58 protein-coding genes and 4 pseudogenes (2 of these 62 cut by a window edge) are annotated in these 55000 nt (G+C 57.1%); 29 read left to right on the top strand and 33 right to left on the bottom strand.

Going from position 1 to position 55000, the window contains the following annotated elements; all coding sequences use genetic code 11:
- The 7 genes from rpoN to A7P99_RS04350 all read right to left on the bottom strand — a co-directional run.
- A protein-coding gene (rpoN, locus tag A7P99_RS04380; RefSeq protein WP_067686624.1) for an RNA polymerase factor sigma-54 crosses the window boundary here: on the bottom strand, nt 1–997 show its 5' portion. Its footprint begins 374 nt before the window's first position; 997 of the gene's 1371 nt are visible here — the first part of the coding sequence; it begins with the start codon at nt 995–997; the stop codon falls past the left edge of the window.
- Nucleotides 998–1015: 18 nt separating this feature from the next.
- Nucleotides 1016–1750, bottom strand: a complete 735-nt coding sequence (gene lptB, locus A7P99_RS04375) for an LPS export ABC transporter ATP-binding protein (RefSeq protein ID WP_067527977.1) — start codon at nt 1748–1750, stop codon at nt 1016–1018.
- Between the two features lie 80 nt (nt 1751–1830).
- Nucleotides 1831–2187, bottom strand: coding sequence for a hypothetical protein (locus A7P99_RS04370; RefSeq protein ID WP_067527979.1), 357 nt, complete (start codon nt 2185–2187; stop codon nt 1831–1833).
- A 155-nt stretch (nt 2188–2342) separates the two neighbouring features.
- A complete protein-coding gene (locus tag A7P99_RS04365) occupies nt 2343–2723 on the bottom strand; it encodes an MmcQ/YjbR family DNA-binding protein (RefSeq protein WP_067448829.1) in 381 nt (126 codons plus the stop codon).
- Nucleotides 2724–2733: 10 nt separating this feature from the next.
- Nucleotides 2734–3252 (bottom strand): lipopolysaccharide transport periplasmic protein LptA, encoded by a 519-nt coding sequence (gene lptA, locus A7P99_RS04360; protein WP_193563040.1) that lies wholly within the window; start codon nt 3250–3252, stop codon nt 2734–2736.
- Nucleotides 3230–3811, bottom strand: coding sequence for an LPS export ABC transporter periplasmic protein LptC (lptC, locus tag A7P99_RS04355; RefSeq protein WP_067448831.1), 582 nt, complete (start codon nt 3809–3811; stop codon nt 3230–3232). The genes lptA and lptC overlap by 23 nt, the downstream gene beginning before the upstream one ends.
- Nucleotides 3808–4356: an HAD family hydrolase gene (locus tag A7P99_RS04350; RefSeq protein WP_067448832.1), complete on the bottom strand. Its 549-nt coding sequence runs from the start codon at nt 4354–4356 to the stop codon at nt 3808–3810. Before A7P99_RS04350 ends, lptC begins: the two co-directional genes overlap by 4 nt.
- Before the next feature lie 636 nt (nt 4357–4992).
- On the opposite strand from A7P99_RS04350, the gene putP reads away from it, so the two are divergent.
- Both putP and putA read left to right on the top strand, forming a co-directional pair.
- Nucleotides 4993–6510, top strand: a complete 1518-nt coding sequence (gene putP / locus A7P99_RS04345) for a sodium/proline symporter PutP (RefSeq protein ID WP_067448835.1) — start codon at nt 4993–4995, stop codon at nt 6508–6510.
- A 272-nt stretch (nt 6511–6782) separates the two neighbouring features.
- The gene (putA, locus tag A7P99_RS04340; protein ID WP_067686621.1) at nt 6783–10382 is read left to right on the top strand and encodes a bifunctional proline dehydrogenase/L-glutamate gamma-semialdehyde dehydrogenase PutA; all 3600 of its coding nucleotides are present in this window, start codon (nt 6783–6785) and stop codon (nt 10380–10382) included.
- A 317-nt stretch (nt 10383–10699) separates the two neighbouring features.
- On the opposite strand, the gene A7P99_RS04335 is transcribed toward putA, so the two are convergent.
- The 5 genes from A7P99_RS04335 to A7P99_RS04315 all read right to left on the bottom strand — a co-directional run bounded on the left by A7P99_RS04335 (nt 10700) and on the right by A7P99_RS04315 (nt 16020).
- Entirely contained in the window at nt 10700–11566 is an 867-nt protein-coding gene (locus A7P99_RS04335; protein WP_067528100.1) for a DUF808 domain-containing protein, read from the bottom strand.
- A 317-nt stretch (nt 11567–11883) separates the two neighbouring features.
- A complete protein-coding gene (locus tag A7P99_RS04330) occupies nt 11884–12717 on the bottom strand; it encodes an HlyC/CorC family transporter (protein ID WP_067527985.1) in 834 nt (277 codons plus the stop codon).
- 1 nt (nt 12718) lies between these two features.
- A complete protein-coding gene (gene ybeY, locus A7P99_RS04325) occupies nt 12719–13246 on the bottom strand; it encodes an rRNA maturation RNase YbeY (protein WP_067448842.1) in 528 nt (175 codons plus the stop codon).
- 106 nt (nt 13247–13352) lie between these two features.
- Nucleotides 13353–14183, bottom strand: a complete 831-nt coding sequence (locus A7P99_RS04320) for a hypothetical protein (protein ID WP_067448844.1) — start codon at nt 14181–14183, stop codon at nt 13353–13355.
- A gap of 361 nt (nt 14184–14544) precedes the next feature.
- Nucleotides 14545–16020 (bottom strand): aldehyde dehydrogenase family protein, encoded by a 1476-nt coding sequence (locus tag A7P99_RS04315; RefSeq protein WP_067448845.1) that lies wholly within the window; start codon nt 16018–16020, stop codon nt 14545–14547.
- A 354-nt stretch (nt 16021–16374) separates the two neighbouring features.
- Here A7P99_RS04315 and A7P99_RS04310 point away from each other — a divergent pair, with 354 nt between their 5' ends.
- Complete coding sequence (locus A7P99_RS04310) at nt 16375–17451, top strand: Ldh family oxidoreductase (protein ID WP_067448847.1); 1077 nt, start codon at nt 16375–16377, stop codon at nt 17449–17451.
- Nucleotides 17452–17517: 66 nt separating this feature from the next.
- On the opposite strand, the gene A7P99_RS04305 is transcribed toward A7P99_RS04310, so the two are convergent.
- The 3 genes from A7P99_RS04305 to A7P99_RS04295 all read right to left on the bottom strand — a co-directional run bounded on the left by A7P99_RS04305 (nt 17518) and on the right by A7P99_RS04295 (nt 19681).
- Nucleotides 17518–17994, bottom strand: coding sequence for a low molecular weight protein-tyrosine-phosphatase (locus A7P99_RS04305; RefSeq protein ID WP_067448848.1), 477 nt, complete (start codon nt 17992–17994; stop codon nt 17518–17520).
- A gap of 15 nt (nt 17995–18009) precedes the next feature.
- A complete protein-coding gene (locus tag A7P99_RS04300) occupies nt 18010–18393 on the bottom strand; it encodes an MAPEG family protein (protein WP_067527989.1) in 384 nt (127 codons plus the stop codon).
- Between the two features lie 382 nt (nt 18394–18775).
- A complete protein-coding gene (locus tag A7P99_RS04295; RefSeq protein WP_067448850.1) occupies nt 18776–19681 on the bottom strand; it encodes a LysR family transcriptional regulator in 906 nt (301 codons plus the stop codon).
- A 166-nt stretch (nt 19682–19847) separates the two neighbouring features.
- On the opposite strand from A7P99_RS04295, the gene A7P99_RS10575 reads away from it, so the two are divergent.
- Nucleotides 19848–19973, top strand: a complete 126-nt coding sequence (locus A7P99_RS10575; protein ID WP_255361747.1) for a hypothetical protein — start codon at nt 19848–19850, stop codon at nt 19971–19973.
- A gap of 42 nt (nt 19974–20015) precedes the next feature.
- Nucleotides 20016–20999, top strand: a complete 984-nt coding sequence (locus A7P99_RS04290; RefSeq protein WP_231863712.1) for an alpha/beta hydrolase — start codon at nt 20016–20018, stop codon at nt 20997–20999.
- Nucleotides 21000–21132: 133 nt separating this feature from the next.
- Here the strand turns inward: A7P99_RS04290 and A7P99_RS04285 are convergent, their stop codons facing one another.
- From A7P99_RS04285 to A7P99_RS04280, 3 genes are all read right to left on the bottom strand, one after another.
- Nucleotides 21133–21882 (bottom strand): class I SAM-dependent methyltransferase, encoded by a 750-nt coding sequence (locus A7P99_RS04285; protein WP_067527991.1) that lies wholly within the window; start codon nt 21880–21882, stop codon nt 21133–21135.
- 56 nt (nt 21883–21938) lie between these two features.
- Entirely contained in the window at nt 21939–22079 is a 141-nt protein-coding gene (locus tag A7P99_RS10425) for a hypothetical protein (RefSeq protein ID WP_231863713.1), read from the bottom strand.
- A gap of 69 nt (nt 22080–22148) precedes the next feature.
- Nucleotides 22149–22688 (bottom strand): hypothetical protein, encoded by a 540-nt coding sequence (locus A7P99_RS04280; protein ID WP_067448854.1) that lies wholly within the window; start codon nt 22686–22688, stop codon nt 22149–22151.
- A gap of 95 nt (nt 22689–22783) precedes the next feature.
- On the opposite strand from A7P99_RS04280, the gene A7P99_RS04275 reads away from it, so the two are divergent.
- The 7 genes from A7P99_RS04275 to A7P99_RS04245 all read left to right on the top strand — a co-directional run bounded on the left by A7P99_RS04275 (nt 22784) and on the right by A7P99_RS04245 (nt 27039).
- Entirely contained in the window at nt 22784–23434 is a 651-nt protein-coding gene (locus tag A7P99_RS04275; protein ID WP_067686618.1) for a 4'-phosphopantetheinyl transferase superfamily protein, read from the top strand.
- Between the two features lie 255 nt (nt 23435–23689).
- Complete coding sequence (locus tag A7P99_RS04270) at nt 23690–24436, top strand: beta-ketoacyl synthase chain length factor (protein WP_067686615.1); 747 nt, start codon at nt 23690–23692, stop codon at nt 24434–24436.
- Nucleotides 24415–25197, top strand: coding sequence for a 1-acyl-sn-glycerol-3-phosphate acyltransferase (locus A7P99_RS04265; RefSeq protein ID WP_067448860.1), 783 nt, complete (start codon nt 24415–24417; stop codon nt 25195–25197). The genes A7P99_RS04270 and A7P99_RS04265 overlap by 22 nt, the downstream gene beginning before the upstream one ends.
- On the top strand, nt 25190–25450 hold the full coding sequence (locus tag A7P99_RS04260) for a phosphopantetheine-binding protein (RefSeq protein WP_003771002.1): 261 nt from the start codon (nt 25190–25192) through the stop codon (nt 25448–25450). Before A7P99_RS04265 ends, A7P99_RS04260 begins: the two co-directional genes overlap by 8 nt.
- A gap of 82 nt (nt 25451–25532) precedes the next feature.
- Entirely contained in the window at nt 25533–25793 is a 261-nt protein-coding gene (locus A7P99_RS04255; RefSeq protein WP_067448862.1) for an acyl carrier protein, read from the top strand.
- Entirely contained in the window at nt 25790–26329 is a 540-nt protein-coding gene (locus tag A7P99_RS04250) for a hypothetical protein (RefSeq protein WP_067448864.1), read from the top strand. The genes A7P99_RS04255 and A7P99_RS04250 overlap by 4 nt, the downstream gene beginning before the upstream one ends.
- Before the next feature lie 50 nt (nt 26330–26379).
- Nucleotides 26380–27039 (top strand): DUF6707 family protein, encoded by a 660-nt coding sequence (locus tag A7P99_RS04245; RefSeq protein WP_153705523.1) that lies wholly within the window; start codon nt 26380–26382, stop codon nt 27037–27039.
- 116 nt (nt 27040–27155) lie between these two features.
- Here the strand turns inward: A7P99_RS04245 and A7P99_RS04240 are convergent, their stop codons facing one another.
- The 4 genes from A7P99_RS04240 to A7P99_RS04225 all read right to left on the bottom strand — a co-directional run bounded on the left by A7P99_RS04240 (nt 27156) and on the right by A7P99_RS04225 (nt 31214).
- Nucleotides 27156–28496: a pitrilysin family protein gene (locus A7P99_RS04240; protein ID WP_067448868.1), complete on the bottom strand. Its 1341-nt coding sequence runs from the start codon at nt 28494–28496 to the stop codon at nt 27156–27158.
- 128 nt (nt 28497–28624) lie between these two features.
- Entirely contained in the window at nt 28625–29935 is a 1311-nt protein-coding gene (locus A7P99_RS04235) for a pitrilysin family protein (RefSeq protein ID WP_067448870.1), read from the bottom strand.
- Nucleotides 29936–30063: 128 nt separating this feature from the next.
- Nucleotides 30064–30561, bottom strand: coding sequence for a cupin domain-containing protein (locus A7P99_RS04230; protein WP_067448872.1), 498 nt, complete (start codon nt 30559–30561; stop codon nt 30064–30066).
- Between the two features lie 356 nt (nt 30562–30917).
- Nucleotides 30918–31214 (bottom strand): hypothetical protein, encoded by a 297-nt coding sequence (locus A7P99_RS04225; RefSeq protein ID WP_156499688.1) that lies wholly within the window; start codon nt 31212–31214, stop codon nt 30918–30920.
- A 9-nt stretch (nt 31215–31223) separates the two neighbouring features.
- Between A7P99_RS04225 and A7P99_RS09985 the strand changes: the two genes are divergently transcribed.
- From A7P99_RS09985 to A7P99_RS10220, 7 genes are all read left to right on the top strand, one after another.
- Nucleotides 31224–31376: a hypothetical protein gene (locus tag A7P99_RS09985; protein WP_156499686.1), complete on the top strand. Its 153-nt coding sequence runs from the start codon at nt 31224–31226 to the stop codon at nt 31374–31376.
- Between the two features lie 259 nt (nt 31377–31635).
- Nucleotides 31636–32997 carry a signal recognition particle protein gene (gene ffh, locus A7P99_RS04220; RefSeq protein ID WP_067448875.1) on the top strand — a complete coding sequence of 454 codons (1362 nt, stop codon included), beginning with the start codon at nt 31636–31638 and terminating at the stop codon, nt 32995–32997.
- 207 nt (nt 32998–33204) lie between these two features.
- Complete coding sequence (locus A7P99_RS04215; RefSeq protein ID WP_067528000.1) at nt 33205–33903, top strand: DUF3108 domain-containing protein; 699 nt, start codon at nt 33205–33207, stop codon at nt 33901–33903.
- Between the two features lie 129 nt (nt 33904–34032).
- The gene (locus A7P99_RS04210) at nt 34033–35295 is read left to right on the top strand and encodes an RsmB/NOP family class I SAM-dependent RNA methyltransferase (protein WP_067528002.1); all 1263 of its coding nucleotides are present in this window, start codon (nt 34033–34035) and stop codon (nt 35293–35295) included.
- 129 nt (nt 35296–35424) lie between these two features.
- Entirely contained in the window at nt 35425–35739 is a 315-nt protein-coding gene (grxD, locus tag A7P99_RS04205; RefSeq protein ID WP_067528004.1) for a Grx4 family monothiol glutaredoxin, read from the top strand.
- A gap of 134 nt (nt 35740–35873) precedes the next feature.
- A complete protein-coding gene (locus tag A7P99_RS04200; RefSeq protein ID WP_067439840.1) occupies nt 35874–36167 on the top strand; it encodes an H-NS family nucleoid-associated regulatory protein in 294 nt (97 codons plus the stop codon).
- Between the two features lie 302 nt (nt 36168–36469).
- Nucleotides 36470–36607 carry a hypothetical protein gene (locus A7P99_RS10220; RefSeq protein ID WP_197474760.1) on the top strand — a complete coding sequence of 46 codons (138 nt, stop codon included), beginning with the start codon at nt 36470–36472 and terminating at the stop codon, nt 36605–36607.
- A 54-nt stretch (nt 36608–36661) separates the two neighbouring features.
- On the opposite strand, the pseudogene A7P99_RS10665 reads toward A7P99_RS10220, so the two are convergent.
- From A7P99_RS10665 to A7P99_RS04175, 4 genes and pseudogenes are all read right to left on the bottom strand, one after another.
- Nucleotides 36662–37185 (bottom strand): annotated as a pseudogene (locus A7P99_RS10665) (ATP-binding cassette domain-containing protein).
- A pseudogene (locus tag A7P99_RS04185) lies at nt 37173–37856 on the bottom strand (amino acid ABC transporter permease). Before A7P99_RS04185 ends, A7P99_RS10665 begins: the two co-directional pseudogenes overlap by 13 nt.
- Nucleotides 37857–38111: 255 nt before the next feature.
- Entirely contained in the window at nt 38112–39959 is a 1848-nt protein-coding gene (rmuC, locus tag A7P99_RS04180) for a DNA recombination protein RmuC (RefSeq protein WP_067448887.1), read from the bottom strand.
- Nucleotides 39960–40036: 77 nt separating this feature from the next.
- Nucleotides 40037–40381 (bottom strand): barstar family protein, encoded by a 345-nt coding sequence (locus A7P99_RS04175; protein ID WP_067686609.1) that lies wholly within the window; start codon nt 40379–40381, stop codon nt 40037–40039.
- Between the two features lie 146 nt (nt 40382–40527).
- Between A7P99_RS04175 and purB the strand changes: the two genes are divergently transcribed.
- Nucleotides 40528–41895: an adenylosuccinate lyase gene (gene purB, locus A7P99_RS04170; protein WP_067528010.1), complete on the top strand. Its 1368-nt coding sequence runs from the start codon at nt 40528–40530 to the stop codon at nt 41893–41895.
- A gap of 256 nt (nt 41896–42151) precedes the next feature.
- On the opposite strand, the gene A7P99_RS04165 is transcribed toward purB, so the two are convergent.
- The 4 genes and pseudogenes from A7P99_RS04165 to A7P99_RS04155 all read right to left on the bottom strand — a co-directional run bounded on the left by A7P99_RS04165 (nt 42152) and on the right by A7P99_RS04155 (nt 44695).
- Entirely contained in the window at nt 42152–42475 is a 324-nt protein-coding gene (locus A7P99_RS04165) for a hypothetical protein (RefSeq protein WP_231863714.1), read from the bottom strand.
- A 300-nt stretch (nt 42476–42775) separates the two neighbouring features.
- A pseudogene (locus A7P99_RS10420) lies at nt 42776–43123 on the bottom strand (tryptophan synthase subunit beta); the annotation flags it as partial.
- Nucleotides 43119–44057 carry a DMT family transporter gene (locus A7P99_RS04160; RefSeq protein ID WP_067448893.1) on the bottom strand — a complete coding sequence of 313 codons (939 nt, stop codon included), beginning with the start codon at nt 44055–44057 and terminating at the stop codon, nt 43119–43121. The gene A7P99_RS04160 and the pseudogene A7P99_RS10420, both read right to left, overlap by 5 nt.
- A 53-nt stretch (nt 44058–44110) precedes the next feature.
- The gene (locus tag A7P99_RS04155; protein ID WP_067528012.1) at nt 44111–44695 is read right to left on the bottom strand and encodes a uracil-DNA glycosylase family protein; all 585 of its coding nucleotides are present in this window, start codon (nt 44693–44695) and stop codon (nt 44111–44113) included.
- A gap of 141 nt (nt 44696–44836) precedes the next feature.
- Here A7P99_RS04155 and A7P99_RS04150 point away from each other — a divergent pair, with 141 nt between their 5' ends.
- The 6 genes from A7P99_RS04150 to A7P99_RS04125 all read left to right on the top strand — a co-directional run bounded on the left by A7P99_RS04150 (nt 44837) and on the right by A7P99_RS04125 (nt 49306).
- On the top strand, nt 44837–45055 hold the full coding sequence (locus A7P99_RS04150) for a YdcH family protein (RefSeq protein ID WP_067439820.1): 219 nt from the start codon (nt 44837–44839) through the stop codon (nt 45053–45055).
- Between the two features lie 264 nt (nt 45056–45319).
- The gene (gene aroQ / locus A7P99_RS04145) at nt 45320–45775 is read left to right on the top strand and encodes a type II 3-dehydroquinate dehydratase (RefSeq protein WP_067528101.1); all 456 of its coding nucleotides are present in this window, start codon (nt 45320–45322) and stop codon (nt 45773–45775) included.
- A gap of 36 nt (nt 45776–45811) precedes the next feature.
- Nucleotides 45812–46261 carry an acetyl-CoA carboxylase biotin carboxyl carrier protein gene (gene accB, locus A7P99_RS04140; RefSeq protein ID WP_067448897.1) on the top strand — a complete coding sequence of 150 codons (450 nt, stop codon included), beginning with the start codon at nt 45812–45814 and terminating at the stop codon, nt 46259–46261.
- Between the two features lie 60 nt (nt 46262–46321).
- Nucleotides 46322–47701 carry an acetyl-CoA carboxylase biotin carboxylase subunit gene (accC, locus tag A7P99_RS04135; protein ID WP_067448899.1) on the top strand — a complete coding sequence of 460 codons (1380 nt, stop codon included), beginning with the start codon at nt 46322–46324 and terminating at the stop codon, nt 47699–47701.
- A gap of 244 nt (nt 47702–47945) precedes the next feature.
- Complete coding sequence (locus A7P99_RS04130; protein WP_067448901.1) at nt 47946–48911, top strand: S49 family peptidase; 966 nt, start codon at nt 47946–47948, stop codon at nt 48909–48911.
- Nucleotides 48912–49069: 158 nt separating this feature from the next.
- Nucleotides 49070–49306, top strand: a complete 237-nt coding sequence (locus A7P99_RS04125) for a GlsB/YeaQ/YmgE family stress response membrane protein (protein WP_067439810.1) — start codon at nt 49070–49072, stop codon at nt 49304–49306.
- A gap of 246 nt (nt 49307–49552) precedes the next feature.
- Here the strand turns inward: A7P99_RS04125 and topA are convergent, their stop codons facing one another.
- The 3 genes from topA to dprA all read right to left on the bottom strand — a co-directional run bounded on the left by topA (nt 49553) and on the right by dprA (nt 53747).
- Entirely contained in the window at nt 49553–51853 is a 2301-nt protein-coding gene (topA, locus tag A7P99_RS04120) for a type I DNA topoisomerase (protein WP_067528014.1), read from the bottom strand.
- 188 nt (nt 51854–52041) lie between these two features.
- Nucleotides 52042–52512, bottom strand: coding sequence for a DUF494 family protein (locus A7P99_RS04115; protein ID WP_067448905.1), 471 nt, complete (start codon nt 52510–52512; stop codon nt 52042–52044).
- Nucleotides 52509–53747, bottom strand: a complete 1239-nt coding sequence (dprA, locus tag A7P99_RS04110; protein ID WP_067448907.1) for a DNA-processing protein DprA — start codon at nt 53745–53747, stop codon at nt 52509–52511. Before dprA ends, A7P99_RS04115 begins: the two co-directional genes overlap by 4 nt.
- A 224-nt stretch (nt 53748–53971) precedes the next feature.
- Here dprA and A7P99_RS04105 point away from each other — a divergent pair, with 224 nt between their 5' ends.
- The 3 genes and pseudogenes from A7P99_RS04105 to A7P99_RS10660 all read left to right on the top strand — a co-directional run.
- Nucleotides 53972–54409: a type II toxin-antitoxin system RatA family toxin gene (locus A7P99_RS04105; RefSeq protein WP_067448909.1), complete on the top strand. Its 438-nt coding sequence runs from the start codon at nt 53972–53974 to the stop codon at nt 54407–54409.
- A complete protein-coding gene (locus A7P99_RS04100) occupies nt 54402–54707 on the top strand; it encodes an RnfH family protein (RefSeq protein WP_067448911.1) in 306 nt (101 codons plus the stop codon). The genes A7P99_RS04105 and A7P99_RS04100 overlap by 8 nt, the downstream gene beginning before the upstream one ends.
- 115 nt (nt 54708–54822) lie before the next feature.
- Nucleotides 54823–55000, top strand: a pseudogene (locus tag A7P99_RS10660) (UvrD-helicase domain-containing protein); its annotated part runs 566 nt beyond the window's last position; the annotation flags it as partial.

The following is a 55000-nucleotide window of genomic DNA, read 5'->3' as shown; positions in this document are numbered from 1 at the left end:
AGGAGAAGAAATCGGCCTGACGCTCTAAAATGGTTTCGGCCAGCCGCAACACGGTGCTTTTGCGCTGCTCCAGCGAGCTTAGCAATACTTTAGCCTCATTGAGCTTTTGTTTCAACTCCGGTGCTTCACTGCCATATTCGGCGAGCAGGTCGGAATATTCCTGATTGAGCTGCACCTGCGGCCAGGCCTGGCGGTACATGCCCACCGTCCATTTGCCGGTTTCGGGATCGGGGCGGATCCATACGTCGGGATCGACGTATTCGGTGTGGCCGGAACCGGAAAGGCCGTAGGCGGGGAAGGGGTTGAGGGAGGCGACGAGGGCTTGGGCGGCTTCGATGGTGGCGGCGCTGTATTGGGGGAATTTTTTGCGCACTTGCGGCGGCAGGCTGCTTTTGGCGATGTCGGGCAGAAAGTGTTTCACCAGCTGCACGGCGCAGAATACGGTGTCGTCCGGCTGCTGCCGCGCCAGCTGGAGCAATAATGATTCGCCCAAATCGCGCGCGCCCACGCCGGCGGGATCGAACTGCTGCAAATGGCGCAGGGCTTCGGCCATGTCGTCTTCATCGAGCATCCATTCCAGCGGGGAGTTTTCCACAATGTCGGTGAGGCTGTCGTTCAGGTAGCCTTGGTCATCGAGATAATCGATCAGCAAATGCACGCGGGCCGATTGGTCTTCGTCTAGCGGGTGTTCGCACACTTGCTCGTGCAGCATGCGGCGGAAATCGGCTTCGTCGGCCACGGTTTCCCACACATCGCTCTCTTCCATGCTGTTGGTTTTACGGGTAACCGGTATGGCGGCGGAATAATGGGGTTCGGGCGCGCCGCTGTCGGCCGGGTCGTATTCCGGCCGTTCGAGCAGGGGGTTGTCGGCCAGCCAGCTTTCCACTTCTTCGGCCAACTCCAGCGACGACATATGCAAAATGCGCAATGATTGCTGCTGCTTCTGATTGAGCTGCTGGGTTTGGCGCAGTTTGAGTTTGACGGATTGCTGGGTCATTTGAGGCTACCTGAAACCTTAGTAATCGAAGTTTTCGCCCAGATACACGGCGCGTACTTCTTCGTTTCCCACCAATTCTTCTGGGCGGCCGCTGGCCAGCACGGCACCGTTGTTGATGATATAGGCCCGATCGCAGATGCGCAGGGTTTCGCGCACGTTGTGGTCGGTAATCAGCACGCCGATGCCGCGCTGTTTGAGGAAGTTGATGATGTTTTGAATGTCGATAACGGCAATCGGATCAACGCCGGCGAAAGGTTCGTCCAACAGGATGAAACGCGGACTCATGGCTAGCACGCGGGCGATTTCCACGCGGCGCCGTTCGCCGCCGGAGAGGGCGGGGGCGGGGCTTTGCCGCAGGTGGGTGATGTTCAGGTCGCCCAGCAGGTCGTTGAGGTGCGATTCGATGGCGTTGCGGTCGGTTTCGTGCAATTGCAGGATGGCGCGGATGTTTTCTTCCACTGTCATCTTGCGGAAAATCGAGGCTTCCTGCGGTAGATAGCCCAGGCCTAAGCGGGCTCGCTGATACACGGTCATGTGGCGCAGTTCGTGCTCGTCCAACCGGATGGTGCCGTGATCGGCAGCCACCAGGCCGACAATCATGTAAAAGCTGGTGGTTTTGCCTGCACCGTTGGGGCCGAGCAGGCCGACTACTTCGCCGCTTTCGATATCAAGCGAGAAATCCTGCACCACTTGGCGCTGTTTGAAGCTTTTGCGCAGCTGTTTGACGCTGAGGCGGCTGTGCGGTGTGGTCATGGTTTGGTTTTCCCTAGTGTTTGTTGGGTATCACGGGCAGCACTGAGGCTACCTGAAAAATAGGGCTGCCATACGCGGTTTCAATGTGTGGCAGGGTTTTGTAGCTGCATCATTTGGTCGCACTGCACCTGCAACACGCCCGGCACGCGCTCCAAGCGGCGGATGGCCTGCGCCATATCCTGCTGCGGCGGGATGCGGGCGGCGATGCCGTTGATGTTTGTATAACGGTACACCAGCTCGGCCTGCATTTCGCGCGCGGCCTGAAGCAGCGGCTCCGAGCCAACGGCGGGGTCGTATAACACAATCAGCACGCGGTTGGCAGCTTGCTGTTCCAGCTGGGCGCCGGACATGTTTGGTGCGGCGGTGGCGGCAGGCGGCGGGGCGGTGCAGGCGGCAAGCATGGACAAGCAGGCGAGGAGGAGGGCGCGGATATTCATGGTTGCTTGGTTTTCAGTTTCAGGTAGCCTGTGCGGCGTGGGGCTACCTGAACATCCTGTTCAGCGCAGAAAAAGGTGTTTTATTTTTTCAGGTAGCCTCAAATTCGGGCTGCCTGAAACTGTTTAAGACTACCTGAAACCGGTATTACAGGCTTTCAGATAGCCTGTTTCCTGATCTTGGCTTTGCCCTGCGTGAGACGGAAGCTGTCGTCGATCAGTTGGCGGATCAGCGCGTCGTCGGCCTGTTCCAATTCGATGCTCAGCCAGTGTTCTTTGCTCATGTGGTAGGCGGGCAGGATGCCGGCTTGGGCGCGCATGGCGCCAATGTGTTCGGGGCGGCATTTCACATTGAGTAGGGGCACGGTACGGCCGGAGGTGCGCCCGAGTTTTTCCGCCGGCACGGGCAGGTACACGCCAAACCATTTGCGGCTGCCGCTGTGGCGGAATACGGCGTATTCGGGGAAGCGGGAAAAGGGATGGTCGGGCACGGCACGATAGCGTTCGGCCATCTCGGCAAACAGGGTTTCGGCCTTCATCCCACCTCCGTTATTTCTGCTGCGGCTGGATGGTGATGCTCACGCGGCCTTTGTTGGCGTTACTGCGGCTGCCGCCCAGCACGGTATAAACTTCGGTACGGGTGTTGTAGGTAATGGTGTCGCCGCTGGCTCGGTCGCCGCTGCGTTCGAGTTTGGCGCCGCCGCTGAGTTTCACGATGCCGGTGGCGGATTGGTATTCCACGCGGGCGGCCTGGCCTTTCACGGTGCCTTGGCGGTCGAGCTGCTGGCCGAAGTGTACGGGGCTGCCGGAGGCGGTCATGGTTTGCGCGCCGTCGGTGGCTTTCACCACGCGCACCTTGGCGGCGCGGATATACATGGTGCCCTGCTGGATAACCACGTTGCCGGAAAATTCGGTGTTGCGGTTGCCCTGGTCGAGCGAGCCTTGGTCGGCTTCGATTTGGATGGGCTGGTTGCGGTCGGAGGTGAGCGCAGAAGCCGCGGCGGGCAGCAGCAAAGCAGCAGCAAGAAGGAGGGCGCGGGCGGGTTTAATGTTGTTGTTTGGGGTCATAAATCACGGCCTTAATGCGGGAGGAGAGGTTGAGCAATCCTTGTTTGTGGTTGTAGGTCATGCCTTGGGCGGTGCCGTGGGAGGCGCCGTATTGATAGTTCACCAAATCTTGGGTGTGGGCGGTTTGGGTTTGGGTGTTGACGGTGAGGCTGTTGGTTTCGAGGCGGCCGGCGGGCTGGCCGTTCATGGCGGGTTTGTCGAACACCACGTTTTTCTCGAACACCACTTGGTTTTCACTGCCGATATAGTGCGCCTGATCGGCGCTGATGCGGTACACCATCTGCCCGCCTTGCGAAAACATCACGTTGGGCTTGGCTAGGTAGCCATCTTGGCGGTTGGGGAACTGCCAGGCGTGGGTGGCGGTGAGCTGTTGGGTCAGGCTGCCGTCGGCGGCGAAGCGGCGGCCTCGGATGCCGAAAATCTGGTATTGCGGCTCGTGCGGGTCGAGCGGGGTATCTGCGGTTTCGAGTTGGCTGATGCGGTCGAGCCAGAAGCTCACGCCGCCGAGCGCGAGTGCCAACACCAGCGGAAACCACCAGCCGCCGAATCGTTTAATCATTCTGTGTATTGCTCCCAAGCGGTTTTCAGGTAGCCTTTGGCCTGCATGATGACTTCGCACAATTCGCGCACGGCACCGGCGCCGGCCGGGCGGCGGGTGATGTAGGCGGCGTGCTGCAAAACCCATTCGTGCGCCTCGGGCACGGCGGCGGGCAGGCCGCAGCGCACCATTACGGGCAAATCCACCACGTCGTCGCCGATGTAGGCGCATTCGTGTTCGGCCACGCCGGCGGCTTCGCGCAATTCGGCGTAGGCCGCGTGTTTGTCGCTGATGCCTTTGAAGTAGTGATGGATGCCGAGCTGTTTGGCGCGCACGGCCACAGAAGGGGCATCGCGGCCGGTGATGATGGCGGTTTGTACGCCGCATTGGTGCAGCATTTTGATGCCGTGCCCGTCGAGCGTGTGGAAAGACTTGATTTCTTCGCCGTTGTCGCGGATGAAGATGCGGCCGTCGGTGAGCACGCCGTCCACATCCATAATCAGTAGTTTGATTTCGGCGGCACGGCGGCGCAGGTATTCGGGCAGTTCAGGCAGAATAGGGCTCATGCGGCAGTCTCAATTTCGAATTAGACCAATGATAACATGCTCTAGCACGGGCACAAACCCGTTCGGCACGGTTTTTGCTTGGCGGGGCAGGGGAGAGGCTACCTGAAAACGTAAAACAGTTTTCAGGTAGCCTCTCCGGGTTTACATTTTGCCTGTGCGGTTTGTTTCAATGGCAAGTTTTGCGCCTCATCAAAGCTCGCGCTTTAGCCTCGCAGAAACCACTAGCCTTGGCTTAGCCAAGACATCGTTTAAGCTCCTGGAACTGCGCTTTCAGGTAGCCTTATATATCGCGCCGTCGGGGGGGCTAGTCCTGACGGCATCTTTGCCAAACAGGCATTATTTTCACAATAAGGCCGGACTAGCTCTCTCTGATCAAGCTAACTCAAGGGAGCTTTTTTCCATGTCTTATCAACTTCCAACCTATCCTAATATCACCGCCTACTTAGGCCAGCAATCAGGCGATCTTTCTCATTCTTAAATTGCATTTATCCTACTTTCCTATTGCAAGTTTTTTATACATATTGACTGCTTTTGTTGTTTCCCAGTATAAGCGAAACCAAGCCGCTTACTTTTGCAACAGGCAGCCACATCTCAAGTTGCCTCGGGGAAATTAAAGAAAATAATAAGGAGCAGCTCATGAACCCGATGTATATCACCTTCGGCATCTATCTGGTTGCCGTTCTGTTAATCGGCCTCGCGGCCTATTTCTCCACCCGCAATTTCGACGACTATATCCTCGGCGGCCGCAGCCTAGGCTCGTTTGTTACCGCCATGTCGGCTGGAGCTTCAGATATGTCAGGCTGGCTGCTGATGGGCCTGCCGGGCGCAGTGTATTTGAGCGGCCTGAGCAAATCTTGGATTGCCATCGGCCTGATTATCGGCGCGTATCTCAACTGGCTTTTGGTGGCCGGGCGGTTGCGTGTGCACACTGAATACAACAACAATGCGCTCACCCTGCCCGATTATTTCCACCACCGCTTCGGTGCGCACGGGCAGGCGATGAAAGTGATTTCCGCGTTCATCATTCTGTTTTTCTTCACCATTTACTGCGCCAGCGGCATTGTGGCCGGTGCACGCCTGTTCCAAAGCCTGTTTACCGACATGAGCTACACCAGCGCCATGTGGCTGGGCGCGGGCGCCACCATTGCCTACACTTTCATCGGCGGCTTCTTGGCGGTAAGCTGGACAGACACTGTGCAGGCCGCGCTGATGATTTTCGCCCTCATCCTCACGCCGGTGATGGTGTATTTGGGCGCGGGCGGCGCAGATGAAGTTTCCGCCCTCATCCAAACCGCCGCCGCTGCCAACGGCAAGGAATACGGCAGCCTGCTGCACGGCACGACCTTCATCGGCATCATTTCCACCGCCGCCTGGGGCTTGGGCTATTTCGGCCAGCCGCACATTCTGGCGCGCTTCATGGCCGCCGAAAGCGTGAAATCGCTGGTGGGCGCGCGCCGCATCGGCATGACTTGGATGATTTTGTGTTTGGGCGGCGCGGTGGCCGTGGGCTATTTCGGCATTGCCTACTTCGGTGCGCATCCCGCCGATGCCGCCGCCATGCAGGGCAACCACGAGCGCGTGTTCATTGCTTTGTCTACCCTGTTGTTCAATCCGTGGATTGCCGGCGTGATTTTGAGCGCGATTCTGGCTGCCGTGATGTCTACCTTGTCTTGCCAGCTTTTGGTGTGCTCCAGCGCCATCACCGAAGACTTCTATAAAGGCTTCCTGCGCCCGAACGCGCCGCAGAAAGAATTGGTGTGGGTGGGTCGCGTGATGGTTCTGGCCGTGGCCGTTATCGCCATCCTGATTGCCGCCGACCCCGAAAGCAAAGTGCTGCAACTGGTGGAATTTGCCTGGGCAGGCTTCGGCGCGGCATTCGGCCCCATCGTCATCCTTTCCCTGTTCTGGAAACGCATGACCGCCAACGGCGCATTGGCAGGCATGATTGCCGGCGCTGCGGTGGTGGTGTTGTGGGTGCAGGTGGTGAATCCTGCGCTGGCCAACGCCGGCATGGCTACACTGTATGAAATCGTCCCCGGTTTCATCGCCTGCGGCCTGACTGCCGTGGCTGTATCGCTGGTTGGCAAAGCACCTTCCGAGGAAATCTGCCAACGCTTCGAAAAAGCCGATGCGGATTACCGCGCCGCAAAATAAAGGGCGGCAAAAGGCTACCTGAAAAGCTTTCGGTAGCCTTCAAACTGCCCGTATCAAAAGGCTTCAGGCTAGCTGAAACCGCTCCCGGCCTTTTCAGGTAGCCCTTAACCGATTAACCACCCCCTCCCCTGCCAAACATTCTTTCACATTATCCGCAGTTTGGTTTATGATGCCGTTTTACCGATGTTCAAACCAAGCAGCTATTCATAACGAAACAGAGGCTACCTGAAAAGCGGTTTATCGGGCAGCCCCACCAACCACGGAGACCAACCATGTTCCAGTTTGCCCATCCCCAACAAACCAGCCTGCGTCAAGCCGTTACCGATGCCTACCGCCGCGACGAAGTTGAAGCCGTGCAGGATATGCTCGAACGCGCCCAGATGAGCCAAGACGAGCGTACCGCCGCCGACCGGCTCGCCCGCCGGCTGGTGAAGCAGGTGCGCGAAGAGCGGCGCCGCGCCAGTGGGGTGGACGCATTGATGCATGAGTTCTCCCTTTCCAGCGAAGAAGGCATCGCCCTGATGTGCTTGGCCGAAGCCCTGCTGCGCATTCCCGATAAAGCCACCCGCAACAAACTCATCCACGACAAAATCTCCGGCGGCGACTGGAAAAGCCACCTCGGCAACAGCCCCTCTTTATTTGTAAACGCTGCCGCCTGGGGTCTGCTGGTAACCGGCAAACTTGCTGCCGCCCCCAGCGGGCAGAGCCTCGGCAACGCGCTCACCCGCATCGTGAGCAAAGGCGGCGAGCCGCTCATCCTCAAAGGCATAGACTACGCCATGCGCATGCTCGGCAAACAGTTCGTTACCGGCCAAACCATCGAAGAAGCCCTGAAAAACGGCAAAGAACGCGAAAAACTCGGCTATCTCTATTCCTTCGATATGCTCGGCGAAGCCGCCATGACCGAAGCCGATGCCGAACGCTATTATCAAGACTACGTCAACGCCATCCACGCCATCGGCCAAGATGCCGCCGGCAAAGGCATTTATGAAGGCAACGGCATTTCCGTCAAACTCTCCGCCATCCACCCGCGCTATTCCCGCACCCAGCACGGCCGCGTGATGAGCGAGCTGCTGCCGCGTATGAAAGAATTGTTCCTGCTCGGTAAAAAATATGATATCGGCATCAACATCGATGCCGAAGAAGCCAACCGCCTCGAACTCTCGCTCGATTTGATGGAAGCCCTGGTTTCCGACCCCGATCTGGCCGGCTACCACGGTATCGGCTTCGTGGTGCAGGCTTATCAGAAACGCTGCCCCTTCGTGATCGACTATTTAATCGACCTCGCCCGCCGCAACAATCAGAAGCTGATGATTCGACTGGTAAAAGGCGCATATTGGGACAGCGAAATCAAATGGGCGCAAGTGGACGGCATGAACGGCTATCCCACCTACACCCGCAAAGTCCACACCGACATTTCCTACTTGGCCTGCGCGCGCAAACTGCTGGATGCGCAAGACGCTGTGTTCCCGCAATTCGCCACCCACAATGCCTACACCCTGGCCGCAATTTACCAAATGGGTAAAGGCAAACAGTTCGAACACCAATGTCTGCACGGCATGGGCGAAACCCTATACGACCAAGTGGTCGGCCCACAAAACTTGGGACGGCGCGTACGCGTGTATGCGCCGGTGGGCACGCATGAAACCCTGCTGGCCTACTTGGTGCGCCGCCTGTTGGAAAATGGTGCGAACACCTCGTTTGTAAACCAGATTGTGGATGAAAACATCAGCATCGACACTCTCATCCGCAGCCCCTTCGACACCTTGGCCGAACAAGGCATTCATCCCAACAACAGCCTGCCATTGCCGCGCAATCTGTATGGCAACGAACGCCTCAATTCGCAAGGCCTCGACCTGAGCAACGAAAGCACGCTGCAAGAGCTGCAAACCGTTATGAACAATGCCGCTGCCACGCCCTTGCATGCCGTGCCGCTTTTGGCCGTGGCCGCCCCAACCCAGGCCGCGCATGAAGTGCGCAATCCGGCCGACCACAGCGAAGTGGTGGGCAGCGCCGCCTTCGTGGAAGCCGCCGCCGTACCGGAAATCATCGCCGCCGCCAAAGCCGCCGAAAGCAGCTGGGCTGCTGTTTCCGCCGCCGAACGCGCCAATATGCTGCGCCGCTTGGCCGACCTGATGGAAGCGCACATGCCAGAGCTGATGGCCTTGGCCGTGCGTGAAGCCGGCAAAACGCTGAACAACGCTATCGCCGAAGTGCGCGAAGCCGTGGATTTCTGCCGCTACTACGCCGACGAAGCCGAACACACGCTACCTGAAAACAGCCAAGGCGTGGGCACCATCGTTACCATCAGCCCGTGGAACTTCCCGCTGGCCATCTTCACCGGCGAAGTGGTGGCCGCATTGGCCGCCGGCAACACCGTGGTGGCCAAACCCGCCGAACAAACCAGCCTGATCGCCTACCGCGCCGTGCAGCTGATGCATGAAGCCGGTATTCCGCGCAACGTGCTGCAGCTTGTGCTCGGCGCAGGCGACGTGGGTGCCGCCCTCACGCAAGACGAACGCATCAACGGCGTGGTGTTCACCGGCTCCACCGAAGTGGCCCGCCTCATCAACCAATCGCTCGCCCGCCGCAGCGGCCAGCCCGTACTGATTGCCGAAACCGGCGGCCAGAACGCCATGATTGTGGACAGCACCGCGCTGGCCGAGCAGGTATGCGTTGACGTACTTGCCTCCGCCTTCGACAGCGCCGGCCAGCGTTGCTCCGCCCTGCGTATTTTGTGCGTGCAGGAAGACGTGGCCGACCGCATGGTGAATATGATTCGCGGCGCAATGGACGAATTGCGCGTGGGCAATCCTGCCGAGCTGAGCACTGACATCGGCCCAGTTATCGACGCCGAAGCGCAGGCCAATCTGCAAAGCCACATCGACCGCATGAAAGGCATCGCCAAATCCAGCTACCAAATCAGGCTACCTGAAAATGCCGATAACGCCACCTTCATCGCGCCCACCCTGTTTGAATTGAACAATTTGAACGACTTGCAGCGCGAAGTGTTCGGCCCGATCCTGCACGTTATCCGCTACCGTGCCGACGAGCTCGACCAGCTCATCGACCAAATCAACGCCAAAGGCTACGCCCTCACCGGCGGTATTCACAGCCGCATCGACGGCACGGTGGAACACATCCGCCGCCGCATCGAAGCCGGCAACCTTTATGTGAACCGCAACATCGTCGGCGCCGTAGTGGGCGTGCAGCCTTTCGGCGGCCACGGCCTCTCCGGCACCGGCCCCAAAGCCGGCGGCCCCTTCTACCTACAACGCCTCAGCCACCTCGACAGCTGGCGCACGCCCCCGCTCACCCGCAGCGGCCAGGCCGACGAAGACGCGCTCAACCGCCTGCAAACCCTGCTGCAAAGCCTACCGCTCACCCAAGAGCAGAAGCTGGACTTGGCCGGCAGCCTCGGCCGCGCCCGCGTACACACCCTGCGCCAAGCCGAGCAAGTGTTGCGCGGCCCCACCGGCGAACACAACGTGTTGAGCTGGCAGGCGCCCAAACGCGTATGGCTCTACGGCGGCGGCCTGCCGCAAGCCTTCGCCGCCTGGATTGAGCTCGCCGGCTCCGGCATCACTGCCCTCGTGTCCGACCAGCATCCATTGGCCGCCTACGCCGAACAGGCTCCCGACCTGCTGGAAACCTCAGCCACTCCCGCTTCCGCCGGCATCAGCCACGTGGTTGCCCTGGAGGAATTGCCGGTGGAACTCAAACAGACACTGGCCGGCAGCGACGGCGCACTGGTGCGCATAATCAACGCCCAACACGGCGTGGACGTGCTGCAGCTGTTTGAAGAAACCTCCTGCAGCATCAACACCACCGCCGCCGGCGGTAACGCCCACCTGATGGCCGCAGGCGATTAAACCAGCGTTTGTGCTAGAAAAAGGCTACCTGAAAGTTTCAGGTAGCCTTTATTACTGTGCCAATGAGAATGGAGCAAGGCGGCAAGCCGCAGACAGTACCGCTAGAACGGCCGGCAAACCAATGCTGCAGCATTCTTGTTTGCATTCACTATATTGAAAATATCAAATGCTTTGCTCGATGTTAAGTATCCGGCCTATCGTGTAGATAAGAAAAAGGCTACCTGAAACTTTTAGCTTCGCAGGAACTTTGCTGCGCTGTGTTTTGACTGCGTTGAAGCTGCGTTTTCAGGTAGCCTTTCGTTGCGCTATGCGCCAAATCAATCCTGCCGCCGCTTTTCCCACAATTTCATCAGCGGCAACACCACCGCGCAGGCAACCGCGCCCACGACGAGGCCGGTGATTAGGTAGGTGAGTGTACTAGTGAGGCCGCTGTCCCAGTGGTGTTCGTGCAGCCAATGGTGCAGTGTGCCCCAATTATGGGCAAAAATGCCGCCGCCCACGAGGAACATGGCCAGCGTGCCAACGATGCTGACACCGCGCATAAACCACGGCATAAACAAAATAAGGGCTTTGCCAACCGCAGCGGTGGCCGGGCGGCGCATCAGGGCGAAGCCGAAGTCATCGGCCTTCACGATCAACGCCACGATGCCATATACAAACACGGTGAGCCCGATGCCAATAAGCAGCAGGCTGATGATTTGGGTGGTGAGGCTGGATTCGGCCACCACGCCCAGGGCGATGATGACGATTTCGGCGGAGAGGATGAAGTCGGTGCGGATGGCGCCTTTGATTTTGGCGTTTTCGTCGATCAATTCGTCGGGCACGCTGTGTGTGCTACCGTCGCGGCGGTGCATCAGCTTGTGCAGCAGTTTTTCCACACCTTCAAAGCACAAATAGCCGCCGCCGAGCATTAAGAGCGGCGTAATCAGCGCGGGCGCGAATACGGAAAGCAGCAGGGCGGCAGGAATCAGAATCAGCTTGTTCACCAGCGAGCCCTTGGCCACCGCCCACACGATGGGCAGCTCGCGGTCGGCGCGCACGCCGGTTACTTGGTTGGCATTGAGCGCCAAATCGTCGCCCACCACGCCGGCAGTTTTTTTGGCGGCCACTTTAGTCATCAAGGCCACGTCGTCGAGCACGGAGGCGATGTCGTCGAGCAGGGTGAGGAGGGAGGAGAAAACCATATAGAAGTATCTTTGGGAAGAATGCTGCGGCATTATACGGGCGTGTCCGTGCCAAAGGCTACCTGAAAGGCATCAATCATGATTTCAGGTAGCCTGCCCAAAACAGATTGCAACAAACATGGGATGGCCGGGTTGGCTACCCGCCCGCAGCCATATAGCCAACCAACTGAACTTTCGCTATCGCGTTGGTTTGCCTTGCCGTACTTCTGTACTGCCTGCGGCTTACCGCCTGGTATCGAAAGTCAATTTGGCCTGCTATAACAAAGGCTACCTGAAAAATGGGAAATCCGGTTTCAGGTAGCCTTTATCGTGCGGGTTTATTCGGGCTTGGTTTTCACCGCCATCAGCGTGTGCAGGCGGCGGTTGTCGGCGCGGGCCACGGTGAATTGCAAGGGGCCGATAACGGCTTTTTCGCCGCGCACGGGCAAATGGCCGAGCTCTTTAATCACCAGCCCGCCGATGGTGTTCACTTCTTCGTCGCTGTAGTCCGTGCCGAAAAATTCGTTCACGTCTTCGATTTCGGTAACGGCGTTGATGCGCCAGCGGTCGGGGGAAACAGCGAAGATATTATCCGCGCTGTCGTCTTCGTCGAACTCGTCTTCGATGTCGCCCAAAATCTGCTCGATCACGTCTTCCAGCGTTACCAGACCGCTGATGCTGCCGTATTCGTCCACCACCACGGCCAGGTGGTTGTGCATATCGCGAAACTCTTTAAGCAACACGTTCAACGGCTTGCCCTCGGGCACAAACACGGCCGGGCGCAGCACGTTTTCAAGCTTGAACTGTTCGGGATTAAGGGTGTATTTGAGCAGGTCTTTGGCGTGCAGGATGCCGAGCACGTTGTCTTTGTCGTCGGCAATCACGGGGAAACGGGAGTGGGTGGTGCCCACCACATAGGCGATGATGCGGCTGATGCTGTCGCCGGCTTTCACCACATCCATCTGGGCGCGGCTGATCATGGCGTCGCGCACTTCCAGCCCGCGGAAATCAATGATTTTTTCCAGCCATTGCTGGGTGTCTTCATCGAAGATTTTCTGTTCGCGCGCTTGGCGCAGCAGGGCGAGTATGTCTTCGGGGGAATCGGGGCTGTCGCCGGCGAGGCGGCCGAACAGCCGTTCAAAAAATCCGGGCTTGGCCGGGTGGTCGTCCATTTCAGTCTGCATCCTGTGCGTAGGGGTTGGGGTATCCTAACTGATTCATCAGGCGGATTTCAAGTGCTTCCATGGCTTCGGCTTCATCGGGCTCGATGTGGTCGTACCCCATCAGGTGGAGCACGCCGTGCAGGGTGAGGTGAGCGAAGTGTGCTTCTAAGGTTTTGCCTTGTTCGGCAGCCTCGCGCGCCACCACCTGCGGGCAGATGACTAGGTCGCCGCGCAAAACGGGCAGGCTACCTGAAAGCTCGGCCAAAGCGGCCTGCTCGCCTTCATCCAGTGCAAAGCTGAGCACGTTGGTGGCGTAGTCTTTTTGGCGGTAGTCGCGGTTGTAGGCGCGGGCGGTTTCTTCATCGAGCAGCAGCAGGCCGATTTCGGCACGGCGGTAGCGCGATTTCACGGCCTGCCATGCCCAGCGGCGGAATTGCGTCTCGCCCGGGCTGCCGGGCGGCTGGGTTTGGTCGGCAAAATACAGTTGCAGGCGTTGGCGCAACAGGGCGGGAAAGGGGTAACGTTTGGCGGTTTTCATGGGTTGGAGTGGGAAAGAAAACGGGCGCTATTATAGCGGGAAAGGCTACCTGAAAACCCGGAAATGCGTTTTTCAGGTAGCCTCTATTTTATGCCAAAATCACACGCTAACATTCCGATGTTGCCGTTTCCGCTGCCCGCTTCAATTCGGCCGCTAGCTTACTTTTCTCTCCCTTGCTCAAGCCTGCCACCGCCACCAGCTTTCTATCCAACGCCACCGGCACGCCGCCGCCATTGGGCACGAAAGCCAGCAGGTAGTGCTGCCCACTGGGGGTTTGAAACGTCCAAGCACGGTTTTCTTGTTTGCCGAAGCTGAGGCCGATCTTGCGGGTTTTGCCATCGATTTCGGCTTGATATACCGCGTCTTTACCCGCATTACCGGTATTCAGGCAGGGCACGGCGGCCAGCTGCCAAGGCTGGGCTTCGGGTCGGTTGATGGCGGCCAAAATCCGGCGGTAGCGCGGCACACGCACTAGCGCGACATAAAACGCGGCGCCAATCATCAACAGCCCCAGTCCGCCAAACAGCAGCACACCCATGCTGCGGTTACCCACTTTTTCCACCGCCACATCCAACGTCAGGCGCGAGGGATCGTTGGCATCAGCCAGCGCACGGGTGTAAATATCGCCGCCGGTACCGAAAAAGCTAAATGATTTTTTCACCGTATGACCGCGGTACGTGATGGTGGTGTTGCAGCTGGTGAAGATGGATTTGCGAGTGGTGCATTCACCATCGATCCGCGCGTTTACTGGTACGGCGTGTTGGCCGATTTGGTAGTCTTGATAAATTTCGGTGGCGACATGACTCTGCCACGCAACAAATATCGCGCCCACCGGCAGTAGTAGCAGTGCCACCAAAGCCATCATAATCGGCCGATGCGGCCCGATGCCGCGCATTTTGAAGGGCTTAACCGGCATGGAAAAAGGCAGAATGTACATAAATGGTTCTCCTCGAAAAATAAATGGCACTATAGCTGAAGCAGATTTCTCCATACAAGGTGGTTAAAGCTGTATGACAGAAATATTTAAGCTATACTGAAATACTTATTTCTTCCTACTGCGTTGGTTCGCCTTGCCCGTACTAGCTGTACTGTCTGCGGTTCGCTGCCTGGTATGAAGAAATAATTATTTCAGCTATATATTAATTTTTAGGTAGCCTTTAAACAGGAAGCGTGATGCGCAAAGGCTACCTGAAAATCACAAAACACGCAGATAGTCTATCGACATAGCAACGCCCATCGATCACACAAAAAAGCTGCCGGGATACCAGCAGCTTTTGCGTTGCAATCAAGCAAAGCAATCAATACATGCCTTCACGCTCTTCACGGGTAGAGATATAGATGTTTTTCACCTGAGTGTAGGCTTCGAGCATCATTTTGTGGGTTTCGCGGCCGATGCCGGAAGTTTTGTAGCCGCCGAAGGGAGCGCCGGCAGGCAGACGGTTGTAGCAGTTCACCCACACGCGGCCGGTTTCCAGGGCGCGGGATACGCGCAGGGCGCGGTTGATGTCGCGCGTCCACACACCGCCGCCGAGGCCGTATTCGCTGTTGTTGGCCAGCTGGATAACTTCTTCTTCGGTTTTGAATTTAATCACGGTAGCCACCGGGCCGAAGATTTCTTCTTGGGCGATGCGGCTGTTGTTGCTGTCGGCAGCAATCAGAGTGGGCTCAACAAATTCGCCTTTGCCCAGTTCGCCTTCTACTTTTTTACCGCCGGTGATGATGCGGCAGCCTTCTTGTTCGCCGATTTGCACATACTTCAGAATAGTGTTGAGCTGACCGGCGTTCACTTGTGCGCCCATCTGGGTGTCGTCTTCCCAAGGCAGGCCGACTTTCACTTTCTTAAACTCTTCAGACAAGGCGGCTACGAATTTGTCGTAAATGCCTTCCTGCACGAAAATGCGCGAACCGGCACAGCACACTTGGCCTTGGTTGAACAAAATACCTTTTTGCGCGCCTTCCAAGGCTTTGTCGAAAGGCATGTCGTCGAAGAAGATGTTGGCAGATTTGCCGCCCAACTCCAGAGTAGAAGGAATCAGCAGCTCGGCAGCGGCGATGCCCACGCGGCGGCCCACTTCGGTAGAGCCGGTGAAGGCAAGCTTGTTGAAGCCTTTGTGGTGCAGCATGTATTCGCCGGATTTGCTGCCTTTGCCGGTAATCACGTTGAGCACGCCTTTGGGCAGCAGGTGGTTGATTTTTTGGGCGAAAGACAGCAGGCTCAGTGAGGTGTTGGAAGAGGGGTGGATCACGATGGTGCAGCCTGCGGCCAGCGCGGGAGCAATTTTCCAGGCGGCCATGAGGAAGGGGAAGTTCCACGGAATGATTTGGCCAACTACGCCGATGGGCTCGCGCAATACGATGGAGAGATCTTCTTCATCCAGTTGGTTGGCGCTACCTTCTTCGCCGCGAATTACGCTGGCGAAATAGCGGAAGTGGTCGGAGGCCAGCGGGATGTCGGCGGCGCGGGTTTCGCGGATGGGTTTGCCGTTATCGAGCGTTTCCTGCAGGGCGAAGAGTTCGGCATTCTCATCAATCACATCGGCGATTCGATTCAGAATAGCAGCGCGCTCGGCGGCGGTGGTTTTGCGCCAGGTTTTAAACGCAGCCTGTGCAGCGGCCACTGCGGCATCCACATCGGCGTCGGTGGCGTCGGTGAATTTAGCCAAAAGCTCGCCGTTGGCGGGGTTGTGCGATTCCAGCAGGTTGCCGGGCTTTGTCCACTCGCCGTTGATGAGCAGACCGTATTCGCGGTCGAAAACGTTCAGATTTTTAGCCATTTCGTTGGTTCTCCTAAACAATAGTATGAGGCTGGCCGCCCCATTTCCGATAACATAGACAGCATCCTGTGATGCTGTGCGTGCAGCATATTCTTTTTTTTTAAGCCTTTCAAGGATACATCTTGCCAAAGTAGGTTTGTTTACAGATTAAAGGCTACCTGAAAGTGCAGCTTCAACGAGGTTAAAACCGTCACTTGCTACCACTTTCAACGCAGGGTTTGCATTGGTTGCCGTCTGGGATGAAAATCGCGGTATAATAAAGATATAACAAGCCTGCCGCCAAGGCAGTGAGTAGGCGAACACATCAGGTTGGAACCAGTTTTTTGTTGCCGCAGAAGCGGAGGAGGATAAACAATGCAAACGATTAAAAAAATTGATGCTGCAGCCCTACGTGCGTTCACCGAGGCCGCCTTTAAGGCTTACGGCTTCGTGCCGGAAGAAGCGGCGCAGATTACCGATGTGCTGGTAGCCGCCGACCTCTGCGGTGTGGACACGCACGGTTCGCAGCGGCTGGAAATGTACCGTCAGCACATCAATGGTGGCTTCGTACACATTGGCGCCAAACCGGAAACTGTGTTTGAAACGCCCGTATCGGCAGTAGTGGACGGCCACGCTGCAATGGGGCAGCTTGTGTCGCGCTATGCCATGCTGCTGGCCATCGATAAAGCCAAACAAAGCGGCATCGGCATGGTGTCGGTGCGCAATTCCAACCACTACGGCATTGCTGCCTACTACAGCAGCATGGCCGCCAGCCAAGGCTTGGTGGGCATTTCCATGACCAATTCCTTCCCCATTGTAGTGCCCACCTACGGACGCACCCCGATGATGGGCACCAACCCCATCGCCGTGGCCATTCCCGCCAGCCCGACCGATTTCAGCCTCGATGCCGCCACCTCTGTGGTTGCTTTCGGCAAACCCGAGGTATACCTCAAAAAAGGCTTAACCGCTCCGCTTGGCTGGGCAATTAACAGCCAGGGCGTGGACGAAACCGACCCGCAGATTATTGTGGAATGCGTGCGCCAAGGGCTGGGCGGCGGCATGTATCCCTTGGGCGGCAGCAGCGAGCTGTTTGGCAGCCACAAAGGCTATGGTTATGCCGTGCTGGTGGAATTCTTCTCCGCCTGCCTCTCGCAAGGCACCACTTCCAACCACACCATGAAAAACAGCCATGCCGGCATCTGCCACTATTTCGCTGCCTTCAACCCGGAAATCTTCGGCGATGCCCAAGCTATCCGCAGCCATTTCAGCGCCTACCTGCAAGAGCTGCGCGAATCGGCAAAAGCCGCCGGCCAAGAGCGGATTTATATCCACGGCGAAAAAGAAGCCGAATGCTGCCGCGAACGCAAACAAAGCGGCATCCCCATCCTGCCCAAAACGCTGGACGAAATGCGCCGCTTGGCCGAGGAACTCGGGCTGCCGTTTGAGTGGTAGAGCTTCGATACGGCAGTAATAAAGGCTACCTGAAAAACTTTCAGGTAGCCTTTTAGTGTTTGCCTGCTAGGACTGGTTGGCCAAATCTTTTTCAATCTTATCCAGCAGCGCGGTGCAGCAGGCGGTGAGGATGCGGCGGGTTTCGTTGAAGTTGCCAGTGTACCACGGGTCGGGAACGTGGCTGTAACCGCTATCGGGCAGAAGGTCGGTTATCTTGAATATTTTGCCGGGGTGGCGGCCGAAGCGTTGTTCCAGTTCGGCTAGGTTGTCGTCGTCCATGGCCAGCAGGTAGTCGAAACCGGCCAAATCCTGCGCACGCACGCGGCGGCTCACAAAGCCGCTGCTGTCGATACCTTCGTCGGAGAGGACTTCCAGGCTGCCGCAATGCATGCCTTCGCCGTCGTGCCAGCCGGATGTGCCCGCACTGGCGGTGTGCACCGGCAGGCCGCGGGCGGCCGCCATGCTGCGGCAGAGATATTCGGCCATCGGCGAGCGGCAAATGTTGCCCAAGCAAACGAACAAAACCTTAACGGGGCGTTCCATAAGGCTACCTGAAAATCAAATGGCGGCAATAAACAAAGCCACGATGCACAGCAGGTTCACACCGAACATGGCCGAGCGCAGCGTGGCTTTATCGTTGATGTAGCAATAGATAAAGGCGATGCGGCTGGCCACGAAGAGCAGCGCCCAGAAATTGATGGTGAACTGGGCGGCGTTGCCGGTGGCGTGGGCGATGATCACGGCGGCGGCAAACGGAGGGAAGATTTCGTAGCTGTTTTGCTGTGCCGCATCGGCGCGCGCGGCCTTGCCTTGGGCGCGGGCCAGGAAGGCGCGCGGGTTGTGGTTGTCGGCCGGGGAAAATCCAGCGCGGTATTTGGCATAGGCGGCGCAGAAAATGGGCAGGAAAATGGCGAAGAAGATGCACCAGTAGGCTAAGGTCATGATGTGTTTGCTCTTAAATATAGCTAAAGCGCTTATTTCCCCTGCCTGTACTGCCTGCGGCTCGTCGCTCGGTATGAGAAAATCATTGCTTCAGCCGTAATTGGTTGGAAAGATTGGTTTTGTGATAGGCAGGATTATACACTGGAGAAGAATAGACAGGCTGTTTCAGGCAGTATGCCACGGAATCGGTTGCTGCAATGATTGCAGGCTACCTGAAACTTAAGCTGCGCAGAAACTGCGCGGTGTTTTGACTGCGGTGAAGTTTCGCTTTCAGGTAGCCTGAAAAGTGTGTGTGATTAAGTCGGGCTGGTTTTCGCGCTTGGAGGCCGTCTGAAAAGGAGGTTAGCGATAACTGATGACTATCCTTGAGCTTGCCGGATTTTCAGGTAGCTTCTTTATCATACATTTCCCGCAACACCTCCGTCAGCCAGTCGAACACCTTTAACATGCGCCCGGAAGTTACTGTGCGTTGCGGGCGGTAGATATAGAGTTGCCACGGGCGGCGCGGGATTTCGGGGAAGAGTTCCACCAGTTCGCCGTTTTGCAGGTGGGTTCGGCACAGATGTTCCGGGATATAGGCCGCAACGCTGCCTGCCAGTGCGGCGGCGAGTTCGTTGGCAGGGTCGTCTGTGATGAAGCGGATGTTTTTCGGAAAAACGTGCATTTCTGCGTTGAGCGGCCAGCCCCACGGGCGGTTGGTGTTGGCGTTAATGAGTGACGATGCGGGGAAACGGCCGGTTAATTCGTCTAGGCTTCGCGGCGTGCCGTGGCGGGCGAGATAGGCGGGGGAGGCGACGATTTTGTCGGTGATGTCGCAGATTTTTCGGACAATCATCAAATCTTCCGCCTGTGTCCCGATGCGGATGCCGATATCGATTTGGTTTTCCACCGCGTTAAGTTTGGTATCGTTGCTGCGCCAATCGATATAAAGTTCGGGATAGTCGGCGCATTTTTCCAGCAGGCGGGCGAGTATGCGGTTGTTATCGCTCCAATGCGGTACGGTGATACGGACGATGCCGCGTATCTCGTCTTTTTCTTTGGCGGCAGAAAACAGGTTTTCGCTGTCGGCAAGGAGCTGCTGGGCGCGCGGCAGGAAGGCTGCACCAAACTCGGTCAGGTGGATATTGCGTGTGTTGCGGGTAAAAAGCTGTTCGCCGAGGTGTTGTTCCAATTCGGCAATCACGCGCGTTACCACTTGCGGCGAAACGGACAGGCGCAGCGCGGTTTCGCGGAATTGCAGGGTCTCGGCGGCGGAGCAGAAGTATTTTAGGGCGTTGAGTTTATCCATTTTGATTTTCAAGGGATTGGTTCAGGTCGTCTGAAAACCTTTTCAGGCAGCCTGCACCTTAATTGTTCCATATTTTAGAATTAACAATTCGGATTTTATTCATTGTTTTCTAAACAGTCCATCCCTATAATGCACTCATTCGATAAGCAAATAACGGAGCAACCCCATGAAAAATCAAGCTAAAAAATCATTTTTGAAAACTGATGCCGCAGCCGCCGTTGCATTGACTTTGTCCGCCCCTGCGCTGGCAGACGTATCCATTACCCCGATGAAAGGAGTTCAAACTATGTAGCTTACCTAAGAATGGGACAAAATTTTCCCCCAGTCCAATAAAGTGGAACACCACAAAGTAACATTCAAAAACCGCTACGGCATTACATTGGTTGGCGATTTGTATGTGCCGAAAAACATCCGTTCGGGTCAGAAACTGCCTGCAATTGCGGTGGCCGGCGCGTTCGGTGCGGTGAAGGAGCAATCCAGCGGTCTATATGCCCAAGCGATGGCAGAACGCGGTTTTGTAACCTTGGCGTTTGACCCGTCCTACCTCGGTGAATCCGGCGGCGAACCGCGCAATATGGTGTCGCCCGACATCAATACCGAAGACTTTTCCGCCGCCGTTGATTTTCTCGGCCTGCAAAACTTCGTGAATCGCGAACAAATAGGCATCTTGGGCATTTGCGGTTGGGGCGGCATGGCGTTAAATGCCGCTGTGGGCGATACCCGCATCAAAGCCGTCGCCACCAGCACCATGTACGACATGTCCCGCGTGATGGCCAACGGCTACGAAATCAACATGAAGCAGAACGCACAAGGCGGCTACGACCGCGCCCAGCCGCAAATGGATGCCGAAGCGCGCTACCAAATGAAAGTGCAATTGAACAACGGCCGCTGGGAAGCCGTGCAAAACGGCTACGCCACTCTTTCGCCCGCCAACAACCTTGACCCGGCAAAAGACATCACCGCCGACACACCGAAATTCATCGCCGAATACGCCAATTTCTACCGTGCCAAACGCGGCTTCCATCCCCGCGCGGTAAACTCCAATCCGCAAGGTTCGTGGGCGACCACCGTGCCGCTGGCGTTCATCAATATGCCCATCCTGCAACGTGCCGGCGAATTGCGCGCTCCCGCTTTAATCGTACACGGTGAAAAAGCACACTCACGCTATTTCAGCGAAGACGCGTTCAAATCTCTGGGCAGCAAAAACAAAGAGCTGTACATCGTGCCGGGTGCGAACCACACGGATTTGTATGACAACACCAGTGGCAAGATTCCGTTTGATAAGTTTGAGCAGTTCTTTAAGGCGAATCTGCATTAAGGTCGTCTGAAAGGCTACCTGAAAGCGTAAAAGCAGCCTGCACTTTTTTGTAACGAGTGCAGGCTGCTTTTTATTTTTCAGACGACCTTTTCAGATTTCGAGCTCGTCTGAAAAAGCAAATGTGGCGGCTGTATCAAACAGGTTTGCGGAAGGTAATGCAGTAAAAGCGGTTGTTCCACAGCAGCCGCGTTTTCTTTTCCTGTACGGTTTTGGGGATGCAGTTTTCGATTTGTGTCAGGTCGAAATCGGTGTCTTGGAAGTAGTTACGCGTGAATAGGCTTTTTTTGTATTGTTGTTGGATGAAGTCGGTGGTTTCGTCTGCGATCATGATTTTGGTGCCGGGCTTGGCGACGCGCAGTATTTCGTTGATGGCTTTTTGTTTGTCGCTGAAAAAATTGATGCCGCCCACATGGAATACGACGTCGAACAGATTGTCGGCAAAGGGTAAGTCTTCGGCGTTGCAGTGTACCAAGTCTAAGCCCGCCGCTTTTTTCCGCCATACGTTGCGGCAGCGTGCCAACATGCCAAGCGACAGGTCGGCGCCGGTTAAATCCAGCGCGGTGGGGTTGATGTTGGCGGGCAGGTGGTTTAAATCGGTACCTGTGCCGATGGAGACGTAGAGCGCAGTGCAGTCCTGCCGCCATTCCAGTTCGCCCATCAGGCTGCGCCGTGTCTCGTTGATGCTGTTGTCGTATTTGAGGCGGGCTATCCAGCGTTCGCCGAAATCGTACCAACGGGCAAAGCGGTTATACATTTTCATGTATTTGGCATTGTCACCCGTTACGCTGTCGGAATCGAGGCACAACAAGATGCCGTCTTGTTCGGGCGGAAGCTGGTTTTGCAGGGCGGGTTTGAGTTTTTGGATGAGTTTGGCGGAAGGCATGGTGTTATTCCTGTGGATGGTTGCAACAGCTTGAAAGGCCGTCTGAAAACCGTGCTTCAGGTTTCGTTAAAATTATACCCCAGCCCGTGATGGGTGTTGATGGTGTGCAGGTCGGAGGGGCGGTATCCACCCTGTGTGAGCGGCAATTCCTGCACTTGGTGGCGGATGCAGCAGGCGGGCGCGTAGTCATGCCACATGGGGGCGGCATAAAGGCTACCTGGAAACCGCATCAACAGTTTTCAGGTAGCCTTTATGCCGCAGCCGACTTAGCGGGCGATGTTGCCGCGCATCACTACGCGGGCGTGGAAAGTGCCCACTTCGCAGTCGTACTGCCCGCCGTGCAGCACTTGGCGGTTGTAGTAGCTGTGGAAGTTGCTCACGCGGCTGCCACCACGGGCTTGGGCGGTTTGCTGGAATTTATGGGCGGCGTTGATAAAGGCGCGTTCGCAGGCGGCTTCGTCTGATTTGTTGGAAGCATTGGCTGCCTGACGGGTGGATAAATTAGCCTGAATCACGCGGCCGCCGCCGCCGAAGCTCACAGGCACATTGGGATTGAGCAGACTTTTGGCTTCTTCGGAAGCCAGCACGGCGCGGCCAGAGCAGCGGTACACTACTTTGCGGCCGCTGCGGTTGGGGTCGTCGTCTTGTAGCAGGCGGCACACGCGGCCGGTGGTTTGGCTGGTGGCATGGGCGCCGTTGCGGCCGCCTTGACCGCTTGTGTTGTTCGGCGCACGGTTGTTGTTGCAGCCGGCGAGGCCGAAAGCGGCTACAATTGCAGCCGCCAGCATGATTTGGCGAGATTTCATATTTGCTCCCTTTTAAGCTGGGTTGGAAAACTGGAAATTCACGGCCAATCAACCGCGATTTCACAAAGTTTAAAGTATATTAAAAAACCTTGCCTATGCCTACCCGCCTGCCGCCGCAACACACCATCCGCCTCTATCTGGCCGCGCCCGACTGCGCCGCGCGCTACCCCGCCGGGCTGCTGGATGCGGCCGACCGCGCCCACCTTGTGCGCCACCCTGCCCGTGCGGCGCAAACCGGCTGGCAGGTGAGCCGCTTTCTCAAGCAGCAAGCGGCGGCAGACGGGTTTTCAGGTAGCCCGAATTTTTCAGGTAGCCTCAGCCACAGCGGCGGCCATGCCGTGCTGGCGGTGCCGTCTGCCGATTTTCCCGTGGGCGTGGATTTGGAACGGCTGCGCCCGCGCCGTTTCGATGCCTGGCCGGATTGGGTGCTGCATGCAGACGAAGCGCGCTGGCTGCAACAGCATGCCGAATTAGCCGATTATTATGCGTTGTGGACGCTGAAAGAGGCCTTGCTTAAGGCCACGGGGCAGGGGCTGGCGGATATGCCGCAAACCGGATTGCGGCCAAACGGGGACTGCTGGCGGCTCTGCGCGGGCGGCCGGCTTTGGCAGGGCGCAGTGTTTCTGTTGGACGGGGCATGGCTGTGCGGCGTGGTGTGGCCGCAGGAAGTGGCGGCGGAATGGGCTTGGCACGGCTTCGGCGAATGGCAGGCGGTGGAAAAGCGGCTGCTTTATCGTTTTGTTTAGCCGCTTGGGGCTTTCAGGTAGCCTCAAATTCGCGGGCAGCCAAGATGGAAACTTCAGGCATAAAGGCTACCTGAAACTTTTCTTTTCGCAGAACCGCCGCCCATATTTTGCCGCCCGCCGGCCAGATGCCTGAGTGGGGCATTCTTGTTATAATGCGCCACCTTAAGCGCTCTTAACAGGCCGCCTGTTTTTAAAAAGGCTACCTGAAAGCAAAGCTTTAGCGCAGTTAAAACGCAGCCTCAACGAAGTTAAACCATGACCGCCGATTTCCGCCTCCGCTTTTCCATCCAAAGCTGGCACGCCGCCTCCACCCGCCTGCATACGGGCGAAGACTGGGCCGCGTGGGCATCCGGCCGCTTAAACGCCGCCGATTTGCCCGACACGCCGCCGAAGGTGGATTTCCTGCCCGCCATGCAGCGGCGGCGGCTCGGCCTCTCGGCGCGGCTGCTGTTTGCGGCGGCGCATCCGCTCTTGGCGGAAGGCGAATCCTGCCCGCTGGTGCTCGCTTCGCACGACGGCGAAATCAACCGCAGCTTCGGTTTGTGGAGCACGCTGTTGCGCGACAACGAAGTTTCCCCCACTTCCTTCGGCCTGTCCGTGCACAACGCCCTGGCCGGACAATGGTCGATGCTGCGCGGCGATATGAGCGAATACACCGCGCTTTCCGTACGGCAGAGCGGTTTGGAAAGCGCCGTGCTCGAAGCCGCCGGCCTGCTGGCCGATGGGGCAGAGCGCGTGTTGGCGCTGGTGGTGGACGAACCCTTGCAGGCGCAATATCCTGCCGCGCCAGCCGAACGCGCGCCCTTTGCCCACGCGCTGGCGCTGCTGCTTACCGCCGGTGAAGAATGGGAACTTTCCCCCGCCGCGCACGATGCCGGCGGCACGGCAAACTGCGGCTATTGGGGCGCGCTCGAATGGCTGCGGCAACAGCATTCAGGCAGCTGCCAGTGGATAAACCATTACGCAGACAAGGCTTGGCAATGGCAGCGGCTTACCCCTTAAGCGCCCGCCTAAACCGCCTGTGGCGATTGCTGGCCACCGGGCTGGGCTTCGTGTTTTTCGGCGTGTTCGGCGTGCTGCTGCAAATCGTGCTGCTGCCCTGGCTGCTGCGCCGTTCGCCCATGTTGGCGCAGCAGAAGCAGGCGCGGCGCGTGGTTACGCGCACCTGGCTGTGGTTTAGCTATTATTTGATGCGCTCCGGCATTTTGAGTGCGGAATTTGAAGTCTTCGAGCGGCTCGGCCGCCCCGGCCAGCTGATATTGGCCAACCATCCCTCGCTGCTGGATGTGGTGTTCCTGCTCGGCCGCGTGCCCGAAGCCAACTGCATCGTAAAAGCCGATTTGCAGCGCAACCCGGCCATGGCCGGGCAAATCCGCGCCTGCGGCTACCTGCCCAATCAGGAAGACTTGGATTTTGTGGAAGCCGTACACGAAGTTTTGCAGCAGCAATGCCTGTTGGTATTCCCCGAAGGCACGCGCACTGGCTGGGACGGTGTGGTGAGATTTCATCGCGGTGCGGTGTCCATCGGCCTCAGAAGCGCGCAGGTCATCACCCCCGTGGTGATTAAAATGCAGCCGCCAAACTTCAAAAAAGGCCAGCCGTGGTACAAAATCCCGCTGCAAAAACCGGCCTACCGCTTTATCGTCGGCGACGACATCAACCCGCAGGACTGGTTAAACAAGCACCCCTTGCCCATCGCCGCCCGCCGCCTCAACGACCACCTGCAACAATACTTCAACGAAAGAAGCCAAGAAAATGACTGATTTGAAACAAGAAATAAAACAACTGATTATCGACAGCCTCGGCCTGGAAGACCTCACTCCCGCCGACATCGGCGATGAAGAAGCCCTGTTCGGCGACAGCGGCCTCGGTCTCGATTCCGTAGACGCACTCGAACTCGGCCTGGCCGTGCAAAAACATTTCGGCTTCCAGCTCGACGGCGAAAGCCAGGAACTGCGCGACAGCTTCGCTAATGTGTCCACGCTAGCCGCCTTCGTGCAGAAACAACGCGGCTAGCCGAAGCAGTATGATCAAGGCTACCTGAAACATAGGTCGGGCATTCCTGCCCGGCCGCCACCCATCATTATAAGGAACACCCATGACCGAAACCGAAATCCGCGCCTTCCTATTCGACATACTGGAAAACATGTTTGAAATCGACACCAGCAACGTAACCGGCAGTACCAACCTCTACGAAGACCTCGAAATCGACAGCATCGACGCCATCGACCTGCTCGACCAAATCAAACGCCAAACCGGCTACAAACTCCAAGCCGACGATTTCCGCAACGTCCGCACCATCGACGACGTAGTTGCCGCCGTGTCCAAGCTCTACCAAGAAGCCAAGCCCGAAGCGTGAAAACCGCCGCCAAAATCCTGCTCGGCATCTTGAGCGTACTCTACCCCCTGCTCTGGTATTACGGCCGCAAGCAGGGCTGGTTTTATCCGCTGGCCGGTTTCATGCTCCTGCTCTGGCTCGCCCGCGCCGCCATGCAACGCGATCCCGGCCAGCGGCGCGTTTCCTTGCTGGTGGCCGCCTTCTTCGCCGCCATCCTCCTTTTGAAGCGGCCCGGCAGCATGTATTGGTATCCCGTGTGGGTAAACGGCCTGCTGCTGCTGCTGTTTGGCCTCAGCCTCACGCAAAAACAAAGCCTGATCGAACGCCTCGCCCGCCTGCAACATCCCGACCTGCCACCCGAAGGTGTGGCCTACACCCGCCGCGTTACCCAAATCTGGTGCGGCTTTTTCATCCTCAACGGCAGCCTCGCCGCCCTGCTCGTGCTGCTCGAACAATACCGCTGGTGGGCAGTCTACACCGGCATCATCGCCTACATCCTAATGGGCATCCTGATGGGCGGCGAATTCGCCTACCGCAAGTGGGTGTTGAAGTTGTAAAGCCAAACAAAGGCTACCTGAAAACAGAGATAGCGGTTTTCAGGTAGCCTTTGAGCTTATCTGCAAATGAAACAGAGCGTATGCGCTGTCTAAATCGAAACCAAACTGAAGAAATTTTGAATGATGGAGAGGTAAACCTGATGTTTTCTGATTTACTGCTTTCGGACAATTTATCCCCGGCCCAGATGAAAAAAGCGGCGGCGTTGAGCAAGAAATTCAGCCCAACCAACAAAGCCGACTTGGAAAAGGCCTACCACCTGCTATTCAGCCTGTTTTGCACCAACCGCATTCAAGAAACGGAAATCTGCTTAGATGTTTTAACCAAGCTGAAATTCAACGGCAATTTCAACTTGTGGACGTTTATCGAACCTAGTTATTGTTTGAAATTCTTCTTAACCCGTGACGAAAGCGTCAAACAAGAAATCACCCGAATGCTGCGTGAAGACGTGAAATCGAAATGGCATGACGACGACGAACATCAGGAATGGATACAAAAAATTCTGGATGGCGAATCGGTGAAAAATGCGCAAGAAGAGCTAGACCGATATATTGAAGACGGAATAAAAACAGAATATATCTGGCGCGTTAGCTTACTGACAACATATTTGCACGTTTTGGCACTGGGTGCGACAGGCGTGCTGAATCCATCGGTTGTTAATGATGCCATCAATCAGAATCTGGCCAGATTAAGGGAAATAAGTGCGGCATAATCGGTTCTATAAGCAGGCATGTTTTGCCCATACAAAATCCCACACCAAAAAGGCTACCTGAAAGTTTCAGGTAGCCTTTTGTTTGATCACGCTTGGTTCAATCAAGCGGATTGTGCTTAACGCCTTCTGCCGTTGCTGCGGCGTGCGGCGGGTTTGCCGGATTGGGGCATGCCGACCACGGTGGTGTGCAGGCCGGTTACGCGGCGCTGCCAGGCGGCTTTCACTTCTTCGGCGCTCAGGCGGGAAATGGCTGCCGGATAGCGGCTGAGGTAGTCGTCGGGCAGGTTGTAGAGGCCGATGAGTTTCAGGTAGCCCAACAGTTCGGCATTGGTGTCGAAGCGCAGGGGGAAGCTGCCCACGAGATTAGCTTTGGCCTGTGCCAGTTCGGCTTCGGTGGGGCCGTTGGCGGCGAACTCCTGCAACACTTTCTGCGTGTCGGCCAGGGCGGCGGCGGCACGGGATTTCTCGGTGGCGAAGGAGATGGTGAGCGGGCCTTGGGCGCGCAGGGGGGTGAGGCGGGAAGAGGCGCCGTAGGTGTAGCCGTGTTGGTCGCGCAATACTTTCATCAGCCGGCTGTCGAAACTGCCGCCGCCGAGGATGTAGTTGCCCACGGCCAAGGCGTAGTAGTCGGGATCGTTCGGGGTGAGGAGGGGCATGCCCAATACGATGTGCGCCTGGGTGCCGCTATGAGGCAGGGTTTGGGTTTGCACCGCGCCATGGGTGGCTTCGGGCAGGGGCGGCAAGGCTTGGCCGGTGGGCAAGTCACCGGTGAGTTTGCTCACGATTGCTTCGGCCTGGCTGCGGCTGACATCGCCCACAATCGCCACCACGGCGTTGCGGCGGGTGAAATATTGCTGATGGAAGCGATGCAGGTCGGCAGGGGTGATGCGGCGGATGGTTTGCTCGCTGGTGCGGGCGGAATAGCCGTAGGGATGGGTGGGGTACACCTGCCGGGTGTTGGCCACGGAAGCGAGGAAATCGGGTTGGGTGCGGTTTTGTTTGAGGGTTTCCACCGCACGGTCTTGCTCGCGTTTGAGTACGGCGGGATCGAAACGGGGCTCAACCAATACGTCGCGCATCAGGCCGAGGGCAGGGTTGAGGATATCCGGCTTGGAGAGGCTGCGCAGTCGCACGCCGGAGGTGTCGGTGGTGTTGTAGCTGGAAAGGCTTACAGCCAAATCGGCCACGCGCTGGAGCAGGGCTTCTTCGCCCAGGCTTTTAGTGCCGGTGTCGGCCAAGCCGGCGGCGAAATCGGCCACGCCGATTTTGTTGGCGCTGTCGCGGCTGCTGCCGGCATCGAAGGCTACATCGATATCGACAATCGGGTTTTCATGCCGCTCCACCAGCAGCACTTTGGTGCCCTCGGCGGTTTGCCAGCGCTGAATGGGGATATTCTCGGCCAACGCGGCAGCGGGCAGCAGGCAGGCCAGCAGCAGGGTGCGGAACAGGGGTTTCATGGGGATTCACTCCTAAATTTGGATACGGTTTGGGCTGCGCTGAAGCGGGCGCTTTCAGGTAGCCTGTTAATTTAGAACCGGAAGGCTACCTGAAAAATATTCCTACGTTTTCAGGTAGCCTTTGCCGCTTACTTGGATTCGGGATACAGCACCACGGTGGTGTGTTTCTGCGCCAAAAGCCAGCGGGCGGCCTCGCGCACTTCTTCGGCGCTCACGGCCAAGCGGCGGCGGCGGATTTCGTCTTCATCCGTGTAGGAGAAGCCGGCCGATTCCAGCGAGCCGATGTTGGTGGCCTGGGTTTCCATCGAATCTTTGCCAAACTCGCGCGCGGCCAAGCTGCGGTTGCGCACGCGTGCCAATTCGTCTTCGCTTACGCCGTGTTCGGCAATCTGGCGTACTTCATTCAAAAACGCTGCCGTGAGCTGCTCGGGCTTCACATTCGGCGCGGGCGTGCCGCTAAACAGCAGCACATCCGGCGAGCGGGTGAGCATATCGTAGCCCAGCGAGGCTTCCACAGCGACTTTGCGGCCGCGCACCAGATTGCGCTCGATGCGGGCAGACATGCTGCCGTCGAGCACATCGGCCAACATATTCAGCGCATAGGGCAGTTTGTCGTCCACTTTGCGCAGGGCGGGCACCTGAATGGCCAAACCCACCACCGGCGAGCTTACCGGCGCGGTGGAACGGGCGGAACGGTTGGCCGTTTGCGGCGGCTCGGTTAAATCGTTGCGCGCGGGCAGCGGATGGTCGGGCAGGCTGCCGAACAGTTTTTCCGCGTTATCCAGCACTTCGCCCGCCTTCACGTCGCCCACAATCACCAGCGTGGCGTTGTGCGGCGCATACCAGGCGCGGTACCACTGGCGCAAATCTTCCGGCTTGAGCGTGTGCAAATCCGCCTCATAGCCGATAACCGGCGCACGGTTTTCCGGCTTGGCATAGGCATTCAGATTAATCTGTTCCCACATTTTGCCGTCTGGGTCATTATCCGTGGTGAGGCGGCGCTCTTCGCGGATCACCTTCATTTCGTTTTCAAAATCGGCATCGCTGAAATTCAGGTTCACCATGCGGTCGGCCTCCAGCTCCAGCACTTGCGGCAGGCTGGCCACGGCAAATTCTTGGTGATACACGGTTTCGTTGCGTGAAGTGAAGGCATTGTCGCTGCCGCCCAGTGCGGAAATGCGGCGGCTGAATTCGCCGGCGGGCACAGTGGGCGTGCCTTTAAACATCATGTGCTCCAAGGCGTGGCTCAGGCCGGTTTTGCCTGCGTGCTCGTCGGCACTACCCACCTTAAACCACAGCTGCGTAACCGCCACCGGCGCACGGTGGTCTTCGCGCACAATCACTTTCATACCATTGGCCAGCACGCGCGACTGAGTTTCTGCCGCCGCCGGCACCACAGAAGCCGCCAACACAACGGCCACAAGCAATGAACGGAACATAAGTTTTCCTAAAAACGGGAAGAGGCTGCATGATACCGAAATTTTCGGCAAAGGGCACTTGGAGCGATCTGCATAAAGATAGAGGCTACCTGAAACTTTCAGGTAGCCTCTGCCGTTATCGCGTCAGATTACTGCGCAGCCGGAGCCGTGCTCGGCAACTGGCCGATAAAGTTGATGAAGCGCAGCGGCCGGCGGCTGGTGTTTTTCAGCGCATGCGACTGACCGGGGCGGGCGATGGTGATGTCACCAGCAGACACAGGCACTTCCTTGCCATCTGTACCCATAAACGTGCCGCGGCCTTCCACAATCAGGTACACGTCTTCATTGTTGGTGTGCTTGTGCAGGCCGATAGACGCACCCGGCGGCAGCGTGAGCCAGCCGATTTCGCGGATAGCGTCTTGCTCGCCGGTTTGGTGGCGGGTGTAGGCAAAACGTCCCAGCAGCCTGCCTTCGCCGCCGCCGGCTTTTTCGCGGTTCCACTGCTGCAAGTTGGACATTCTGTACACCTGCACGCTACGGTCTACCGGCGTTTTGCTCGGTTCGTTCGTGCCCTGCACACCATGCGCCCAAGTGCCGGCGCTGGCAAACAGAGCGGAAGCGACAACGGACAACATCACTTTTTTCATTGGGTATCTCCTGTGGTTGGAATGAAGAGGAAACAAAGGATTTGGTGCAGAATAGGTGGTGGAACGGGAGTGGTCAAGATAGCTCATAAATGGAAACCGGTTTATTTGCTGTTTGTTTGATGTATGCTAAAAATTATGTTTACCAATGCTGCTTGAAAACTTGCCGAAGTACTTTTCAGGTAGCCTTTCGCCTTCACACTTGGTGCAGCAACACCTGCAACACAAACTTGCTGCCCACAGAAATGCTCAGCAGCACAAAACCCGCCAGCATGCTTTGAAACATCAGCTTTTCCAGGCCCAACAGCGGTGGCAAAACGACATCAGCGGCGAAATGCGGTGACTGCGCAGGCGGCGGTTCAGCAGCAAAACCAACGGCGCAAGCAACGCGGCAATATCGAACAGGCCGTACGATAACACCGATGTGCCCACGTGTAGAGAAAGGGCATATTGCCCACCGCATAATCCGCGCCCAGCGCCGGCCACTGCGCGGCAGCCGGCATGGAAAGCGCGGCAAAAGGGTAGAGCAGTTGCAAACCCTTCAGCGAATAAAAGAAACTGCCGCGCCAACACAACAGCAGCATCAACCAGGTAACCAGACACAGGGCATAGCCGATGCCGTTGGGGAAGCGGCTGAGTAGCAGCGGCTGACACACTACCGCCGCGTGCACGGGCAGCTGCGCCACCAGCAACAGCAGCTCACCTTTGAGCGGGCATGGCTGCCGGGCATCCTGCTTCCCGAACCACTAGGCAAACACGCCCATGCCGCCGTAGAGCAACGCAAGCAAAATAAACAATCCGGCCATGCTTCTTTATAGTGTAAAATACTACGATTTTAGCAAACTTTGCGGCCTGTCAGGGGCTGTCTGAAAGCGATGTTTTGGTGAAGCTGAAGTTGGATTTCTCAAAACCGAAAAGCTTGGAAAGGCTACCTGAAAAACCCAGCTTCAACAAAGTTTAAAAAAGCTGTTATCCCTATCCTGAATAAACCATCCATTTGTCGGCCGGGTGAGACTACCCTAAAACAAGACAAGCCAACGCAGCATCTTGGCGGCTTCACCCGGCATAAGGAACAATATGTTAGATAATCTATCCGGCCGCCTCAGCCAGTGGGCCAAAAAAATGCGCGGCCAAGCGCGCCTCTCCGAAGACAACATCAAAGAAGCCCTGCGCGAAGTGCGCATGGCGCTGTTGGAAGCCGACGTGGCGTTGCTGGTGGTGAAAGACTTTATGGCCAATGTGAAAGAACGCGCCGTTGGCCACGAAGTGATCGGCAGCCTCACGCCTGGCCAGGCCTTTATCGGCGTGGTAAACCAGGCGCTTACCGAGCTGATGGGCACGCAAAACAGCAGCCTCAATCTGGCCGCCGTGCCGCCTGCCGTGGTGCTGATGGCCGGCTTGCAGGGGGCGGGTAAAACCACCACCGCCGGCAAGCTCGCCCGCCTGCTCAAAGAAGAGCAGCGCAAGAAAGTGCTGCTGGTGTCGGCCGACGTATACCGCCCTGCCGCCATCGAGCAGTTGCGCCTCCTGGCCGAGCAAGTGGGCGCGGATTTTTTCCCATCCGACGTTTCCCAACAACCCGTGGCCATTGCCCAAGCCGCGCTTGATTACGCCAAAAAGCATTTCTACGACGTGCTGATGGTCGATACCGCCGGCCGATTGGCAGTGGACGAAGTCATGATGGCCGAAATCAAGGCCCTGCATGAAGCCGTGAATCCGGTGGAAACCCTGTTTGTGGTGGATGCCATGCTCGGCCAAGATGCCGTAAACACCGCCCAGGCCTTCAACGAAGCCCTGCCGCTCACCGGCGTTATCCTCACCAAAATGGATGGCGACGCACGCGGCGGCGCGGCACTTTCCGTGCGCCACGTTACCGGCAAACCGATTAAATTCATCGGTACCGGCGAAAAAATCGGCGGCCTCGAGCCCTTCCACCCCGACCGCATCGCCGGCCGCATTCTCGGCATGGGCGACGTGCTTTCCCTGATTGAAGATGTGCAAAAAGGCATCGATCAGGAAGTGGCCGAGCGCATGGCCAAAAAGTTGCATAAAGGCAAAGGCTTCGACCTGAACGATTTCAAAGCCCAAATCCAGCAGATGCGCAATATGGGCGGCATCGAATCGCTCATGTCCAAACTGCCTAGCGAAATGGGGCAGCTTTCCGCACAAATCCCGGAAGGTACGGCGGAAAAAGCCATGAGCAAAGTGGAAGCCATCATCAATTCCATGACCCCGAAAGAGCGCGCCAATCCGGCCCTGCTCAAAGCCAGCCGCAAACGCCGCATCGCCGCCGGTGCCGGCACCACCGTGCAGGAAGTGAACAAAATGCTCAAGCAGTTCGAGCAGTCGCAAAAAATGATGAAAATGTTCGGCGGCAAGGGCATGGGCAAACTCATGCGCATGGCGCAAGGCATGAAAGGCATGTTCCCCGGGCATTAAAATCAGCCTAGCGCAAAATAAAATACCGAAAGACTACCTGAAACTGATGTTTCAGCTTAGCTAAACGAACGTGGGGAATTTTTACAAAGCTAAAATTCCCGTCAAACCATATAACCGCCGCCCCTCCAATGCAAAACTTAAGGCTATGATGCCGCCTCAAAGCTGCTGCGCGCGGCATGCCATCCCTTTTCACCAAAGGAATTTCAAATGACTAGTCTCACCCTCCGCCTCGGTACTGCCGCCGTCCTGTGCGCCGCCGCGCTGGCCGCGCCCGCCGCCGCTGCCGAAACCGCCTTTCCCAAAAACGCCGAGCTGCACTACATCGGCCCCTACGGCGTGCCCGCCGTGATGACCTTCAACCAAAACGGCGGCCGCTACAACGTAAACGCCGACATCAACGTGCCGCTCTACAAAATGCGCTTTTCCTCCAACGGCAGCATCAGCGGCAACCGCCTGCAGCCCGCCCGCTACAGCGACACCCGCAAAGGTCGCGCCTATGCCGGCGCCACCTTCGACTACGGCAGCAAAACCATCACCTACGGCAAAACCGGCCAAACCGAAAGCCAGCCCATCAGCGGCCCCACTTTCGACCTCTTCACCCTGGCCTGGCAGCTCGCGCTCAACAACGGCCAACTGCCTGCCAACCTGCACATTACCAATGGCAAACGTGTTTATCCCGTTCGCGGCATGACCCGCCTGCCTTCCGCCCGCTACAATATCAACGGTGCCAGCATTGTGGTAAACCGCTTCCGCGTGCAACGCGGCGACGACACCATCGAATATTCCTTCGCCCCCGATTTCGCCAACATCCCCGCCCTCATCAAATACACCGACGACGGAAAAACCTACGAGCTCAAACTGCGCAGCGGCAAAATCGACGGCGCGCCCCTGCAGCCGCCCAAGTAAGCAGCAAACGCAGGCGACCTGAAATGCCAAACCAAACAGACAAGCCGCCCCGCAGCCTGTCTGTTTCTTATCTGCCCATTTTCAGGTAGCCTTACCCCTTCCCAGGCTACCTGAAACCACCACGCCAAAATGACTCCTGCCCAACTCCTCCACACTTCCACCCTGCTCGGCCAAGTGCTCAGCTTCGAGCAGCCTGCCGACGCTCTCGTTTCCGCCTATTTCCGCAGCCACAAAAAACTCGGTCGCCAAGACCGGCACGAAATCGCCGAAACCGTGTTCGCCGCCCTGCGCCATTTGCAGAAAATCCAAAGCGTGCTGCCCGAGCCCGTACGCCAATCCCGCCGCGCCGCGCTGGTCGCCCTGGTATTGGGTCGCGGCATCAGCATTTCCGCCCTGGCCGATTGCGCCAATGCCGAAGAGACTGAGTTTCTAGGTTACCTGAAAGCCAAAAAAACCAAGTTTGCCGAGCAGCTGAACACCGCCGCCGAACTGCCCGAGTGGCTCATTGCCCAACTGCACGCCCAAGGCTGGAGCGACGAACACATCCTCGCCTTCGGCCGCAGCACCGCCACTCCTGCCCCGCTCGATTTGCGCGTGAACACCCTCCAAGCCAAACGCGACAAAGTGCTCGCCCAACTGCAAGATGAAGGCATCCGCTGCGAAGCCACGCCTTATTCGCCGTGGGGCATTCGCCTGCACGACAAATCCGCCCTCATGCGCCACCCGCTATTTTTGGAAGGCACCATTGAAGTGCAAGACGAAGGCAGCCAGCTGCTCGCACGCCTCACCGGCGCGCGGCGCGGCGAAATTATTGTCGATTTCTGCGCCGGCGCAGGCGGTAAAACCCTCGCCTTGGGCGCCGCCATGAACAACAGCGGCCGTCTCTACGCCTTCGATGTGGCCGAAAAGCGCCTGGCCAAACTCAAGCCACGCATGGTGCGTGCCGGCCTCACCAACATCAGCCCGCAGCGCATCGGCAGCGAAACCGACCAGCGCCTCGAACGCCTCATCGGCAAAGCCGACCGCGTGCTGGTGGACGCCCCCTGCTCCGGCCTGGGCACCCTGCGCCGCAATCCCGATTTGAAATACCGCCAATCGCCCGAACGCATCGCCGAATTGGCAAAGCAACAGGCCGCCATCCTCGAAGCCGCCGCCCGCCTGGTGCGCCCCAGCGGCCGTTTGGTGTATGCCACCTGCAGCGTGCTTGCGGCTGAAAATGAACACCAAGCTGAACGCTTCAGTGCCGCTCATCCCGATTGGCAGCTGGCAAACGCCACCGGACTCCTGCCCGATTGCCCCGAACTGTTTTCAGGTAGCCCCTATCTGCAACTCGCTACGGCCACCCATCACACCGATGGTTTCTTTGCCGCCGTATGGATATGCCCCGAATAGTTGTCAGATCGGTTATAGTGCATCAACTTCGCTTCTGCTTCTTGTATCGAAAGCAGATTTAATCCGCTATAATGACTGCTGTTTCGCATCTGCATTTTTATCCATATTTGATCCATAAGAAGAAACACTATGAGCATCCAAGAAGAAATCAGACAATTCATAAACAGCAACCGCATAGTGCTGTTTATGAAAGGCACCAAACAATTCCCGCAATGCGGCTTCTCCTCCCGCGCCGTGCAAATCCTGCAATCCGCAGGCTGCAATGATTTCGTTACGGTAAACGTATTGGAAAACCCCGAAATCCGCCAAGGCATCAAAGAATACGCCAACTGGCCCACCATCCCGCAGCTGTATGTAAACGGCGAATTCGTGGGTGGCTCCGACATTTTGATGGAAATGTATGAAGCCGGCGAATTACAGGATTTGCTGAAAGCCGAAGCCTGATTTACCATAACGAAACTGAGCCGGTTTGGCGCGTATCTGTGCCAAACCGGCAATTTATTTCTGGCATAAGAAACCGAAATACCCTTATAATCAGCCCCGAAATAAATTTTAACAACCTTCACAAAGGAAACATCATGGCAGCACGTGAGACTTTAGACCAACTCCTGGAACAGAAGAAAACCTTGGAAGACCGAATCCAACGCCGTTTGGTTTCCGAGCGTAAAAAGAAAGTTAATCAAATTCTGGCCATTATGCGAGACTTTGAAATCAGCATTGCCGATATTGAAGCAGGCCTGAAAGAAAAACAAAGCCGCCCGCAATACCGCAATCCGAAAACTGGCGCAGTGTGGGGCGGCGTGGGTAAACGGCCGAAATGGATTGTAGAAGCCCAAGAAAAAGGCATCGACATCAAGAAATTCTTGGTATAACCGTTGCCTACAATAAAAAAGGCTACCTGAAAACTCAAAATCTGTGTTTTCAGGTAGCCTTTTCCATGCTGGGCGGCAGGGAAATGTGCCAATTGGAAAAGCATTTTGAGATTACCATTATGAATTGATATAAGCCGATTTCGGCAGATGCAAAATATCCATTTTATTAACGATAACGGAAGCTTTGTTTTTTGTTCCTGCCACAGGATCAATCTACACGCCGCCCTATTATTTTAACTTCATTGACGCTCACGTTTTCAAGTAGCCTCTACCAATTATATTCCTCCATAAGGATAGCCCATATGGAACAGTTAAACACTCTGTTTCTGATTATGGTCTTGTTTCTGTTTGTCAGTGTGGTGACCACCCGTATATCGGAGCGACTCGGTATGCCTCTGCTGTTGGTTTTCCTCGTTGTGGGCATGCTGGCGGGCGAATAATCCGCGCCGCTGAGAAACTGTTGGGCGCAGCTGCTTTCCGGTTTGGTGAAGAATTTAGCGGATGTACTTTCTTCGATGATGTTTCCTTGACCCATAAAGATAATCTGGTCGGCTACTTTGGCGGCGAATTCCATTTCGTGGGTAACGATGAGCATGCTCATGCCCTCGCGTGCCAGCTCCCACAGCGCGCGCAATGGCGATGCGCTGCTTCTGCCCGCCGGAAAGCTCGCGCGGGAAGGTGGTTTTGCGGTTGAGCAGGCCCACGCGGGCGAGCAGGATGTTGTCGATCACGTTCATGTGGGCAAAAAATTCATAGCTCTGAAACACCATGCCCACTTTCTGGCGGGCGATTTTCCCACGGCACGTTTTTGCCGAATTCGCCCACGCCTTCCATTTCGATGTTGCCGCCCGCCCTGATGCGGCTCCAGGCCGTTGATGCAGCGCAGCAGGGAGCTTTTGCCGCTGCCCGATAGGCCCAAAATCACCACCTCGCCCTTCTCTAGGCTAAAATCCAAGTCCTGCAACACTACGGTGTCACCGTAGCCTTTGCGCAGGTGACGCACGTTTAGCAAAGCCATATCAGCTCTCCTAATTTCTTTTCCAAATAGCCTGTCAGCAACGAAAGCGGCCGGCAGCACAAGAAATACAATATGAAAATCAGGCCATACACCCAAAACGAAGCGTTCGGCATGGTAAGTAGGGAATTCTCGATAATCTGTTGCCTCACCTCCACCACTTCCACCACGCCGGTCAAGGCTGCCAGCGAGCTGGTTTTCACCATACGCGTGAATAGGCTGATTGCGCCTGGCAGTGCCCGCTGCACACTCTGTGGCAACTCGATATACCAAAACACCTACCACCGGTTCAGCTCCAGCGCCTTGGCCGATTCCACCTGATGCTTTTCAATCGATTCCAGCGCGCCGCGCACCAAATCGCCCATCTCGCCGGTGCCCCAAACCACAAACACCCAAATGCATACCCACACACTGTTCAAATGGATATCCGTCTAGGCCGATAGCCCGAAATACAGTACAAACAACTACATCAGAATCGGCACGATCCGCACCACTTCCAAATACAGTGCACCCACAAACCACGCCAGCGGATGATGCACCCGCATCAGCAGCCCGAACAGCGTGTCCAACACACAGGGAAGCGTTATCGAAATCAACGAAATCTTTACCGTGAGCCACAAGCCTTGCGCCAAGCGCGCCGCATTATGGCCGGCAAACAGCCACTCAAGCACCATATTTCTCCTCCTCCGGCCTTTTTTCTACATCGCTAAAAGGAGGTACTAATGTAGATTTAAGAAGCACAAGTGGGGAGACTACCTAACAATATTAAGAAGAGCAGGTAGAATAAAATGTTGGCGTAGTAGCGCTGCTGTTTTACTATTGCATTGTGGTTTACGCTTTCAGTGAGGCACAAATATCGGGCATAAATGCTCAAGTTACGGCAGCATACAATATTAAGAGGCTACCTGAAATTTTCAGGTAGCCTCTCCCTACACCTTGTCTGCCGCGCCGCCTGTTTTATCTTCCAGCGCCTCCGGCTCTTTGCTGCCGGCTTGCTTCACCAGCTGCGCATCGAGCCGTTTGCCGGCTTTCACGCCCATTTGGCGCAGTTTTTCCACGCGGCCGACCAGGTTGCCGCGGCCGCTGTGGAGCTGTTTGTGGGCTGCTTGGTAGCTTTCTTGCGCCTGCTGGAGGTTTTTGCCTACTTTTTCTAGGGTTTCCACAAAGCCGACGAATTTGTCGTAGAGTTTGCCGCCTTCGCTGGCAATCTGCAGAGCGTGGCGGTTTTGGTATTCGTGCCGCCAGATGTTGGCCACGGTGCGCAGGGTGGCCAGAAGCGTGCTGGGGCCGACCAGGATGATGCGTTGGTCGAAACAGGTTTGGAAGAGCTCGGGGTCTTGCTGCAGGGCGAGCAGGTAGGCGGGCTCCACGGGTACGAACATGAAGACGAAATCGAGCGATACCAGGCCTTGGATTTCATCGTAGCGTTTGGCGGCGAGCTCTTTGATGTGCTGGTGTACCGAGGCGAGGTGGGCGGCGAGCTCGGCTTCGGCGGCTTCGGGGCTTTCGGCGCGGGTGTAGCGCACGTAGGCGGTGAGCGATACTTTGGAATCGACGATGATTTGTTTGTTGTCGGGCAGGTTGATGAGCACGTCGGGCTGGAGGTAGCGGCTTTCGCCGTCGCTGTCGGTTTGGCGGCCGCCGCTTTGCACGAAGTATTCGCGCCCTTTCACCAGGCCGGAGTTTTCCAGCACTTTTTCCAGAATCATCTCGCCCCAGTTGCCCTGGCTTTTGTTGCGGCTGCCGGTGAGGGCTTGGGTGAGGGCTTGGGCGTCTTGGTGCAGCCGAGCGTTGAGCTGTTGTAGGCGTTTGAGCTCGTTTTCCAACGTGAGCCGCTCTTTGGCTTCTTTTTCGTAGGTGTTTTGCACGAGCTGGCTGAAGCCTTGCAGTTTTTCGCTCAATGGATTGAGCAGTTGGTCGAGCTCTTGGCGGTTTTGCTCGGAAAAACGGCGGCTTTTTTCTTCGAGGATTTGGTTGGCGAGGTTTTGGAATTGTTCGCCTAGGTTTTGGCGGGCTTGGTTGAGCAGGGCGATTTGTTCGGCGTGGGCTTGCTGCTGCTGTTCGATTTGGGTTTGCACGCGTTCGTGCTGCAGGCGGCTGGCGGCCAGCTCTTGGCGGGTGGTTTCGTAGCGCTGTTGGAGCTGCTGCTGCTGCTCGGCGGCTTCAGCCAGTTGGCTGTTGAGGTGTTGCACGGATTTTTCGGCGGTGGCGGCACGGGTTTGCCAGTTTTGGCTTGCTTCCTGTTCGGCAGCGAGCTGCTGTTTGGCGGCGGCCAGCTCTTGCTGCTGTTGCTGCCGGCGCTCGGCGGCTTCGGCCAAGCTGCGGTCGAGGTGTTGCTTGGATTGTTCGGCGGCCACGGCTCGGGTTTGCCAGCTTTGGGCTTCTTCCTGTTCGGCGGCAGATTGCTGCTTGGCTACGGCGAGCTCACGCAACAGCTGCTGCTGCCGTTCGGCCGCCTCGGCTAGGCGGTTGGTGAAATGTTGCACCGATTGCTCGGCGGTGGCGGCACGGGTTTGGTAATCCTGTGCGGCTTGGCGGGCGGCGGAAAGCTGCTGCTGGCTGTCGGCCAGGCTTTGGGCAGTGTGGCCGAGGTGCTGTTCGCTTTGCTGCCAGGCTTGCTGTTGCAGGGCGAGCTGGTGTTGCAGGCGGTCGGCTTCCTGTTGGTGGCGGTGTTGCGCGGCTTGGTTGCGGGCGTTTTGCCACAGCCAGACGATGAGTGCGCAGAGTAGGACGGCGGCAAAGCAGGCGGCAAGCAGGACGGGGAGGGTGAAGGTCATAAAAGGCTACCTGAAAACGGTGTTTGGGCGCTAAAGCGTGAGCTTCAACGAAGTGTAAATGGGGGAGGGGCGGCGGTTTAATCCGCTATCGAAATCCGCACGATTTTATGCTCCTGCGGGTTACCGTGCCAATAATTGCGGTATAGCTCCAGGCAGTCGGCAATATCGGCAAACAGTTTGGGCTGGCGTTGCCTGAGGTCGGCCAGGCCGCAAAAGGCGATGTGGATTTCGCGTTGCGGCAGCCAGCCCAAGTCGCGCATACAGTCGTTGAGCGAATCGAGGCCGCCGCTGAAACAGGCGGGCAGTTCGAAGGCTTCTTGCATGCGCTGCATCAGGCTGTGCGGGGTTTTGATGTGGGATAAATCTACGCTGACGGCGAGGGCATCCGGGCTGAGTAGGGTTTGGTGGATAAAGCGGCTCATGTGAGAGGCTACCTGAAAACATGAAGTGAAAACGTATTCTACCGCTTTAGTGGCGCAGAATGCGCCAAGTCATCGCTTTCAGGTAGCCTTCTCGCTTTTCGGGTAGAATACCGCCGTTTTGTCGGCCTTTTTTCATAGGAAACCACATGTCTGCCCTGCTTGCCCTTTCCCCGCTCGACGGCCGCTATGCCGCCGCCGTTGAAGCCCTGCGCCCCGTTTTTTCCGAATACGGCTTGATCCGCGCCCGCGTGCGCGTGGAGCTGGAATGGCTCAAATCGCTGGCTGCCGCGCCCGAAATTAGCGAAGTGCCGCCCTTTTCCGCCGCCACTTTGGCCGAAATCGATGCCGTGATTGCCGGCTTTTCGCCTGAGCACGCTGCCGAAGTGAAAGCCATCGAAGCCACCACCAACCACGACGTGAAAGCCGTGGAATACTGGCTCAAGCAGCGTTTCGAAAGGCTACCTGAAATCCAAAAGGCAAACGAATTCATCCACTTTGCCTGCACCAGCGAAGACATCAACAATCTCTCCCACGCCCTGATGCTGCGCGAAGCCCGCGATAGCGTGCTGCTGCCCAAGCTGGCCGAAATCGCCGCCAAACTGCGCCAAATGGCGCACAGCCTGGCCGCCCAACCCATGATGAGCCGTACCCACGGCCAGCCCGCCACCCCCACCACCCTGGGCAAAGAAATCGCCAACGTGCTCGCCCGTTTGCAGCGCCAAGCCGCCCAGCTGGAAAAACAGGAGTTTTTGGGCAAAATCAACGGTGCCGTGGGCAACTACAACGCCCATCTCTCCGCCTACCCCGATATGGATTGGGAAGCGTATTGCCGCCGCTTTGTCGAACAGTCGCTCGGGCTCACCTTCAACCCCTACACCATCCAAATCGAGCCGCACGACTACATGGCCGAGTTCTTCCAAACCCTCAGCCGCATCAACACCATTCTCATCGATTTCAACCGCGACGTGTGGGGCTACATTTCGCTCGGCTATTTCAAACAAAAAGTGAAGGCTGGCGAAGTCGGTTCCTCCACCATGCCGCACAAAGTGAACCCCATCGACTTTGAAAACTCCGAAGGCAACCTCGGCACCGCCAACGCCATCCTCGGCTTCATGGCCGAGAAACTGCCCGTATCCCGCTGGCAGCGCGACCTGACCGACAGCACCGTACTGCGCAACATGGGCGTGGGCGCCGGCTACACCCTGCTCGGCTGGGCCGCCCACCTGCGCGGCCTGAACAAACTCGAAGCCAACTCCACCGCCATGCAGGCCGACCTCGATGCCACCTGGGAGCTCCTAGCCGAGCCCATCCAAACCGTGATGCGCTGCCACGCTGTGCCGCGGGCCTACGAACAACTCAAAGCCCTCACCCGCGGCCAAGACGGCATCACGCCCGCCACCCTCCAATCCTTCATCCGCGGCCTCGACATCCCCGAAGAAGCCAAAGCACGCCTGCTCGCGCTCACTCCCGCGCTGTATGTGGGCAAGGCGGAAGAGCTGGCCAAGCGGATTTAAGGCCGCCTGCTGGCATTCAACAAAAGGCTACCTGAAAGTTTCAGGTAGCCTTTTATCCTTGCCGTGCAGCCGATTAGGGGCTGCGAACAGGTTTCTAGTAGGCCGAATATTGACTCGCCGGCAGCACGCGGGTGACGCCGTTAGCACCTTGCAGCACGCGCACGCGCTGGCCGGGCTGGAATTGGATGTCGTCTTTCTGCACCACGGAAATCGCATCGCGCGAGCCTTCGAACTGAACTACGATTTCATAGCCGCGTTAGCTGTCGAGCCCGCGGGTGAGCGACTGGGTGCCCAAACCGCCCACCACCGCGCCCAAAATCGCGCTCACTGCCTCGCCCCGGCCTTTGCCGAAATTGCTGCCGCCGATGCCGCCCAGCAGCGAACCGGCGGTGGTGAGCAGCGCGTTGTCTTCGCCGCGGATGGTGGTGGGCGTTACCGACAGCACTTCGCCGTAATATACCCGGGCGGTATTTTGCGCTTGGGAAGTGGTATATTGCAGGGCGGAGCTGTTGGCGCAGCCGCCCAGGTTCAGCAGCAGGGCGGCGGATACGGCAGCGGCAAGCATACGTGAAGCAGACATGGCGTTTCCTGAAAGTATGATTAAACAAAATTATATAGTGGATAACATTATAGTGGGTTAAATTTAAACTAGTGCAGCGTTGGCTCGTCTTGTTGTACTACTTGTACTATCTGTGGCTTGCCGCCTCGCTCTGATTTTTGCTGAACCACTATATTTTTCGATATGGAGGAATGCCTGCTTTCCCTGTCGTATGAGGCTACCTGGAATCCGCGTGTTTTGAGTTCGGCTTTGAATAATTGTTCCAGCCACTGGCGTTTTACTCTGTCGCGGAATTTTTCACGCCCGCTTTCAGCTTGCCATGTATTCCACGCGGCTGATGTTGGCCAAAGGGCGGTATTCCGAGTTGATGCTGGGATAGCTGATGCTGGCGGAAACGGAATGTGTGCCGAGCACTTGGCTGTTGTCGTCCCGCAATTAATAGCTGCGGAAACCGTGCAGCACACCGATGAGGCGTATACTGCTTCCAGTATACGGGAAACAGGCCGATGGCGTTGTTGCTGCCACCCACACAGGCCATGGCCACGTTGGGTTGCCGCCCAATCGCTTCCTGCATCTGTGCTTTGACTTCGGTGTCATGTCGTCCATGCGGGTGGTTCATTCTAGCATGGCTTCGTTCATCGTGTCTTTGAGCGTACGGCTGCCACTATTTCACGCTTTCCAAAGCCCGTTTTCTCGCTGCGCCCCATTCCGAAGCCGCAATCCCTGCCGCCACCAAGATTAAGGCCGTGAGCACATAGCCGCCCAGCCGTTCGTCTGGAAAGGCCGCCGCGCCCACCAGCGCGCCGAACACTGGCAGCAGGTTCATCGTGAGCGCCGCCCGCCCCGCGCCAATCGCAATCACGCTTTCCATATAAAACAGCTTGGACAAAATCGCAATAAACACAGCAATATAAAGCAGCAACAACCAAGCCTGCCACGGCGGCAGCCGGAAGCCCCTCTCCACCCCTTCCCACACATAAAACGGCGCACTCGCCACCACCGCCGCTACGCACATCGCCCACAGCAGGCTTGCCCAATGCACCTTCGGCGCAGTGCGCAACGCCAGCGAATAGCCCGCATAAATCAAAGAAGTAGCCAATGCCAGCGCATCCCCTTGCGCCAAACCCGTTTCCAGCAGCGCGGCCGGATTGCCCCGGCCCACCACCCACACCACGCCCATAAACGACAGCCCCACCCCCAGCCATTGCAGCCCATGCGCCCGCGTGCGCCAAAACAGCACCTCCGCGAGCAACACCATTACCGGAATCAGCGCCGTGATAATCGACACATTCACCACCGCCGCTCCGCGCGCAAACGCGCTGTAGAGCACAATATTAAACAGCGCAAACCCGCTGCCGCCCACCAACAACAGCCACAACGCACGCGGCTTGAGCACAGGCAAATCCTCCCGAATCCGCATGCGGAACAACCACGAAAGCAGCAAAGCCGCCAGCACCCAGCGCCAAAACGTAAACTCATAAGGCGAAAGCCAAGCTTTGCCTAGCTTGCCCGCCACATTGCTCGTGGCCCAAAACGCCGGTGCCAAAAACAGCATCACATAAGGGTGCGGCAGGCCGTTTGCCTGCCAAATACGGAAACGCATGGTTTAATCCTCTTGCAACAGCCTGCCGCCGCTAACGGAAGGCTACCTGAAAACTATACCAATCCAGCCATCTCGAAAAACGCCCGATATGCTGCTGCCTTTTTCTGCAAGCTCAGCGGATATGCCCGCGAGGTGGAAGGCAGGCGGGTGAGGGTGAGATGCCGATTGGCTAAAGTGAAGGGCAGCGTTTCGCCGGTTTTCGGCATTTTCGGCGCATCGGGCAGCAGGGAGAGCAGCACTTCGGTGGCCTTGCCGCCGGTGGCGCATATATGGCGGCAGCACGGCAGCTGGGCGAGCACGGCGGGCAAATCCACGGTTTTCACCACGCGTAGGAATTTGTCGGAGGCATTGTCTTGCTCGCGCACGGCCTTGAGCACGGTGGGGCAGGAAGCGATACCGCGCTCGCGTAGGAAGGCTTTGATTTTTTCCGCATCAAATGCCTTTTCGCCTATTTTTTGGAAGTGCGCGGCATCGTTGAAGAACACGAGCCCGTACACGCGCCACATATCATTGATGAAATTGGGATAGTGAAACAACATGGCGTGCTTTTCCGCCTTGGGCGGGAAGGTGCCCATCATCATCACGGTGGCTTCGGGCGGCAGTAGGGCGGGGAAGGGGTGGCTTTCGATTTCGGGCATGGCGGCAGTGCAATAATTTGGAGGGTTTCATTATAAAGCGAATAAAAGCAGGAGCCGTTCGATTTTTCCCGCCGGCTATGATAAAGTACAGTCAAGATAAAAAGTTTGTTCAACCCTTGCCCACTCGAAAGCGAGAAAACAATGTTCCCCGAATACCGCGACCTCATCAGCCAGCTCAAACAATCCGACAAGCGCTTTGCCCGCCTGTTTGACGAACACAACGAGCTGGACGAAAAAATCGCCAATATGGTTAAAAACCCGGTTACCGGCAATTTGGACGAAGTGGAAGTTCTGAAAAAACAGAAGCTGCATTTGAAAGACCAGCTCTATCAAATTCTGAGACAGCACGACAAGAAATAAATACTTGCCTGGCAAAGGGCACAGAAGGCTACCTGGAAGTTTAGCTTCGCAGAAACTTAGCTGCGCTGCGTTTTCAGGTAGCCTTCGCCGCTTTAAATACGGTTGAAGCTGCTGCTTAACAAATCCTGCCGTTTCCATACAGATAAATACAAAAACTGGACATTTCCCCCACTATCGCCGAAAATGTACATCTTGCCCGCTAGCAGCAAACTGCGTTTTCAGGCGCAATTATTCATTTCAACCGAATTTAAACTGCCCTCCAGCATGAAACCCGCCATCCTCGTTATGCACGGCCCCAACCTCAATCTTTTGGGGCAGCGCGAACCGGAAATCTACGGCCGCACCACTCTTGCCGACATCAATGCCGGCCTGCAGGCGCGCGCCGAAGCTGCCGGTTTTGCCTTTGAAGCCGTGCAGAGCAATGCCGAAGCCGTGCTGGTGGAGCGTGCCCAGGCGGCCATGGCCGACCATACCGCCTTTATCATCATCAACCCGGCAGCCTACACCCACACCAGTGTCGCCCTGCGCGATGCGCTTGCTGCCGCCGGCAAACCCTTTATCGAAGTCCACCTCTCCAACGTGCACGCCCGCGAGCCCTTCCGCCGCCATTCCTATTTTTCTGATTTGGCGCAGGGCGTGATTTGCGGGCTGGGCGCACAAGGCTACTCCGCCGCGCTGGATTTCGCCATTGAATACTTGCAACAAAAACAGGCCGGCTAAAGCCCGGCTCCGAATCCCTTAAAAGGACCTCGAATTATGGATTTACGCAAACTCAAAAAACTCATCGACTTGGTGGAAGAATCCGGCATTGCCGAGATTGAAGTAACCGAAGGCGAAGAAAAAGTGCGCATTACCCGCTCGCTGGCCGCGCCGCAGCCCGTGTATGCCGCCGCGCCTGCCGTGGCCGCCGCTCCGGCTCCTGCCGCGCCCGTTGCAGCCGCAGGCGCGCCTGCCGCACCCGCCCGCGATTTGAGCAAAGCGCAAACCTCGCCCATGGTGGGCACTTTCTACCGCGCCCCCGGCCCGAACGCGCCGGTGTTTGTGGAAGTGGGCCAGAGCGTGAACGCCGGCGACACCTTGTGCATCATCGAAGCCATGAAGCTGATGAACGAAATCGAAGCCGAACGCAGCGGCGTGGTGAAAGAAATTCTGGTGGAAAACGGCCAGCCGGTAGAGTTTGGCGAGCCGCTGTTTATCATCGAATAATTTTTCAGGTAGCCTCCTGCTGCGGCATAAAGGCTACCTGAAAACCATAAGGCAAAGATTATGCTGAAAAAAGTCCTCATCGCCAACCGTGGTGAAATCGCCCTGCGCGTATTGCGCGCCTGCCGCGAAATGGGCATCGCCACCGTGGCCGTGCATTCCACTGCCGACAACGACAGCCTGCACGTTAAGCTGGCCGACGAATCCGTCTGCATCGGCCCCGCCCCCTCTGCGCAGAGCTATCTGCACATTCCCTCCATCATCGCCGCCGCCGAAGTAACCGGCGCCGACGCCGTCCACCCCGGCTACGGCTTCCTGGCTGAAAACGACCGTTTTGCCGAGCAGGTGGAAGAATCCGGCTTCATCTTCATCGGCCCGCGTGCCGATACCATCCGCCTGATGGGCGATAAAGTGTCTGCCAAGAAAGCCATGCTCGAATCCGGCGTGCCTTGCGTGCCCGGCTCAGACGGCGCACTTCCCGACGACCCCGACGAAATCCTCAAAACCGCCGAGCGCGTGGGCTACCCCGTGATCATCAAAGCTTCCGGTGGTGGCGGCGGGCGCGGTATGCGCGTGGTGGAAAAACGCGAAGACCTGATTAAGGCCGTGGAAATGACCAAGGCCGAAGCCGAAGCCGCCTTCGGCAATCCGATGGTGTATATGGAACGCTTCCTGCAACGCCCGCGCCACGTGGAAGTGCAGGTGCTGGCCGACGAGCACGGCAACGCCATTTATCTGGGCGAGCGCGACTGCTCCATGCAGCGCCGCCACCAAAAGGTGATCGAAGAAGCCCCTGCGCCCGGCATCACCGCCAAAGAGCGCGAGAAAATCGGCAAAGCCTGCGTGGCTGCCTGCAAACGCATTGGTTACCGCGGTGCCGGCACATTTGAATTTCTGTACGAGGACGGAGAATTCTTCTTCATCGAAATGAACACCCGCGTGCAGGTAGAACACCCCGTAACCGAGCTGATTACCGGCATCGACATCGTGCAGGAGCAGCTGCGCATCGCCGCCGGGCTGCCGCTGCAATACAAGCAGAAAGACGTGGTGATCCAAGGCCATGCCTTCGAATGCCGCATCAACGCCGAAGACCCCTACAGCTTCATCCCCAGTCCGGGCTGCATCACCAGCTGCCATCTGCCCGGCGGCTTCGGCGTGCGCGTGGACAGCCACATTTATCAGGGCTACCGCATTCCGCCGAACTACGACAGCCTCATCGGCAAAATCTGCGTGTATGGCAACGATCGCGAGCAGGCCATCGCCAAAATGCACGTTGCCCTCTCCGAGCTTACCGTGAGCGGCATCAAAACCAATGCCCTACTGCACGACGACCTATTCCGCGACCCCGGCTTCACCAAAGGCGGCGTGAGCATCCACTATCTGGAGCACTGGCTGGAAGAGCGCAAAGCCCAGCTGCAAGCTGAAAAGCAGGCTGAAAAATAGTTTGTTGTCAGATGAATAAAAGGCTACCTGAAAAGTGTTTCTGCTTTTCAGGTAGCTTTTGTTTTCAGGTAGTCAGTGGGTTAGCCGGCCCTAGACATCTTTGGTAGGCAACCATAAGGGCTACTTGAAACCGCTGCCGCCGCCGCGTGTTACAATAGCCACCCTTTCCCGTCGGAATCAGGCGCATACCGTTTTCAAGTATGCCCTTCCGGCATTCCACATCATTCCAAGAAAGTTACCCGCCATGAAACACATCATTCGCCGCAATAGCGAGCCGAACAGTGGCAACTGGGAGCGCGACACCCTGGAAAAACTCCTGCTCGAAGCTTACCGCGAGCAACGCCGTGCCCGCATTTGGAAGCTCATTTTCCGCCTGTTGCTCATCGCCTTCCTGGCTCTCTATCTGTTTGCCATTTTCGGCAATATAGGCAGCCTCAATCCCGCCGCTGCCGGGCCGCATACCGCAGTGATCCGCTTGGAAGGTGCGATTACCGCCGGCGAAAACCAGGCTGGCAAACTGCGCCAAGGCCTTGAAGCCGCCTATAAAAACAAACAGGTACGCGGCATCATCATCCGCGCCAACAGCCCTGGCGGCTCGCCCGTGGTATCTGGCGTAGCCTACCGCGAAATCCGACGCCTGCGCGCCGAGCATCCCAACATCCCCGTGTATATGGTGGCCGAAGACATGTGCGCCTCTGGCTGTTACTACATCGCCGCCGCCGCCGATAAAATCTATGCCGACTCCTCCAGCATCGTCGGCAGCATCGGCGTGATCGGCAGTAGCTTCGACCTCACCGGCCTGATGCACAATATGGGCATCCAACGCCGCCTGCGCACTGCTGGCAGCAACAAAGGCATGGGTGACCCCTTCAGCCCGGAAACCCCCGAGCAAACCGCCATTTGGCAAGGCATGCTGGACGACATCCACCAGCAATTCATCAAAGCCGTGCGCGACGGGCGCGGCAAACGCCTGCACGAAGCCGACCATCCCGACCTGTTCAGCGGCCGCGTATATACCGGCAACGAAGCTCTCAGAACCGGCCTCATCGATGGCCTGGGCGATATCTACAGCGTATCGCGCGATATCATCAAAGCCCCCGAGCTGGTGGACTACACCCCTGCCGATGACATCAGTCGCCTGTTCAGCAAAGGAGTAGGCACCAGCGTGCGCCAAAGCTTGCAGGAAGCGGTGCAGGAACAGCCGTGGTAGGAATTTAGTTTGTTGCTTTGGTTAAATAGGAAAGGCTACCTGAAAACGAGCTCCGCGAGTTTCTGCGAAGCTAAAATTCAGGTAGCCTTTATCTTGAAAAGCCGGCCGTTTGCCTGATATGTATGCCATCTAATCACACCATAAGAGGAAAACTAACCATGATCGGTACCATCATCATCGGCTTCATCATCGGTGTTTTGGCCAAATTCCTGTATCCGGGCGGGCAACGCTTGGGTATCATCATGACTACGCTACTCGGCATCGGTGGCTCGGTGCTGGCCAGCTGGGTTGGGCAGATGATGGGCTGGTATGCCATCGGGCAGCCAGCAGGCTGGGTTGCATCCACGCTGGGCGCCGTGGCTATTTTGGCTATTTTCGCGAACCTGCGGAAATAATGTCCCCCTACTGACAACCGAAAGCAGCCTCAACCGATAGCGGTTGATGGCTGCTTTTTTATGTTCTAGCGTTGTACGGTAAATCTATTTGCATCCAGGATAACGTTGGCCGGGTTTGCTGTACTTAACTACACTTCTGCGGCTAGCTGCTTTGTCCTAATTTAAATTTGATTTATATATTTGCTCAATAAAGGCTACCTGAAAAATATTGCTCATTTTCAGGTAGCCTTCCGTTTAGTTACGACTTTAGCCTTTCGGAGCGGGCGGTTCGATTTGCTCTTTCCAGCCGCACTCTTTCTGTGGGCAGAATTTTTCCACACCCCAGCGTTTGGTGGTTTTGATGGTGAGCACTGGCCAGTGGCATTTCGGGCATTCTTCGGCCACGGGCGGGTTCCAGGTGGCGTAGTCGCAGTCGGGGTAGGTGTTGCAGCTGTAGAACAGCTTGCCGTAGCGCGATTTGCGCTCGATCAGGCTGCCTTTGCCGCATTTGGGGCAGGCCACGCCGGTGTCTTTGGGTTTTTCCAAGGGTTCGATGTGTTTGCACTTGGGGTAGTTGGCACAGCCGATGAATTTTCCGAAACGGCCTTTTTTATACACAAGCTGACCGCCGCATTTAGGACATTCTCGCCCTTCTACGATGGTGGGCTCTTCAGCGGCTTTGGCAGCTTCGTCGGCGGTTTCGTTGAGATTGCGGGTGTAGTCGCAATCGGGGTAGCCGGAGCAGGCGATGAAGCGGCCGCGTTTGCCGAATTTGATTTGCAGCTTGTGTTGGCCGCATTTGGGGCAGGTTTCGTCCAGCTCTTCGGTGGTGATTTTGGCGCGCTCGATGCCGGCTTTTTCCTCAATCTGTTTGTGGAAGCCTTTCCAGAATTTGTCCATCACGGGAATCCACTGCCGCTTGCCGTTGGCAATGTCGTCGAGCTGGTCTTCTAGCTTGGCGGTAAAGTCGTAATCCACGTATTGGGTGAAGTGTTCGGTGAGGAATTTGTTCACGATTTCGCCGGTGTCGGTGGGCAGGAAACGGCGCTGGTCGATAGTTACGTATTCGCGGTCTTTCAGGGTTTTGATGATGCTGGCGTAGGTGGAGGGGCGGCCGATACCGAACTCCTCCAAGGCTTTTACCAGCGTGGCTTCGTTGAAGCGGGGCGGGGGCTGAGTGAAATGCTGCTCGCCGTAGAGTTTGTTCACAGGCAGAGCGTCGCCCACGGCCAATTCGGGCAGTTTTTTGTTGTCTTCATCCTCGTCGTCGTCATCGTGGCCCTCCTGATACACGCTCAAGAAGCCGGCAAATACAAGTACTTGGCCGGTAGCGCGGAACACACCTTCGCCCACGCCGATGTCCACAGTGGTGGCGTCGAATTTGGCTTCCACCATCTGGCAGGCCATGGTGCGCTGCCAAATCATTTGGTAAAGCTTGAATTGGTCGGCGGACAGGAAGGGCTTCACGCTCTCGGGCGTGCGGTACACCGAAGTGGGGCGGATGGCTTCGTGCGCCTCTTGGGCGTTTTTGGATTTGGTGCGGTACATGCGCGGCGATTTGGGCAGGAAATCGGCACCGATTTTGTTATCGATGTAGTGGTGGATTTCGGCCAATGCGTCTTGCGACAGGGTTACGCTGTCGGTACGCATATAAGTAATCAGGCCGACCGAGCCTTGGCCTACGTCCACGCCTTCAAACAGCTGCTGGGCGGTGCGCATGGTGCGGTCGGTGGTGAAGCTGAGCTTGCGTACGGCGTCTTGCTGCATGGTGGAGGTAGTGTAGGGCGCGGCGGGCTTGCGGGTGGCTTTTTTCTTCACCACGTCGAGCACTTGCGCGGGTTTGCCCTGCATGGCGGCCAACACGGCGGCCTGGGCGGCTTCGTTAGGCAGGGAGAACTGCTCCAGTTTGCCGCCCTGCCATTGGGTGAGTTTGGCGGCAAATTTTTGGCGGCCTTTGTGGCTGTCGAGGTGCACGCTCCAGTATTCCTGCGTTTCAAAGGCGCGGATTTCGTTTTCGCGCTCGCAAATCAGGCGCAGGGCGGGGCTTTGCACGCGGCCGGCGCTCAGGCCGCGTCGGATTTTCTTCCACAGCAGCGGGGAGAGGTTGAAGCCGACCAAGTAATCCAAGGCGCGGCGCGCCTGTTGCGCGTCCACCAAGCCCATATCGAGCTTGCGCGGCTGCTTGAGGGCTTCCTGCACGCCTTTTTGGGTAACCTCATGGAACACCACGCGCAGGGTGCGCTCGTCCAGATTTTTGATGCCGCGTTTGGATTTGAGGATTTCGTAGATATGCCAGGAAATGGCTTCGCCTTCGCGGTCCGGGTCGGTGGCCAGATAGAGGGTGTCGGCTTCTTTGGCAGCGGCCACGATGGCGTCGATGTGCTTTTTGCTCTTGGCCGGCACTTCGTATTTCATGGCGAAATCGTGCTCGGGATCGACGGCGCCGTTTTTCGGCACCAAATCGCGCACGTGGCCGAAGGAGGCCAATACTTCAAAATCGCTGCCCAGGTATTTTTTAATCGATTTGATTTTGTTGGGAGATTCCACAATCAGCAGGTTTTTCGACATAGTTTCCTCGCAAAATACTTTTGTTTCCGGCCACGCTGTAGCTGAAGAAATATTGTGCTTTAGCCAATAAAAGCAAGGTTTCAGGTAGCCTGAATCCATCTTGGTGCAAGAGCGCTGTATTCAATCAAAGGCTACCTGAAAATCTCAATCTTTCAGGTAGCCTTATATTATAAGAGCAGTGGCCTTTCTCAATTCATTACTGCTCGGCCATGCAGCAGGGCATTGACCAAATCGTCGCTGATGAGCATGGGCAGCTCGGATTTGTCTGCCCACAACACCAAGAGCGACAGCACTTTCACGTGTGCATCGGTGAGCGGCTCGTCTGCTTTGGCCGAAAGGTGCATCAGCGCAAGCAGCACAAATTCCCGCTGCTCCACAGAGAGAGCGCCGTTTTGCACCAAAAAGTGCAGCAAACCCAAAGCTTCGGGCGGCAAAGCGGCAAGCTCTTCGGGCAGATACACACGCATCGCCTGCTCTTCGCGGAAATTGCGGTGTAGCGAGCGGCTGCGTTCTTGGAGCACATTCATAAATAATAGCGTATCACGAATTTCCTCATCCTGGAAACCCACCTGTTCCAAGAGGCTGCCCAAGGCCTCGCTGCGCGGGCAGGTGTCGAAGTCTTGGAAGTTGTTTATCAAAAATGCAATTACATCAATCATTTGGCATTCCTGTTTGGAGCAATACGTTGGTAACGGCCGCCGGAGAGTGGGGCAATTTGGCCGTTGATTTCTAATAGAGTCAGTTCGGCATACACATCGGCAGCGGGCAGTTTGAGCCGCTCGGCCAGGCTGTCGGGGTGTACTGCATCGTAGCCCATGGCTTGCAGCAGCGGCGAGGTTTCCGTTTCGGTCGGCTCCGGCACGGTATCGGCCAAGACGGGCTGTTCGCTTGGGAGCGATTCAGTTTCACGATGCTCGCCAGCTTCATTTTTGTTTCGCAGAAACTCGCTACGCTCGTTTTCAGGTAGCCTTTTGGTTTGAGCTGCCGTTTGGCGGTTAGGCGATACGGTTTGCGGCAGCTGCGGGCATTCTTCCAAAATATCGGCCAGCGTTTCGGTGAGCTTCGCGCCTTGCTTAATCAGCGCATGGCAACCTTTGCTGTGCGGATTGTCGATAGAGCCGGGCACGGCGAACACTTCGCGCCCCATGTCTGCCGCCAGCCGCGCGGTAATCAGAGAGCCGGATTCCACAGCGGCTTCCACCACCAGCACGGCGGAGGAGAGAGCGGCAATCAAGCGGTTGCGGCGCGGGAAGTTACCGGCCAGCGGACGCGTGCCCAAGGGGAACTCGGAGAGCACACAGCCTTGTTCGGCAATGCTGTGCGCCAAGGCTTTATTGGCCACAGGATACACGCGGTCGATGCCCGTGCCCCACACCGCCACCGTGCCGCCCTGCCTGCGCAATGCGCCTTCGTGGGCGGCGCTGTCAATGCCGGCGGCCATGCCGGATACGGTTACGATGCCGGCTGCAGCCAAGGCTTCGCCGAACTCACCGGCAATCCGCATCGCTTGCGGCGTGGCGTGCCGGCTGCCCACGATGGCCACTGAAGGCCGATGCAGCCATTCAGTATTGCCGCGGGCAAACAATAAGGGCGGGGCGGTGATGCCTTCGCCCAATTGCGGCGGAAAATCTGCGTCGCAAGCCAACAATAAACGGCAGTTTTCCTGCTGCTCCCATGCCAGCGCGGCTTCGGCAGTGGCCTCGGCCTCGTGGCGGCGGCTGCGCCAGGCTTCCTGCGCCGGGCGGCTGGGCAGAATGGCGCCCACTTCCTGCTCGGCAGCCCACACGGCGTCGGCCGAGCCGTAGTGGCGGCACAATTCGTAAAACGTTTCCGCGCCGATATACGGCATCAGCGCAAGCTGTATCCAAGCCAAACGTTCTGCGGAGTTTTCCATGTGTTTTACGTGTGCGGGGAATGGGGTTGGGGAAGTAGGTCGGCGACTGCCGAGCGGTATTGAACAAACTTCAAGCAAGTTTCGAGCCAAGAATGGCGAGCAACAAATAATCTATTGTTTCAAATTGATAATCTATGTTTTTATGCGCCATATGCGTGCTTGGCGGTGGGGCGGTTTGGCGTTTCGCTATATAATGCGCACTTTGCATTGCCAAGGCCGTTTGTATGTCGCTCAAAACCGTGAAGAAATCCCTGCTCGTGCCGCATTCTGCCGAGCAGATGTTCGAGCTGGTGGACAAAGCGGAGGATTATCCGCAGTTTCTGCCGTGGTACAGCCGCACCGAAATCATCCAGCGCAGCGGCAACGAATTGAAAGCACGGCTGTTTATGGACTATATGGGCGTGCGCCAATCGTTTGCCACACACAACCGCAACATCCCCAGCCGCGAAATCCGCATGGTGCTGCTGGAAGGCCCGTTTAAAAGCCTGAACGGAACTTGGCACTTCCTGCCCTTGGGCGACGATGCCTGCAAAGTGGAATTCGAGCTGCACTACGAATTTTCCAGCCGCGTGCTCTCCGCGCTCATCAGCCCCGTGTTCAGCCACATTAGCGGCACGCTGGTGGACGCTTTCGTGAAAGAGGCAGGCCGCCGCTATGCCTAACGATACCCCGCTCAATATCGAAGTGGCCTATGCTGAGCCGGGCAAACAACGCCTGCTGGCTTTTCAGGTAGCCTGCGGCACCACCGCGCGGCAGGCCGTGCTGCAATCCGCCTTGCCAACCGAATTTCCGCACGTGGATTTTGCTGCCGCGCCCATCGGCATCTTCGGCAAAAAAGTGAAAGACAGCACCCCGCTGCGCACAGGCGACCGTGTGGAAGTGTACCGCGCCCTGCTCATCGACCCGAAAGAAAACCGCCGCCGCAAAGCCGCCGCCAAACAGAAAAAAGAGGCTACCTGAAAATCAGGCAAACTATTTTCAGGTAGCCTGCATCCATTACCCAAACCACCCAAAGGCTACCTGAAAACGAGCGTAGCGAGTTTCGCCAAAACCCAAGCAGCCCTTATCCACCCCCATGTCCACATCCCCCTTCCAACTCAACCCCCAGCAGCTCGAAGCCGTGCATTATCTCGGCGGCCCCCTGTTTGTGCTGGCCGGCGCCGGCAGCGGCAAAACCCGCGTGATCACCGAAAAAATCGCCCACCTCATCCGCGAAGTGGGCTACGCCCCGCACAACATCGCCGCCATCACCT

Origin of the sequence: Eikenella sp. NML120348 (assembly GCF_001648435.1) — a bacterium.
GTDB classification, from domain to species: Bacteria; Pseudomonadota; Gammaproteobacteria; order Burkholderiales; family Neisseriaceae; genus Eikenella; species Eikenella exigua.
Note: the sequence above shows the minus strand (reverse complement) of the source record. Positions and strands in the feature narration are given on the sequence as shown.

Bases quoted from the DNA above. Each gene is read 5' to 3' on its own strand.
- topA (WP_067528014.1), bottom strand. From the start codon at position 51,853: ATGTCGAAAAACCTGCTGATTGTGGAATCTCCCAACAAAATCAAATCG.
- A7P99_RS04230 (WP_067448872.1), bottom strand. From the start codon at position 30,561: ATGAAAAAAGTGATGTTGTCCGTTGTCGCTTCCGCTCTGTTTGCCAGC.
- A7P99_RS04215 (WP_067528000.1), top strand. From the start codon at position 33,205: ATGACTAGTCTCACCCTCCGCCTCGGTACTGCCGCCGTCCTGTGCGCC.
- A7P99_RS04125 (WP_067439810.1), top strand. From the start codon at position 49,070: ATGATCGGTACCATCATCATCGGCTTCATCATCGGTGTTTTGGCCAAA.
- A7P99_RS04130 (WP_067448901.1), top strand. From the start codon at position 47,946: ATGAAACACATCATTCGCCGCAATAGCGAGCCGAACAGTGGCAACTGG.
- A7P99_RS04305 (WP_067448848.1), bottom strand. From the start codon at position 17,994: ATGGAACGCCCCGTTAAGGTTTTGTTCGTTTGCTTGGGCAACATTTGC.
- A7P99_RS04240 (WP_067448868.1), bottom strand. From the start codon at position 28,496: ATGAAACCCCTGTTCCGCACCCTGCTGCTGGCCTGCCTGCTGCCCGCT.
- rmuC (WP_067448887.1), bottom strand. From the start codon at position 39,959: ATGACCTTCACCCTCCCCGTCCTGCTTGCCGCCTGCTTTGCCGCCGTC.
- A7P99_RS04275 (WP_067686618.1), top strand. From the start codon at position 22,784: ATGCCTACCCGCCTGCCGCCGCAACACACCATCCGCCTCTATCTGGCC.
- A7P99_RS04350 (WP_067448832.1), bottom strand. From the start codon at position 4,356: ATGAGCCCTATTCTGCCTGAACTGCCCGAATACCTGCGCCGCCGTGCC.
- A7P99_RS04285 (WP_067527991.1), bottom strand. From the start codon at position 21,882: ATGCCTTCCGCCAAACTCATCCAAAAACTCAAACCCGCCCTGCAAAAC.
- A7P99_RS04370 (WP_067527979.1), bottom strand. From the start codon at position 2,187: ATGAATATCCGCGCCCTCCTCCTCGCCTGCTTGTCCATGCTTGCCGCC.
- A7P99_RS04265 (WP_067448860.1), top strand. From the start codon at position 24,415: ATGGCAGCGGCTTACCCCTTAAGCGCCCGCCTAAACCGCCTGTGGCGA.
- grxD (WP_067528004.1), top strand. From the start codon at position 35,425: ATGAGCATCCAAGAAGAAATCAGACAATTCATAAACAGCAACCGCATA.
- A7P99_RS04155 (WP_067528012.1), bottom strand. From the start codon at position 44,695: ATGCCCGAAATCGAAAGCCACCCCTTCCCCGCCCTACTGCCGCCCGAA.
- A7P99_RS04200 (WP_067439840.1), top strand. From the start codon at position 35,874: ATGGCAGCACGTGAGACTTTAGACCAACTCCTGGAACAGAAGAAAACC.
- A7P99_RS04310 (WP_067448847.1), top strand. From the start codon at position 16,375: ATGCAAACGATTAAAAAAATTGATGCTGCAGCCCTACGTGCGTTCACC.
- A7P99_RS04255 (WP_067448862.1), top strand. From the start codon at position 25,533: ATGACCGAAACCGAAATCCGCGCCTTCCTATTCGACATACTGGAAAAC.
- A7P99_RS04150 (WP_067439820.1), top strand. From the start codon at position 44,837: ATGTTCCCCGAATACCGCGACCTCATCAGCCAGCTCAAACAATCCGAC.
- aroQ (WP_067528101.1), top strand. From the start codon at position 45,320: ATGAAACCCGCCATCCTCGTTATGCACGGCCCCAACCTCAATCTTTTG.
- purB (WP_067528010.1), top strand. From the start codon at position 40,528: ATGTCTGCCCTGCTTGCCCTTTCCCCGCTCGACGGCCGCTATGCCGCC.
- A7P99_RS04165 (WP_231863714.1), bottom strand. From the start codon at position 42,475: ATGTCTGCTTCACGTATGCTTGCCGCTGCCGTATCCGCCGCCCTGCTG.
- dprA (WP_067448907.1), bottom strand. From the start codon at position 53,747: ATGGAAAACTCCGCAGAACGTTTGGCTTGGATACAGCTTGCGCTGATG.
- A7P99_RS04330 (WP_067527985.1), bottom strand. From the start codon at position 12,717: ATGGACGACCACCCGGCCAAGCCCGGATTTTTTGAACGGCTGTTCGGC.
- A7P99_RS04315 (WP_067448845.1), bottom strand. From the start codon at position 16,020: ATGGCTAAAAATCTGAACGTTTTCGACCGCGAATACGGTCTGCTCATC.
- A7P99_RS04320 (WP_067448844.1), bottom strand. From the start codon at position 14,183: ATGTACATTCTGCCTTTTTCCATGCCGGTTAAGCCCTTCAAAATGCGC.
- A7P99_RS10425 (WP_231863713.1), bottom strand. From the start codon at position 22,079: ATGTGGCATGACTACGCGCCCGCCTGCTGCATCCGCCACCAAGTGCAG.
- ybeY (WP_067448842.1), bottom strand. From the start codon at position 13,246: ATGAAAACCGCCAAACGTTACCCCTTTCCCGCCCTGTTGCGCCAACGC.
- A7P99_RS04160 (WP_067448893.1), bottom strand. From the start codon at position 44,057: ATGCGTTTCCGTATTTGGCAGGCAAACGGCCTGCCGCACCCTTATGTG.
- A7P99_RS04105 (WP_067448909.1), top strand. From the start codon at position 53,972: ATGTCGCTCAAAACCGTGAAGAAATCCCTGCTCGTGCCGCATTCTGCC.
- A7P99_RS04270 (WP_067686615.1), top strand. From the start codon at position 23,690: ATGACCGCCGATTTCCGCCTCCGCTTTTCCATCCAAAGCTGGCACGCC.
- lptC (WP_067448831.1), bottom strand. From the start codon at position 3,811: ATGATTAAACGATTCGGCGGCTGGTGGTTTCCGCTGGTGTTGGCACTC.
- A7P99_RS04235 (WP_067448870.1), bottom strand. From the start codon at position 29,935: ATGTTCCGTTCATTGCTTGTGGCCGTTGTGTTGGCGGCTTCTGTGGTG.
- A7P99_RS10575 (WP_255361747.1), top strand. From the start codon at position 19,848: ATGAAAAATCAAGCTAAAAAATCATTTTTGAAAACTGATGCCGCAGCC.
- A7P99_RS10220 (WP_197474760.1), top strand. From the start codon at position 36,470: ATGGAACAGTTAAACACTCTGTTTCTGATTATGGTCTTGTTTCTGTTT.
- A7P99_RS04280 (WP_067448854.1), bottom strand. From the start codon at position 22,688: ATGAAATCTCGCCAAATCATGCTGGCGGCTGCAATTGTAGCCGCTTTC.
- A7P99_RS04295 (WP_067448850.1), bottom strand. From the start codon at position 19,681: ATGGATAAACTCAACGCCCTAAAATACTTCTGCTCCGCCGCCGAGACC.
- ffh (WP_067448875.1), top strand. From the start codon at position 31,636: ATGTTAGATAATCTATCCGGCCGCCTCAGCCAGTGGGCCAAAAAAATG.
- putP (WP_067448835.1), top strand. From the start codon at position 4,993: ATGAACCCGATGTATATCACCTTCGGCATCTATCTGGTTGCCGTTCTG.
- lptA (WP_193563040.1), bottom strand. From the start codon at position 3,252: ATGACCCCAAACAACAACATTAAACCCGCCCGCGCCCTCCTTCTTGCT.
- A7P99_RS04115 (WP_067448905.1), bottom strand. From the start codon at position 52,512: ATGATTGATGTAATTGCATTTTTGATAAACAACTTCCAAGACTTCGAC.
- A7P99_RS04175 (WP_067686609.1), bottom strand. From the start codon at position 40,381: ATGAGCCGCTTTATCCACCAAACCCTACTCAGCCCGGATGCCCTCGCC.
- A7P99_RS04365 (WP_067448829.1), bottom strand. From the start codon at position 2,723: ATGAAGGCCGAAACCCTGTTTGCCGAGATGGCCGAACGCTATCGTGCC.
- A7P99_RS04300 (WP_067527989.1), bottom strand. From the start codon at position 18,393: ATGACCTTAGCCTACTGGTGCATCTTCTTCGCCATTTTCCTGCCCATT.
- A7P99_RS04335 (WP_067528100.1), bottom strand. From the start codon at position 11,566: ATGGTTTTCTCCTCCCTCCTCACCCTGCTCGACGACATCGCCTCCGTG.
- lptB (WP_067527977.1), bottom strand. From the start codon at position 1,750: ATGACCACACCGCACAGCCGCCTCAGCGTCAAACAGCTGCGCAAAAGC.
- accB (WP_067448897.1), top strand. From the start codon at position 45,812: ATGGATTTACGCAAACTCAAAAAACTCATCGACTTGGTGGAAGAATCC.
- A7P99_RS04210 (WP_067528002.1), top strand. From the start codon at position 34,033: ATGACTCCTGCCCAACTCCTCCACACTTCCACCCTGCTCGGCCAAGTG.
- accC (WP_067448899.1), top strand. From the start codon at position 46,322: ATGCTGAAAAAAGTCCTCATCGCCAACCGTGGTGAAATCGCCCTGCGC.
- putA (WP_067686621.1), top strand. From the start codon at position 6,783: ATGTTCCAGTTTGCCCATCCCCAACAAACCAGCCTGCGTCAAGCCGTT.
- A7P99_RS04100 (WP_067448911.1), top strand. From the start codon at position 54,402: ATGCCTAACGATACCCCGCTCAATATCGAAGTGGCCTATGCTGAGCCG.
- A7P99_RS04260 (WP_003771002.1), top strand. From the start codon at position 25,190: ATGACTGATTTGAAACAAGAAATAAAACAACTGATTATCGACAGCCTC.